This window comes from Anaerolinea thermophila (assembly GCF_020723905.1).
In the GTDB taxonomy this organism is placed as follows: Bacteria; Chloroflexota; Anaerolineae; order Anaerolineales; family Anaerolineaceae; genus Anaerolinea; species Anaerolinea thermophila_A.
On sequence record NZ_DYHZ01000007.1, the window covers coordinates 172,552 to 230,222 of the forward strand.

52 protein-coding genes, 1 pseudogene and 1 other annotated feature (2 of these 54 only partly in view) are annotated in these 57,671 nt (G+C 53.1%); of the genes and pseudogenes, 36 read left to right on the plus strand and 17 right to left on the minus strand.

Features of this window, described 5'->3' with window-relative positions:
* The 16 genes from LHF31_RS11865 to LHF31_RS11940 form a co-directional block, all read left to right on the plus strand.
* On the plus strand, positions 1 to 1,420 hold the 3' portion of the coding sequence (locus tag LHF31_RS11865) for an APC family permease (RefSeq protein WP_298003801.1). The gene continues 524 nt to the left of window position 1, outside the view; 1,420 of the gene's 1,944 nt are visible here — the last part of the coding sequence; its start codon lies off the left edge, out of view; it ends in the stop codon at positions 1,418 to 1,420.
* A gap of 17 nt (positions 1,421 to 1,437) precedes the next feature.
* Entirely contained in the window at positions 1,438 to 2,097 is a 660-nt protein-coding gene (locus LHF31_RS11870) for a TrkA family potassium uptake protein (RefSeq protein ID WP_298003798.1), read from the plus strand.
* Between the two features lies 1 nt (position 2,098).
* On the plus strand, positions 2,099 to 2,818 hold the full coding sequence (locus tag LHF31_RS11875; protein WP_298003795.1) for a TrkA family potassium uptake protein: 720 nt from the start codon (positions 2,099 to 2,101) through the stop codon (positions 2,816 to 2,818).
* A gap of 169 nt (positions 2,819 to 2,987) precedes the next feature.
* Positions 2,988 to 3,161 carry a 50S ribosomal protein L34 gene (rpmH, locus tag LHF31_RS11880; protein ID WP_013560687.1) on the plus strand — a complete coding sequence of 58 codons (174 nt, stop codon included), beginning with the start codon at positions 2,988 to 2,990 and terminating at the stop codon, positions 3,159 to 3,161.
* Between the two features lie 52 nt (positions 3,162 to 3,213).
* Positions 3,214 to 3,549, plus strand: coding sequence for a ribonuclease P protein component (gene rnpA / locus LHF31_RS11885; RefSeq protein WP_298003786.1), 336 nt, complete (start codon positions 3,214 to 3,216; stop codon positions 3,547 to 3,549).
* 69 nt (positions 3,550 to 3,618) lie between these two features.
* Positions 3,619 to 3,834: a membrane protein insertion efficiency factor YidD gene (gene yidD, locus LHF31_RS11890; protein WP_363324750.1), complete on the plus strand. Its 216-nt coding sequence runs from the start codon at positions 3,619 to 3,621 to the stop codon at positions 3,832 to 3,834.
* Between the two features lie 49 nt (positions 3,835 to 3,883).
* Positions 3,884 to 4,936 (plus strand): PQQ-binding-like beta-propeller repeat protein, encoded by a 1,053-nt coding sequence (locus tag LHF31_RS11895; RefSeq protein WP_298003780.1) that lies wholly within the window; start codon positions 3,884 to 3,886, stop codon positions 4,934 to 4,936.
* Positions 4,937 to 4,947: 11 nt separating this feature from the next.
* Entirely contained in the window at positions 4,948 to 5,778 is an 831-nt protein-coding gene (locus LHF31_RS11900) for a YidC/Oxa1 family membrane protein insertase (RefSeq protein ID WP_298003778.1), read from the plus strand.
* Positions 5,775 to 6,491, plus strand: coding sequence for an RNA-binding cell elongation regulator Jag/EloR (jag, locus tag LHF31_RS11905; protein WP_298003775.1), 717 nt, complete (start codon positions 5,775 to 5,777; stop codon positions 6,489 to 6,491). Before LHF31_RS11900 ends, jag begins: the two co-directional genes overlap by 4 nt.
* Complete coding sequence (locus LHF31_RS11910; protein WP_298003771.1) at positions 6,445 to 7,704, plus strand: glycosyltransferase; 1,260 nt, start codon at positions 6,445 to 6,447, stop codon at positions 7,702 to 7,704. Before jag ends, LHF31_RS11910 begins: the two co-directional genes overlap by 47 nt.
* A gap of 8 nt (positions 7,705 to 7,712) precedes the next feature.
* The gene (locus LHF31_RS11915) at positions 7,713 to 9,017 is read left to right on the plus strand and encodes a pyrimidine-nucleoside phosphorylase (protein WP_303774255.1); all 1,305 of its coding nucleotides are present in this window, start codon (positions 7,713 to 7,715) and stop codon (positions 9,015 to 9,017) included.
* Between the two features lie 59 nt (positions 9,018 to 9,076).
* Positions 9,077 to 10,165, plus strand: coding sequence for a diguanylate cyclase (locus LHF31_RS11920; RefSeq protein ID WP_298003766.1), 1,089 nt, complete (start codon positions 9,077 to 9,079; stop codon positions 10,163 to 10,165).
* Positions 10,166 to 10,208: 43 nt separating this feature from the next.
* Positions 10,209 to 10,470, plus strand: a binding site (T-box leader).
* A gap of 37 nt (positions 10,471 to 10,507) precedes the next feature.
* Positions 10,508 to 13,663, plus strand: coding sequence for an isoleucine--tRNA ligase (gene ileS, locus LHF31_RS11925; RefSeq protein WP_303774256.1), 3,156 nt, complete (start codon positions 10,508 to 10,510; stop codon positions 13,661 to 13,663).
* A gap of 120 nt (positions 13,664 to 13,783) precedes the next feature.
* Entirely contained in the window at positions 13,784 to 14,932 is a 1,149-nt protein-coding gene (locus LHF31_RS11930) for a CDP-alcohol phosphatidyltransferase family protein (RefSeq protein ID WP_298002693.1), read from the plus strand.
* Entirely contained in the window at positions 14,881 to 15,939 is a 1,059-nt protein-coding gene (locus LHF31_RS11935) for a lysylphosphatidylglycerol synthase transmembrane domain-containing protein (protein ID WP_298002695.1), read from the plus strand. The genes LHF31_RS11930 and LHF31_RS11935 overlap by 52 nt, the downstream gene beginning before the upstream one ends.
* Positions 15,936 to 16,277: a hypothetical protein gene (locus tag LHF31_RS11940; protein WP_298002697.1), complete on the plus strand. Its 342-nt coding sequence runs from the start codon at positions 15,936 to 15,938 to the stop codon at positions 16,275 to 16,277. The genes LHF31_RS11935 and LHF31_RS11940 overlap by 4 nt, the downstream gene beginning before the upstream one ends.
* A gap of 54 nt (positions 16,278 to 16,331) precedes the next feature.
* Here the strand turns inward: LHF31_RS11940 and gpmA are convergent, their stop codons facing one another.
* From gpmA to LHF31_RS11955, 3 genes are all read right to left on the minus strand, one after another.
* On the minus strand, positions 16,332 to 17,078 hold the full coding sequence (gpmA, locus tag LHF31_RS11945; protein WP_298002699.1) for a 2,3-diphosphoglycerate-dependent phosphoglycerate mutase: 747 nt from the start codon (positions 17,076 to 17,078) through the stop codon (positions 16,332 to 16,334).
* 197 nt (positions 17,079 to 17,275) lie between these two features.
* Positions 17,276 to 18,289, minus strand: coding sequence for a cytochrome d ubiquinol oxidase subunit II (cydB, locus tag LHF31_RS11950; protein WP_298002701.1), 1,014 nt, complete (start codon positions 18,287 to 18,289; stop codon positions 17,276 to 17,278).
* A 9-nt stretch (positions 18,290 to 18,298) separates the two neighbouring features.
* Complete coding sequence (locus LHF31_RS11955) at positions 18,299 to 19,669, minus strand: cytochrome ubiquinol oxidase subunit I (protein ID WP_298002703.1); 1,371 nt, start codon at positions 19,667 to 19,669, stop codon at positions 18,299 to 18,301.
* Between the two features lie 290 nt (positions 19,670 to 19,959).
* Here LHF31_RS11955 and LHF31_RS11960 point away from each other — a divergent pair, with 290 nt between their 5' ends.
* Positions 19,960 to 20,529, plus strand: coding sequence for a peptidylprolyl isomerase (locus LHF31_RS11960; protein WP_298002705.1), 570 nt, complete (start codon positions 19,960 to 19,962; stop codon positions 20,527 to 20,529).
* A gap of 90 nt (positions 20,530 to 20,619) precedes the next feature.
* Positions 20,620 to 21,255 (plus strand): PH domain-containing protein, encoded by a 636-nt coding sequence (locus LHF31_RS11965; RefSeq protein ID WP_303774257.1) that lies wholly within the window; start codon positions 20,620 to 20,622, stop codon positions 21,253 to 21,255.
* 82 nt (positions 21,256 to 21,337) lie between these two features.
* Here the strand turns inward: LHF31_RS11965 and LHF31_RS11970 are convergent, their stop codons facing one another.
* Positions 21,338 to 22,582 carry an MFS transporter gene (locus tag LHF31_RS11970; protein WP_298002709.1) on the minus strand — a complete coding sequence of 415 codons (1,245 nt, stop codon included), beginning with the start codon at positions 22,580 to 22,582 and terminating at the stop codon, positions 21,338 to 21,340.
* Positions 22,583 to 23,022: 440 nt separating this feature from the next.
* Between LHF31_RS11970 and LHF31_RS11975 the strand changes: the two genes are divergently transcribed.
* Entirely contained in the window at positions 23,023 to 23,508 is a 486-nt protein-coding gene (locus tag LHF31_RS11975; RefSeq protein ID WP_298002712.1) for a DUF4395 domain-containing protein, read from the plus strand.
* Positions 23,509 to 23,512: 4 nt separating this feature from the next.
* Positions 23,513 to 23,965 (plus strand): co-chaperone YbbN, encoded by a 453-nt coding sequence (locus tag LHF31_RS11980; RefSeq protein WP_298002713.1) that lies wholly within the window; start codon positions 23,513 to 23,515, stop codon positions 23,963 to 23,965.
* Here LHF31_RS11980 and LHF31_RS11985 read toward each other — a convergent pair.
* The gene (locus tag LHF31_RS11985) at positions 23,950 to 24,783 is read right to left on the minus strand and encodes a DMT family transporter (RefSeq protein ID WP_303774258.1); all 834 of its coding nucleotides are present in this window, start codon (positions 24,781 to 24,783) and stop codon (positions 23,950 to 23,952) included. The two genes, LHF31_RS11980 and LHF31_RS11985, sit on opposite strands and share 16 nt — an antisense overlap.
* A 73-nt stretch (positions 24,784 to 24,856) precedes the next feature.
* Entirely contained in the window at positions 24,857 to 26,059 is a 1,203-nt protein-coding gene (locus LHF31_RS11990) for a hypothetical protein (RefSeq protein WP_298002718.1), read from the minus strand.
* Positions 26,060 to 26,183: 124 nt separating this feature from the next.
* Here LHF31_RS11990 and LHF31_RS11995 point away from each other — a divergent pair.
* Positions 26,184 to 26,699, plus strand: a pseudogene (locus LHF31_RS11995) (2-phosphosulfolactate phosphatase); the annotation flags it as partial.
* A 186-nt stretch (positions 26,700 to 26,885) separates the two neighbouring features.
* Here the strand turns inward: LHF31_RS11995 and LHF31_RS12000 are convergent.
* Entirely contained in the window at positions 26,886 to 28,715 is a 1,830-nt protein-coding gene (locus LHF31_RS12000) for an ABC transporter ATP-binding protein (protein WP_298002722.1), read from the minus strand.
* Complete coding sequence (locus LHF31_RS12005; RefSeq protein WP_298002724.1) at positions 28,705 to 30,522, minus strand: ABC transporter ATP-binding protein; 1,818 nt, start codon at positions 30,520 to 30,522, stop codon at positions 28,705 to 28,707. Before LHF31_RS12005 ends, LHF31_RS12000 begins: the two co-directional genes overlap by 11 nt.
* A 243-nt stretch (positions 30,523 to 30,765) precedes the next feature.
* Between LHF31_RS12005 and LHF31_RS12010 the strand changes: the two genes are divergently transcribed.
* From LHF31_RS12010 to LHF31_RS12050, 9 genes are read left to right on the plus strand one after another with little or no spacing between them, the layout of a single operon-like run.
* Complete coding sequence (locus LHF31_RS12010; protein ID WP_298002727.1) at positions 30,766 to 31,194, plus strand: RidA family protein; 429 nt, start codon at positions 30,766 to 30,768, stop codon at positions 31,192 to 31,194.
* 3 nt (positions 31,195 to 31,197) lie between these two features.
* Positions 31,198 to 31,878, plus strand: coding sequence for a response regulator transcription factor (locus LHF31_RS12015; RefSeq protein ID WP_298002729.1), 681 nt, complete (start codon positions 31,198 to 31,200; stop codon positions 31,876 to 31,878).
* Positions 31,879 to 31,881: 3 nt separating this feature from the next.
* A complete protein-coding gene (locus tag LHF31_RS12020; protein ID WP_298002732.1) occupies positions 31,882 to 33,291 on the plus strand; it encodes a cell wall metabolism sensor histidine kinase WalK in 1,410 nt (469 codons plus the stop codon).
* 22 nt (positions 33,292 to 33,313) lie between these two features.
* The gene (locus tag LHF31_RS12025; RefSeq protein WP_298002735.1) at positions 33,314 to 34,294 is read left to right on the plus strand and encodes a glycosyltransferase family 2 protein; all 981 of its coding nucleotides are present in this window, start codon (positions 33,314 to 33,316) and stop codon (positions 34,292 to 34,294) included.
* Positions 34,294 to 35,700 carry a sugar transferase gene (locus tag LHF31_RS12030; protein WP_303774259.1) on the plus strand — a complete coding sequence of 469 codons (1,407 nt, stop codon included), beginning with the start codon at positions 34,294 to 34,296 and terminating at the stop codon, positions 35,698 to 35,700. Before LHF31_RS12025 ends, LHF31_RS12030 begins: the two co-directional genes overlap by 1 nt.
* 2 nt (positions 35,701 to 35,702) lie before the next feature.
* On the plus strand, positions 35,703 to 37,610 hold the full coding sequence (locus LHF31_RS12035) for a nucleoside-diphosphate sugar epimerase/dehydratase (RefSeq protein ID WP_303774260.1): 1,908 nt from the start codon (positions 35,703 to 35,705) through the stop codon (positions 37,608 to 37,610).
* Positions 37,610 to 38,599: a peptidoglycan bridge formation glycyltransferase FemA/FemB family protein gene (locus LHF31_RS12040; protein WP_298008661.1), complete on the plus strand. Its 990-nt coding sequence runs from the start codon at positions 37,610 to 37,612 to the stop codon at positions 38,597 to 38,599. The genes LHF31_RS12035 and LHF31_RS12040 overlap by 1 nt, the downstream gene beginning before the upstream one ends.
* Entirely contained in the window at positions 38,596 to 39,696 is a 1,101-nt protein-coding gene (locus LHF31_RS12045) for a peptidoglycan bridge formation glycyltransferase FemA/FemB family protein (protein ID WP_298008659.1), read from the plus strand. The genes LHF31_RS12040 and LHF31_RS12045 overlap by 4 nt, the downstream gene beginning before the upstream one ends.
* Positions 39,693 to 40,664 carry a D-cysteine desulfhydrase family protein gene (locus tag LHF31_RS12050; protein ID WP_298008656.1) on the plus strand — a complete coding sequence of 324 codons (972 nt, stop codon included), beginning with the start codon at positions 39,693 to 39,695 and terminating at the stop codon, positions 40,662 to 40,664. The genes LHF31_RS12045 and LHF31_RS12050 overlap by 4 nt, the downstream gene beginning before the upstream one ends.
* On the opposite strand, the gene LHF31_RS12055 is transcribed toward LHF31_RS12050, so the two are convergent.
* Both LHF31_RS12055 and LHF31_RS12060 read right to left on the minus strand, forming a co-directional pair.
* Positions 40,654 to 42,786 (minus strand): protein kinase, encoded by a 2,133-nt coding sequence (locus LHF31_RS12055; RefSeq protein ID WP_298008653.1) that lies wholly within the window; start codon positions 42,784 to 42,786, stop codon positions 40,654 to 40,656. The two genes, LHF31_RS12050 and LHF31_RS12055, sit on opposite strands and share 11 nt — an antisense overlap.
* 40 nt (positions 42,787 to 42,826) lie before the next feature.
* The gene (locus LHF31_RS12060; protein ID WP_298008650.1) at positions 42,827 to 43,843 is read right to left on the minus strand and encodes a lysylphosphatidylglycerol synthase transmembrane domain-containing protein; all 1,017 of its coding nucleotides are present in this window, start codon (positions 43,841 to 43,843) and stop codon (positions 42,827 to 42,829) included.
* Between the two features lie 108 nt (positions 43,844 to 43,951).
* Between LHF31_RS12060 and LHF31_RS12065 the strand changes: the two genes are divergently transcribed.
* Positions 43,952 to 44,908: a carbohydrate kinase family protein gene (locus tag LHF31_RS12065; RefSeq protein ID WP_298008648.1), complete on the plus strand. Its 957-nt coding sequence runs from the start codon at positions 43,952 to 43,954 to the stop codon at positions 44,906 to 44,908.
* A 3-nt stretch (positions 44,909 to 44,911) separates the two neighbouring features.
* Complete coding sequence (locus tag LHF31_RS12070) at positions 44,912 to 45,829, plus strand: pseudouridine-5'-phosphate glycosidase (protein WP_298008646.1); 918 nt, start codon at positions 44,912 to 44,914, stop codon at positions 45,827 to 45,829.
* 36 nt (positions 45,830 to 45,865) lie between these two features.
* Here the strand turns inward: LHF31_RS12070 and LHF31_RS12075 are convergent, their stop codons facing one another.
* The 6 genes from LHF31_RS12075 to LHF31_RS12100 all read right to left on the minus strand — a co-directional run bounded on the left by LHF31_RS12075 (position 45,866) and on the right by LHF31_RS12100 (position 51,406).
* A complete protein-coding gene (locus LHF31_RS12075; protein ID WP_298008643.1) occupies positions 45,866 to 46,825 on the minus strand; it encodes a hypothetical protein in 960 nt (319 codons plus the stop codon).
* Positions 46,826 to 46,886: 61 nt separating this feature from the next.
* Positions 46,887 to 47,543 carry a TIGR03936 family radical SAM-associated protein gene (locus tag LHF31_RS12080; protein ID WP_298008640.1) on the minus strand — a complete coding sequence of 219 codons (657 nt, stop codon included), beginning with the start codon at positions 47,541 to 47,543 and terminating at the stop codon, positions 46,887 to 46,889.
* Positions 47,540 to 49,456 (minus strand): TIGR03960 family B12-binding radical SAM protein, encoded by a 1,917-nt coding sequence (locus LHF31_RS12085; protein WP_303774261.1) that lies wholly within the window; start codon positions 49,454 to 49,456, stop codon positions 47,540 to 47,542. Before LHF31_RS12085 ends, LHF31_RS12080 begins: the two co-directional genes overlap by 4 nt.
* Positions 49,456 to 50,247 (minus strand): SDR family oxidoreductase, encoded by a 792-nt coding sequence (locus tag LHF31_RS12090; protein WP_298007829.1) that lies wholly within the window; start codon positions 50,245 to 50,247, stop codon positions 49,456 to 49,458. The genes LHF31_RS12085 and LHF31_RS12090 overlap by 1 nt, the downstream gene beginning before the upstream one ends.
* A gap of 8 nt (positions 50,248 to 50,255) precedes the next feature.
* Positions 50,256 to 50,540: a DUF503 domain-containing protein gene (locus tag LHF31_RS12095; protein WP_298007828.1), complete on the minus strand. Its 285-nt coding sequence runs from the start codon at positions 50,538 to 50,540 to the stop codon at positions 50,256 to 50,258.
* Positions 50,541 to 50,626: 86 nt separating this feature from the next.
* A complete protein-coding gene (locus tag LHF31_RS12100) occupies positions 50,627 to 51,406 on the minus strand; it encodes a ScpA family protein (protein WP_303774262.1) in 780 nt (259 codons plus the stop codon).
* Between the two features lie 105 nt (positions 51,407 to 51,511).
* Here LHF31_RS12100 and moaC point away from each other — a divergent pair, with 105 nt between their 5' ends.
* The 4 genes from moaC (at position 51,512) to smc (ending at position 57,166) form a co-directional block, all read left to right on the plus strand.
* A complete protein-coding gene (gene moaC, locus LHF31_RS12105; RefSeq protein WP_298007824.1) occupies positions 51,512 to 52,000 on the plus strand; it encodes a cyclic pyranopterin monophosphate synthase MoaC in 489 nt (162 codons plus the stop codon).
* Entirely contained in the window at positions 51,997 to 52,698 is a 702-nt protein-coding gene (locus LHF31_RS12110) for a molybdenum cofactor biosynthesis protein MoaE (RefSeq protein ID WP_298007822.1), read from the plus strand. The genes moaC and LHF31_RS12110 overlap by 4 nt, the downstream gene beginning before the upstream one ends.
* Before the next feature lie 103 nt (positions 52,699 to 52,801).
* Positions 52,802 to 53,515 carry a ribonuclease III gene (gene rnc, locus LHF31_RS12115; RefSeq protein ID WP_298007820.1) on the plus strand — a complete coding sequence of 238 codons (714 nt, stop codon included), beginning with the start codon at positions 52,802 to 52,804 and terminating at the stop codon, positions 53,513 to 53,515.
* 42 nt (positions 53,516 to 53,557) lie between these two features.
* Complete coding sequence (gene smc, locus LHF31_RS12120; RefSeq protein ID WP_303774263.1) at positions 53,558 to 57,166, plus strand: chromosome segregation protein SMC; 3,609 nt, start codon at positions 53,558 to 53,560, stop codon at positions 57,164 to 57,166.
* Positions 57,167 to 57,223: 57 nt separating this feature from the next.
* Here the strand turns inward: smc and LHF31_RS12125 are convergent, their stop codons facing one another.
* Positions 57,224 to 57,671 carry the end of a peptidylprolyl isomerase gene (locus tag LHF31_RS12125; protein ID WP_298007843.1) on the minus strand. Its footprint extends 869 nt past the window's final position, so 448 of the gene's 1,317 nt are visible here — the last part of the coding sequence; its start codon lies off the right edge, out of view; its stop codon occupies positions 57,224 to 57,226.

Sequence of the window (57,671 nt, forward strand, 5' to 3'; positions counted from 1 at the left end):
GCTCATCAATTTGCGTGGGGTCCGTGAGTCGGGTATTGTTTTTGCAATTCCTACATATTTCTTTGTGGTTACCATGTTCACTATGGTGATCACAGGGTTGATTCGCTATTTTACCGGTAATCTGGGACTGGTCGTGGATCCTCCAGAACTGGAACTTTTACATGGAGCACAGCCAATTACCCTCTTTTTGATTTTGCGGGCATTTTCCAACGGTACGACGGCATTAACCGGCGTTGAAGCCATTTCGAATGGCATACCTGCTTTTAAAGAGCCGCGTAGCCGCAACGCAGGGATTACCCTTATCTGGATGTCTACTATTTTGGGATCCCTCCTGTTAGGAATTTCATTCCTTGCGGCTCATGTACAGACCATACCTTCGGAGTATGAGACGGTTATCTCTCAACTGGCGCGAACAATTTATGAAAACAGAGGTTTTCTCTACTTAATGACCATCTCTGCCACCACGGTGATCTTGATCATGGCAGCCAATACTGCCTTTGCAGATTTCCCTCGATTGAGCGCATTAACTGCGGTTGATGGGTTACTCCCCCGTCAACTGGCTCAGCGGGGAAGTCGTCTGGTTTTTTCGCGCGGTATAATTGTTTTGGCTTTGGTGGCTTCTCTGTTGATAGTAGTTTTCCAGGCAAGCGTAACGCGATTGATTCCGCTCTATGCTATTGGGGTGTTTCTTTCCTTTACGCTCTCCCAGTCTGGCATGGCGCATCGCTGGTATAAAATCGGCAAACTTTCCCCCGGTCAGGAGATTAAAGAGCGTGGCTCGGTGTTGCGCTATGACCCGAACTGGAAAATCAAAATGCTCATCAATGGCTTTGGGGCAACTGCCACCTTTATAGTGATGTGGATTTTTGCCATCACCAAATTCACCGATGGGGCTTATCTGGTAATCTTCGTCATTGCATTCCTGTTTGGGATGTTCACACTGATTCATAATCACTATTTGAGCGTGGCAAAGAGACTCAGTCTGGATCGATACGGCACTACCCCCCCAAGAATTGTGCGCAATCGGGTCATTTTGCCCATTGGTGGGGTGCACCGCGGAACGCTGGCGGCGTTGCGCTATGCGCGGGCATTGTCTGATGATATTACCGCGGTTCATATTGCTTTAGAGCCGGAAGAAGCCGAGAAAGTCCGCCGAAAGTGGGAAATGTACGGTGATGGCGTGCGTCTGGTGATCATTGAATCCAGTTACCGGGTGTTCATGAAGCCGTTGCTGGATTATATTGAGGAGATTTACGCTTCTCGTCAGCCCAATGAAGTCATCACCATTGTGGTACCGCAGTTCATTTCCTCTAACCGGTGGGCGAATCTTCTCCACATGAATACGGCTGATGCATTACGCGAAGAATTGCTTACCTACAAAGGCATCGTCATTACCAACGTGCCTTATTTGATTGATTGAAAATTCGAGAGGACTTTATGAGAGCCTTGATTGTTGGTTGTGGTCGTTTGGGCGCCGAGTTAGCCTATCGGCTCTACCAGCGCGGACATGAAGTGTCTTTGCTGGACCTGGATGAAAAAGCCTTTGAAATCCTTCCGGCAGATTTTCAGGGGCGTTTTCATGAGGGCAACGCGCTGAATTATGATGTGTTACGGCGATGTGGCATTGAGGACATGGACTCGGTTGCGGTGCTTACCAATTCCGATGTGGTCAATGGCGTGGTGGGGTACTTAGCCGTCAGGGAATTCCACGTACCCAATGTGGTTGTCCGGAACTACGACCCCCGCTACCGCCCGATTCTGGAAGCCTATCATTTACAGATGGTCTCTGCTCTCTCGTGGGGAGCCCAGCGGGTGGAAGAGATGATGTACCATGCCGAAGTGCGGGCGGTTTTTTCGGCAGGGAATGGGGAAGTGGAAGTTTATGAAGTGCTTGTTCCTGAGCATTGCCATGGAAAACGCCTGAAAGAGGTTATAGACTCTTCTATGTGCATTCCTGTGGCGGTTACCCGTGCGGGAAAGGCAACCCTTCCTGACTGGAATATGCTTTTAGAAGCCGGAGATGTCCTGCATTTGAGCGCCACGCTGGAGGGAGCGGAAGCCATTCGGCAGGAATTGCTCCGCAAGGAGGGAAAATAATATGTTTGTGATCATTACCAGTGGCGGACGCACCGGCGCAACGCTGGCAAACATGCTCATCGGCATGGATCATGAGGTAAAAGTTATCGAATGGCGAAAGGATGTTCTCAGCCGCATTCATCGCGAATTGCCCACCGAAGCCATTGTCGAAGGCGATCCGCTGGATTTGAGCGTGCTGGAACTGGCAGGAATCAGACGGGCGGATGTTATTGCAGCAACCACCGTATCGGATGAAGCCAACCTGACGTTGTGTTACCTTGCGCGGGAACTGTATGGTATTAATCGCACCATTGCTCGAGTCAACGATCCGCGCAATGCCTGGCTGTTCGATGAGAAATACCATGTAGATGTAGCCGTCAATCAGGCGGAACTGCTTGCCAGTCTGATCCAGGAAGAAATGTCCCTCGGCGATATGATTACCCTGCTAAAACTGCGCCGTGGACGTTACTCACTGGTGGAAGAAAAGATTCCCGCAGGAGCGCGCGCCATTGGCACAGCCATTAAAGATCTGGATTTGCCCGATCACTGTGTTATCGCGGCAATCATCCGCAAAGGCGAGGTGATGATCCCCCGTGGGGTAACCACGCTGGAAGAAGGTGATGAGGTTCTTGCCGTGACCGACCGGGAGGGTGCTGAAAGCCTGGCGATGCTTTTCTCTGCGAAAAATAGCGAGCAAAATGGCAAAGCCCGCAACGGAGAAAAAACTACTGCGCACGGGTAATTGACCGGTAGAAGGGCTTGCGGTATAATTACGCTTTGCCAGCCGGGAGGCTGAACACTGGAATGGACAACCTCCTCCCGCGTGATCGAAACGTTGGATCCTCAAAGGGATGTTTCGCTTCGATCAGCGCACGGAGGAAACCAAAAATTACGTATTGAAAGGATCGTAAATGTCTACGAAGCGAACCTATCAACCCAAAATTCACCGCCGCCTGCGTGTGCATGGTTTCCGCGCTCGCATGGCTACTGCTGATGGTCGCCAGGTGCTTAAGCGACGCCGTCTAAAAGGGCGCTATCGCCTGACCGTTTCGATGAATAACCACACCAAACGGATTCGCTGGTAATTCCGTCATTGATTGGGGAGACTGCCCCGTTTTCAGGGGTTCAGGAGCATGGGTGAAACGCAGGTTTCGCCTGAGGCACAGGAGCGATTTTGAGCGGGTGCGGCGAGCGGGCAAGACAATTCCGCACCCGCTAGTCCTGTTCGTGGTGGCACCCAATCAACAGAATGTTGTGCGAATCGGAGTGGTGGCGGGGCGTTCCGTTGGTTCAGCGGTCGAGCGAAACCGCGCAAAACGCTGGTTGCGTGCCAGTTTGCAGGAATTTCTTCCGGTGCTCCCGCCGGGGTGGGATCTGGTGGTCTTTGCCCGCCGCCCTGTTCTGGAAGCAGGTTTTTGGAAGACACGAGCCGCAGTGGAAGAATCATTGAAACGCGCGGGGTTGTTGCCGTAAATGGAAAGTATGAACGAAGATTATCCGAATGAACCGCGATTGCGGGATTTGCCCTTAACGGTCTGGAATATCCCGCGATGGATTTTGTTGCTTCTGATTCGAGGGTATCAGAAGTTCGTCTCGCCGGGCTTGCCCTCCAATACCTGTCGGTTTTATCCTTCCTGTTCTCATTACGGCTATCAGGCTGTGTATAAGTATGGCGCCATCAAAGGCGGTTTGATGGCAATTTGGCGGGTACTGCGATGTAACCCATTCAACCCCGGTGGGTATGATCCGGTGCCTTGAAGTGGTATTGTGGATAGAAAGTGACCCTGTGAACATTTCCGGAATATTTATGAAGAAATTGAAAATCCTCCTCTGGTTAGGGCTTGCCATGGTTTTTCTGGCGGCCTGTGCGGGTACACCGTTGAATAACTGGCCTGGCCTGGCGGCAACAGAAGACACAGTTGTCCTGGCATATGGCCAGGTGCATGTGGTTGACGCCAAAACTGGCACAGAGAAATGGAAGTACCCCGAAAAGATAGATAACGCATCATTAATCTTTAGCAATCCCGCAGTGGTTGACAATAAAATCATCGTTGCCTCCTATGCCAATGTCGTGCAGGCACTGGATGCTCAAAGCGGCGCGGTGCTTTGGACTTTTGATACCTTCAAAGGAAAAGGCAAATTTGTGGCTGGTCCTGTGGTTGCAGGTGAGGTGATCCTTGTTCCTTCAACCGATCACCACCTTTACGCGCTGGATTTGAGCGGGAAAATGCTGTGGCGTTTTCAATCGCGAAATGCTCTATGGGCTCCTGCCATTGCGGATGAGGAACATGTGTATCTGGCTGGGCTGGATCATTACCTGTACTCCATTCGCCTTGCGGATGGACAAAAGGAATGGGAAGTGGACCTGGGGGGACCGCTCATTCATGCACCCGGTTCCGATGGCAATGGACGCCTCTACATGACGACCCTGAAAAAAGAAGCCCTTGCCATTGATAAACAGAATGGCAATATTGTCTGGCGCACACCGATTACCGGCAGTGCCTGGGCGGCACCTGTGGTTGCCGATGGCAAAGTGGTCTTTGGAACAGACCAGAAGAAAGCCTACATTTTGAACGCAGAAAATGGTCAGGTGCTGGCTTCTCTGGACGTGTCGGCAGGCATTATCGGTGGACCTGTCCTGTTTGATGGCGTACCGGTGCTGGTCACTGAGGGCGGCGAGGTGTTTCAGATGAAGTGGGACGGAACCCGCGGCTGGACACGCACCATCAAAGGTCAACTGGGAAGCACACCGGTCATTAGCGATGGTCGCCTGGTTGTTTCCGGTTTGCAAATGGAACACCTCATTGTGACCTTCCGTCCAGATGGTACAGAGGATTGGAGCCTTACGGCTTCTAAGTAGGAGTATAAAACATGTGGGATTTACTCATCATCCAGCCGTTTACCAACGTTCTGTTGCTGATTTATTCGTATCTGGGACAGAACTTTGGTGTGGCGATTATCTTGTTTACCTTGCTGATTCGTTTGCTCACTCACCCGCTGATGGTTTCGCAGATCAAAGGTTCGCAAAAAATGATGGAACTGCAGAACCATCCGCGCTATAAAGAACTCCAGGAAAAATACAAGAACGATCGCCAGAAATTACAGGAAGAGCAAGCCAAGTTGATTCAGGAACTTAAAATCAACCCCTTTGCCTCGTGCTTGCCTCTGCTCATTCAGTTCCCCATCATCATTGGGCTTTATCAGAGTCTCTATAAGGCAATGCCCAACACCCCCCATGATTTGCTCAGCCTGACGCGCATACTTTATTCCTTTGTGGATATCAATGCCATTTTGCCCATCAACAATCAATTCTTATGGATGGACCTGAGCCAGCCTGAGCGGTTGTATCTGCCGTTCCTGCCTTTTGGCATTCCGGTTCTGGCAATTGTGGTGGCATTAACCACCTACGTTCAGGGTAAATTGATTACCCCTCCCCCGTCCAATCCAAATGATCAGACAGCCATGATGAGCGGAATGATGAACCTGTATATGCCCTTCTTGATGGGTTACATGGGCTTAACGCTTGCTTCCGGGCTATCCCTTTATTTCATCGTGTCCAATCTCATCGGTATCTTGCAGTATGCCATGCTGGGCAAGGTGAACTGGAAAAACATTCTTCCGTTTCGTAAATCCTCCGGTGAAAAACCGGTTTCCCCCGCGAAATCCGTTGCAACTTCCAGAAAGGGTGGAAAAAAGAAATGAGCCAAGAACAACGCACAACGCTTGAAGTGATTGCCCCCACGGTTGAAGAAGCCATTCAAAAAGGCCTGGAGCAGTTGAAACTGACTGAGGATGCTGTGGATGTGGAAGTCCTGGACTCAGGTAGCCGCGGTTTGTTCGGGATTGGAAGCCGACAGGCTCGCGTGCGTTTAATTGTCAAGGGAGAACAGCCCACTGCAACCACTCCGGCTTCGATTATTGAGGAAGATGTACCCAACCATGAAGAAATCATCTGGGTATCGGAAAAGGTTGTGAGCGATTTGCTGGAGCGCATGCGCATCAAAGCGCGCGTCAAAGCCAGTATCCGCCCGTCAGCCTCAAAGGATGAAGAAGAAACCGTGCTGGTGAACATTGAAGGGGATGACCTGAGCATCCTCATCGGCAGACGCTCAGAGACTCTCAATGCCCTGCAGTACATTGCCAGTTTGATTGTGGGCAGACGTCTGAATCGCTGGATACCCATGATCATTGATGTGCAGGGGTATCGCCAGCGCCGCGAGCGTCAACTGCGAATGCTGGCGCGCCGTATGGCAGATCAGGCGGTGCATACCGGGCGGCGACAGGTGCTGGAACCCATGCCTCCCAACGAGCGCCGGGTGATTCATCTGGAATTGCGCGATCACCCTCTGGTAATTACCGAAAGCATTGGTGAGGATCCGCATCGCAAGGTCACAATTACCCCCAAACGCCATTGATGTCTGCAAAGAAGGAGGAAAGCCGGACTTCGGTCCGGCTTTTGTTTCTATGCTGGAATGGATTCTGAGTACCCACCAGGTTTCTACGCTGGCTTTTGCCTTCCTGATGCTTCTTATTGCCTGGCTCAATGGAGTGATGATGAGGCGTCTGGAAACCTATCCGCCTGCCAGGAAAGTTCCGTTTGTCTCCATTCTCATCCCTGCACGTAATGAAGAGCGAAACATAGAAGCCTGTCTGAACGGATTGCTGAGTCAGGATTATCCTGCTTTTGAAGTGCTGGTGCTGGATGACCATTCCACCGATTCCACACCTCACATTCTGGCAAAGGTTGCGGCACAAGATGCCCGTCTCCGGGTTGTTCAGGGCGCCGATTTGCCGGATGGCTGGCTGGGGAAACACTGGGCTTGTCATCAACTGGCACAACTGGCTCAAGGAGAATGGCTGTTGTTTGCCGATGCAGATACGGTTTTCCATCCTCGTACAGTGAGTGACGCGATTGCCGCGGCAGAATATGAACGGGCTGATTTCCTTACAGCAGTGCCTCATGAACAGATGGTCACGCCGGGTGAACGGCTTCTGGTGCCCTATTTTCTGATTTCGGCTCTCTCTTTTATCCCGGTGTTTCTTTCCCGGTGGATTCGCCATCCCGTATTGACATTTACCATTGGACAGTTCATTCTGATCCAAAAGCAGGCATACCTGGAAACTGGCGGGCATCAAGCCATCCGCGATAACGCGGTGGACGATCTTGCTCTGGGAAAACGTGCCGTAGCCATGGGATTGCGCTGGATCATTGCCGATGGGCGCAACCGTATTACCTGCCGGATGTATCACGGTTTTCGTGAGGCATGGCGGGGTTTCTCCAAAAATATGTTTGCGGCTTTTGGGTATAATGTGGCTGTATATTTGTTCATCTGGCTCTGGTCGGCGGTATTGTTCCTGGAGCCGCTGGTGGTGATCGGCGGGTTTGCACTGGGCTGGGTTTCACCATATTTTCGGTTGGACCTGGCGCTGTTGCACTGGGGTATCATTTTGCTGGTCTGGATGCTGGCGTATCATCGCCTGCGTCTGCCGGTTGGGTTAGCATTGATCTACCCGGTACCTTTTTTGCTCTCGCTGGCGGTTGCCGGACACTCGATGTGGTTGACTTTTCATGGACAGGCTGAATGGAAAGGGCGCAAAGTCCTTCGTCCGAAAATTCGTTGGATCTAGAGGAGCGTATGCGAGCAGTTGATATCATCATCAAGAAGCGGGATAAAGGGGTGCTCACCAAAGAAGAAATTGATTTCTTTGTGGAAGGATTTACCCGTGGAGACATCCCGGATTATCAGGCAGCGGCATTTGCCATGGCAGTCATGCTGAACGGTATGAATGCTGAGGAGACCACCTATCTCACTCTGGCAATGGCGCGTTCCGGGGAGGTGTTGGACCTGAGCGGGGTGGTGGATTTTGTAGTAGATAAACATTCCACCGGCGGTGTCGGAGATAAAACCACGCTGGTAGTGGAACCCGCTGTGGCAACCTGCGGTTTGCCGGTAGGCAAGATGTCCGGGCGAGGGTTGGGATTCACCGGTGGAACGCTGGATAAACTGGAGTCCATTCCCGGGTATCGCACCAATCTGTCTACCGAGGAGTTCATTCACCAGTTGAAGGAAATCGGGCTGGTGCTGACCGGTCAAAGTAAAGACCTGGCTCCTGCCGATGGGAAACTGTACGCACTCCGCGATGTGACTGGCACGGTGCCCTCTATTCCACTGATTGCCTCTTCGGTGATGAGTAAGAAAATCGCTGGCGGTGCTCATGCCATCGTGCTGGATGTCAAAGTAGGGCTGGGTGCCTTCATGGAGACGCTGGAAAGTGCCCGGGAACTCTCTCGTTTAATGGTGGACATTGGACGATTGAGCGGTCGCAAGGTGGTTGCGCTGCTTTCGGATATGAACCAGCCACTGGGACAGGCGGTTGGCAACGCCCTGGAACTGAAAGAAGCCATCGAAACCCTGCATGGCGGCGGTCCGGAAGATTTCCGGGAGCACTGTCTGGTGGTTGCCAGCCACATGCTTAAAGTGGGTGGTAAAGCCACCTCACTGGAAGAAGCCCGCCAGATGGTAGAACAGGTCATTGCTGAAGGAAAGGCATGGGAGAAGTTCCGTCAACTGGTTTCCGCTCAGGGCGGTGATGTCAGTTATGTGGATCATCCTGAGAAACTGCCCTCTGCGCCAGTTGTGGTTCCGGTTCTGGCTCCACAGTCGGGTTATCTGGCACAGGTGCATGCCCGTATGGTCGGCGAAACGGCGGTGGTTCTGGGCGCTGGACGGGCAAAGAAGGAAGATCCGATTGACCATGGTGTCGGTATCATGGTGCATGTTAAGGTGGGCCAGAAGGTAGAGAAAGGACAGCCGTTATTCACTGTTCATGCCCGCACAGAGGAAGACGCCCGCATGGCTGAAGCGCGCTTGCTCGATGCGGTTAAGTGGAGCGAGAAACCGGTGGAACCGTTGCCCTTATTCTATGGAGTGATCGAATGACCTTGCGGGGCAGGTCTGTATCGTCAGGGTTGTCTGATTGAACAGAAATTTCAGTTCTCATGCTTCCGCGCGCTTTCTCAGAAAATTCTTTACCAGAAAATCTTCAGAGCCTTCACGAGCGATGGGATCGCCGTCGAAGGCTCTTTTATCTTTTAGGTTCACTGGCGGGCGTTCCTTCCATTTTGGCGGTCTGGTTTCAGCATCGTCTGGATAACCCATTTATTGCGCTCACTTACCCTCCGCTTATCCTTGCGGGGGTACTGTGGAGTATAGCCCTGCTCTTCAGGCGCGTTCCTTTGTCCTGGATTGAGAAAGCTGTGCTTTTTTCAGTCAGTCTGCTGTTTCTGAGCAAACTGGTTTATCTGTTGTTCTTTCTGGGCAAGGATGCCAGAACCTGGAATGAAGTGGAGGCGGTATTTTGGGTGATTGCCCTGCTGTTTATTCTGGGATACATTGCCATGGAGAGAAGATGGGCGCTGATCTATAGCCTGTCTGTTCTGGCATTTACGGTAGGAGTTGGGCTTGTCCGATTCTGGGGTTACTTCGATGAAACCATGGTCGAATACGTTCGCCTGGAGGCACGGGTTGTGGCAATTTCCTTCTTTTTGTTCATTCTTGCACGAACCCGGGATGAATTCAACCGTACATTGATGACTGCAAATGCCATGCAACAAATGGCGAATACCGATTCCCTGACTTTCCTACCCAACCGTCGGTGGCTCACCCAAACGCTGGAGGAACGCCTTTACCGCAAAAAACGCTTCACGCTGATACTGGTGGATATTGATCACTTCAAACAAATCAACGATACCTACGGGCATGAAGTAGGGGATGCCGTACTCCGGGAGGTGAGTGATTGTCTGCATCATCAGATTCGCGCGGGCGATGTCATCGGGCGATGGGGTGGCGAAGAGTTTTTAATCATTGCCTCAGAAGAAGACGGAGAGGGAGCGTTGCAGTTAGCCTATCGCTTGCGAGAGACTCTGGAGAATTTCAAACTGGAAGCCGGTTTCTCTGTGACCGCATCCTTCGGAGTCTCGCTCAGTCGGGAAGATGATACCATGACAACTCTGCTGAAGAGGGCTGATCTGGCTTTGTACCGCGCGAAAAACAATGGTAGAAATCGTGTAGAGTGGGAAGCACCGTAAGTTTTTGATTGACGTGTACCCGCGAGGCTGATATAATTTGACCCGAAAGGCGATGATGGAAACGAGTACGTTTTCCCGCCCTCTGACAGCGAACCCGGAAGTGGTGTGAGCCGGGGCAGAGAGGAAAACGGAAAATCCTTCCGGAGCCGCAACCTGAACGTAAGAGCCGTCTTACCAGTAGGGACGCCGGAATCGCTCACCGTTAGCCGGAGCGCGGGTATCTCTCTCTGAAGATGTACCCGAAAAGAGAGCCCGTCACCTGACGGGAAACAGGGTGGTACCGCGAGTCCCATCTCGTCCCTGTGGCGAGGTGGGCTTTTTGTTAAGTTTTGGAGGAGGTGTATGTTTAAACCTGTTTCACCCAGAGTCAACGTACCTGTGATGGAGGAAGGTGTTTTGCGTTTCTGGAAGAGCCATGACATCTTCCATCAATCTACCCAACTGCGGGAGGGCGCTCCCGAATACGTTTTCTTCGAGGGTCCTCCAACCGCCAACGGCAAACCCGGTGTTCATCATGTGCTGGCGCGGGCGTTCAAGGACGTTTTCCCGCGGTATAAAACCATGCGGGGATACCACGTCATCCGGCGGGGCGGCTGGGATACTCACGGCTTGCCGGTGGAGATTGAGGTAGAGAAGAAACTGGGCTTTACCAATAAACAGCAAATTGAAGATTTCGGCATTGCTCGCTTCAACGAACTGTGCCGGGAATCGGCTTTCACATACATCCAGGACTGGGAACGGCTCACCGAGCGCATTGCCTTTTGGGTGGATCTCGAAAAAGCCTATATTACCTATACTAATGACTATATCGAATCAGTCTGGTGGATTTTAAAGAACTTCTGGGACAAAGGGCTGATTTACCGTGGATATAAAGTGGTGCCGTATTGTCCGCGGTGCGGCACACCCCTTTCAGATCATGAAGTTGCCCTGGGGTATGACGAAGCTACCGACCCCTCGGTATTTGTGCGCATGCCGCTGGTGGATGCGCCAGACACGTCTCTGCTGGTATGGACGACCACCCCATGGACGCTCCCTGCCAATGTGGCGGTTGCGGCTCATCCTGAGGTAGACTATGTGAAAGTAGAGCGGGTATTACCCGAGGGCGGTAAGGAATATCTCATCCTTGCGGAGCCGTTGTTAAGAGCCGTTTTTGGCGATGAAGACGTTCATGTGGTCGAGCGTTTTAAGGGTACAGCCTTACGGGGAAAACGCTATAAGCCTCTGTTCACCTTTATCCCACCGGAGAAACCCGCGCACCGCGTTGTGCTGGCAGATTTTGTGACCATTGAAGACGGTACCGGTCTGGTTCACATTGCTCCGGCATTTGGCGCTGAGGATATGAATGTAGCGCTGGAAGAAGACCTGCCTGTCATCCAGACCGTTGCCTCAGATGGGACCTTCATCGCTGAGGTGAGACCGTGGAGTGGCATGTTCGTCAAAGACGCCGATCCGCACATCACCCGTGATTTGGATGCCCGTGGTTTGCTCTTCCGAGCGGGCACTTACACCCATACTTATCCTTTCTGCTGGCGGTGTTCCACACCGTTACTGTACTATGCCCGCCCAACCTGGTACATTCGCACCAGTCAGTACCGCGACCGTCTGGTGGAATTGAACGAACGTATTAACTGGTATCCAGCCCACATCAAGAATGGACGCTTTGGAAACTGGCTGGAGAATAATATTGACTGGGCTTTGGGTCGCGAGCGCTACTGGGGCACCCCCCTGCCGGTCTGGGAGTGCGAATCCTGTCATCATGAGCACATGGTTGGCTCGGTGAAAGAACTTTCCGAAATGGCGGGACGTGACCTTTCCGGGCTGGACCTGCACCGTCCACACGTGGATGAGGTCGTTCTGAAGTGCCCGGAGTGCGGCGGTAAGATGACCCGTGTTCCGGAATTGATTGATGTGTGGTTCGATTCCGGTTCCATGCCGGTGGCGCAGTGGCATTATCCCTTTGAAAATCAGGAACTTTTCAAAAAGCAGTTCCCCGCCGATTTCATCTGTGAAGCCGTGGATCAAACCCGCGGATGGTTCTACTCTTTGCATGCCATCAGCACCCTGCTGTTTGACTCGGAATGCTATAAGAATGTCATCTGCCTTGGCTTGATTCTGGATAAAAACGGGCAGAAGATGAGCAAATCGCGCGGCAACATTGTTGATCCGTGGGATGTGATCCGTCAGCACGGCGCAGATGCCATGCGCTGGTATCTCTACACGGCAACTCCGCCCGGTCAGGAACGGCGCTTCTCAGCAGAACTGGTTGGCGAAGTGGTGAGCAACTTCACCCTGACCCTTTGGAATACCTATTCCTTTTTTGTGACCTACGCCAATCTGGATGGATGGAAGCCGGAAGCCGGTGTTCCAGTGGAGTACAATTCTCTGGATCGCTGGTTGCTCTCGGCACTTCACGCGCTGGTACGCGATGTCACCGAGGCGCTGGAGCATTATGATGTGCTTGGCGCTACCCGACCGGTGGAAGCCTTTGTGGATCAATTGTCGAACTGGTATTTGCGCCGCTCCCGCCGCCGTTTCTGGAAGAGTGGTTCTGATGCCGATAAGAAAGCCGCCTATGCCACCCTGTATGAAGCGCTGGTAACGTTGAGCAAACTGCTGGCTCCAACCATGCCGTTCCTTGCAGAGGAACTGTATCAGAATCTGGTGCGCTCGGTGGACGAGAATGCGCCGCTTTCGGTGCATATGTGCGACTGGCCCTCATTTGACCCTGCTCGTATTGATGAAGGGCTCAACCGTGAAATGACGCTGGTGATGAAACTGGCATCCTTGGGACATGCCGCCCGCAATAAAGCCAACCGTAAGGTGCGGCAACCCCTGCAAGAAGTGGCTTTTGCAGTGGGGAATGCTGACGAGCAGGACATTCCGCTCAGGTATGCGGATTTGCTGGAAGATGAGTTGAACGTCAAACAGGTGCGTATGCTGAACGCTGCCGGAGAAGCAGTATCCTACAGCCTCAACCCGCTTCCCAAGCAACTGGGGCAGAAGTACGGCAATCGCTTCCCTGCCATTCGTCAGGCTTTGCTGGCGCTGGATGCCGCTCAGGCGGCGCAGGCCCTGCTTGCCGGTCAGTCGCTGACCGTTTCCGTCAACGGTGAAACCTACGAGATTCTCCCTGAAGAAGTGGAGGTTCGGATGCAGGCGCGCAGCGGGTACGCGGTGGCTTCAGAGGGCGCCTATCTGGCGGCGCTCACTACCGACCTCACCCCGGAGTTGATTCGAGAAGGGCTGGCGCGTGAATTTGTGCGCCGTGTGCAGGATTTGCGCAAGAACGCAGGTCTGGATATTGCCGACCGCATTGAAGTGGTCTATCAGGCTTCTGATGGGCTGGCGCAGGCGGTGGAAGCGTTCCGTGATTACATTATGAATGAAACGCTTACCCTCTCCCTCTCCGCTGGCACTATCATGGCTGACATGGCAACCGCTGAGGATTCCTTTGATGGCGAAACGGTTAAGATTGGCTTGCGGAAGGTGAGCCGCTAATTTGCAGTGTACGCAGACGAAACTGCCCGGGGATTTCGGGCAGTTTCATTTTTAAAGAGCGGAGTTACCGGTATAAACATTTGGCTTTCTTTTTTATCAAGAAAACATTACAATTTTTGTATGATTAATCGGTTGCGCTCTACTTCTACCTTTTCCCCATTTCAATGGATGGACTTGCTGGGGGTAGGGGTGTCCTATCTTCTTCTGTGGACCGTGGGGGTCTGGTTCATTCGCCTTGTCATGCCCGAGAACGGGTTAATTGTCTGGAGTATATCTACGCTGGCGTTTTCAGGATACGCCTTTGGGTATCTTCTCAAACACATGCATCTCAATACTCCCCAGAACGGGGACAGGCTCTTTCCCGATCTGGGATGGGCAAATCGCATTACCCTGTTTCGGGCTGGTTTACTCGCCTGGCTCTTTGGGTTCCTTTTCCTTCCATCGCTCGATGGAGTTGTCCGTTGGATACCGGGAATCCTGTATGCTCTGGTCGCTGTTCTGGATTTTGTGGATGGCTGGGTGGCGCGAATCACCCACCGCTCGAGTCGCCTGGGCGAGGCTCTGGACATGCACTGGGACAGCCTTGGCGTACTGATTGCCTGTACTTTGCTGGTGCGTCTGGAACAGGTACCGTTTCCATTTCTTCTGGTGGGGCTTGCCCGTTTCCTGTATGTGGCTGGACTGAGATGGCGCCAGCGAAAGCGCCTGCCCCTCGCGCCTCTCCCGTTCAATCCGTACCGTCGCTACATGGCGGGAATCCAGATGGGCTTCATTGCCGTGGTACTGTTGCCTGTCTTTTCTCCCCCAGCCACTACTGTCGCCGCGTGGCTCTGGATGATACCCTTCCTGACGGCGTTCTTGCGGGACTGGTTGTATGTCAGTATGGCAATGGATGAGCACTCTGATCCGCTTTTCCGCTGGGGAGTTCTGGCGTTCCTCTCGCGCGTTTTTCCCCCGATTTTTCGACTGGTCACAATTCTTTCGGGAGGCTTTTTGCTGGTTTCTCTCCCACCTGACTTTCTCCCATTGTGGGGGCGGGCAATTGTGGTGGGATTATGGCTCATGGTCTTTTCAGGCATTTTGGGCAGAGTTGCTGGTATCGGTTGGATGATCATGGGGGGGCTGGCAATATCCGTCATTCCTCATCAATGGGAAGCATGGGGGGCGCTGGTGGGTGGTTTTGGGATTTTGATGCTGGGTACAGGCAGGTTATCGGTATGGACACCGGAAGAGTGGTTAATTTATCACCGCGCTGGCGAACCTTCCTGAAAGCGGGCTTGATTCTGATCAGCCTCATGCTGGTGGGCGTGGGGTTTTTTGCCTTAAGTGAAAGTCTTGAGGATATCACCCTTTCTGGATTGACTGGGCTCTGGTTGCGCCAACCGGTGCGTTTCTGGCTGATCTGGGCAGGGCTGAACCTGCTCGTCATCCTTTTCTGGGCATGGCGTTGGGGCGTTATTCTGCAGGCGCTGGGATTGCCTGTATCGCTGAAAAAGCGCGTGTTTGCCCGCCTTGCCGGATTTGGATGGAGTTATTTCACGCCCGGGCCTCAAATCGGCGGGGAGCCGGTGCAGGTGTATCTGGTTGCCCGGGACGCGCAACTGCCGTTGTCCAGTGTGATGACTTCTGTTTACCTGGACCGCCTGATAGATGGATTGACCAATTTTGCCGTTCTTGCCGCGGGCGTGTTGATGATTCTGTTCCTGGATATGGAATGGGCAGGAGGAATCCGCTGGTTGAGTTTGAGCACCGGGTTGGTTTTGATCGTTCCTGTGGCGCATTTCCTGTTGTTGATGAGGGGAGAGACACCGTTGACCCGGGTTCTCCTAAAAATTCGTTCCACAGGAAACCCATTCTGGATTGCTGTAAGCCATCAGGTGATTCTCATGGAGTCTCATCTGGGTGATTTTGCGCAGCAGCATACATTGACCCTGATTAAAGCCTTTCTGATCTCTGTCTTATCCTGGCTGGTTTCGATTGGGGAATTTGCCTGGTTGCTCAGTGGTTTGAGTGATCCGCTTTCCCTGCTTCACATGCTGCGCTTTCTGATTCTGGCGCGTTTCTCCTTTTTACTGCCTGTGCCTGCCGCTGTGGGAATATTTGAGTCTGCCATGGTTTTCGCGGCAGTTTCTTTGGGCTTATCGCCAGTCATCGGGGTGGCTTTGGGACTGACCATTCGCATACGCGATGTTCTCCTCGGGCTGATTGGCGTGCTGATTTCTGGAAGTGGGAGTATACGGTCTTTGTTTCATTTCAAAAGAGAGGTGGCAAAATGACAAAACCAAAAATGGTTTCTCGTGTCCTGATGGGTGTGGCTGTTCTGGTGACGGCGGCAGTCCACTTTTACCTGGGGTTTGCCTATAACGCTGTGATCTTCATCTTGAATGCTATAGGGTTTCTGGGGTTGTTTGGTTTGCTGGTGATACCACTCCCCCTGTTTCAATCTAGGCGGCGCTGGGTAAGTCTGGGGCTGATTGGTTACAGCGCCCTGACCATTCTCCTCTGGGCTGTGTTGAATGGCAAACTGGATGCCGCCAGTATCAGCGCCAAACTGGCAGAACTGGTCATTATAATCACGGTGTGGCTGGACCTGCAAAAGGAAAAGCGCAGGTAAAAAATTAAAACGGGGCGTACTGACACGCCCCGTTGAAATGATACACCTTCAGGTTTATTTCTTTTCGGTTTGCCGGGCAACCGCTTCGGCGGCGGCTTTGGCTTTTTCCGGATCCCCCAGGTAGTAATGAGTGATGGGTTTGAGGGAGTCGTCCAGTTCGTACACCAGCGGGATGCCGGTAGGGATATTCAGTTCGACAATATCCTCATCGGTCATGTTGTCCAGGTGTTTGACCAGCGCGCGTAAACTGTTGCCATGGGCGGCAATCAGGACTTTCTCTCCGGCTTTGAGGCGCGGGACAATTTCGCTTTCCCAGTAGGGCATAACGCGCTTGAGGGTCAGTTCCAGCGATTCGCTGGCAGGCAAAAGCGCCGGGTCCACTTTGGCATAGCGGGGGTCGAAGCGGGGATGGCGCGGGTCATCCAGATCCAGCGGGGGTGGGGGGACATTGTAACTGCGGCGCCAGAGGTGAACCTGTTCTTTGCCATACTTTTCAGCCATTTCGGCTTTGTTCAACCCCTGCAAAGCCCCGTAGTGCCGTTCATTCAACTGCCAGGCATTTTTGATGGGAATGTACATCTGATCCAGTTCATCCAGCGCAATCCACAGGGTGCGGATGGCACGCTTCAAAACCGATGTGAAGGCAATATCGAACGTATAACCGGCTTCCCGCAAGAGACGCCCGGCTTCATGGGCTTCCTGAACGCCCTGTTCGGACAGGTCTACGTCTGTCCATCCGGTAAAACGATTTTCAAGGTTCCACGTGCTTTGCCCGTGGCGCAGTAAAACGAGTTTGATCATGGTTACCTCTCCTTAAAGAAACTGCACAGAATGTGCAAACCCTCACAAATATTTGTCGTATTATAACCCGGAATGGCAGAGAGGAGAACCGTCAAAAAGGGACTATCCAGAGGTACAGAGGAGAGCGGAATGAGGCACATGTCCTCATTCCGCTTCACCGTTGTGCCTCTTTTGTCTATTTAACGATCAGGCTGGCTCTAATAATGCAGGTCTTGCTTTTGCGTGATGCGTTTGCGGAACACCCAGTAGGACCAACCCTGATACGCCAGCACAATGGGGACAAAGATTAACGCCACGATGCTCATTATCCGCAGGGTATACGGGCTGGATGCGGCGTTGTAAATGGTCAGACTGTACGCCGGATCCAGTGAGGAAACCATCACCCGGGGGTAGAGAATCAGGAAGATGGTTGCCGTGGCGAACAAAATGGAGAGGGTGGTCATCACGAATGCCCAGCCACTGCGGCGCGTATAGACGAAGTAACCGGCTGCCAGCATGGTAAAGAATACGCCAATCGGGACGGGACCGGGGTTAATGCCTAACTGTTGCAAAACATCGGTGAAGAAGTAAGTGGCGATAATAAACATCACCAGCACCAGCATGGCAGGAAGCCAGATCTTTCGGGCGGCGTCCTGAGCGCGTTTCATCATCTCGCCGTCGGTCTTCAAACTGAGGAACACCGCGCCGTGCAGGATGAACCCCAGCAAAGAGACCAGCCCACCAATCAAAGCGTAGGGATTGAGCAGGTTCCAGAAGCCTCCCACATAATTCATGTTGGCATCAATGGGCACACCTGCCATGATGTTGGTAAAAGCCACCCCGAAGAGCAATGCCGGTATCAGACTGCCCCCAAAAATTGCCCAGTCCCAGAAAGCGCGCCATTTGGGGTTTTCGTCCTTACTGCGGAACTCAAAAGCGACCCCACGCAGGATAAGCGCCAGCAGGATCAGGAACAGGGGAAGGTAAAACCCGCTGAAAAGAGTCGCGTACCAGTGTGGGAACGCCGCAAAGGTTGCTCCACCAGCGGTAATGAGCCATACTTCATTCCCGTCCCAGTGTGGACCAATCGTGTTGATGATTACCCGTCGTTCTTCGTCCTTCTTTCCCAGGAAGGGAAGCAGAATCCCTACACCAAAGTCGAATCCTTCCAGCACGAAGAAGCCCAGATAAAGCACGGCAATCAAAATGAACCAGACTTCATTGAGATTCATATTTCCCTCCTACTCTGCATAGGCTTCATGAAACACCGGCTCTTCCCCTTCAGGGGGAACTTTTCGCGCGTATTTCGCAAGCAGATAGATATCTGCCGCCATTAACACGCCGTACACCACCGTGAATAAAATCAGCGTGGTAAGCACCATGCCTGGGGTCAGATTGGGAGAAAAGGCTTGCTCGGTCTTCATCACCCCATACACCACCCAGGGTTGACGACCCGTCTCTGTCAGAATCCACCCCGTGGTGTTGGCGAGGTATGGAAGGGCGATAGCAAATGGTAGCCATTTTGCCAGACGAGTTCCCGCCAGGGGTTTATTCTTCAATACATACCATAAAGCCAGCGCCATCAGAGCCAGCATGAGGAAACCGGCACCCACCATAATCCGGAAAGTCCAGTATGCGGTGAATACAGAAGGCACATAATAACCCGGTCCGTACAGTTGCTCGTATTCAGCCTGGAGGTTGCGAATTCCTTTGACCTCACCCGTTGGCTGGTTGTATGCCAGGATGGAGAGCAGGTATGGAATGCGCAGGGCAAAGCGGTCTTTGAGATTCTTTTCATCACCCACTGTGAACAGGGAGAAGGATGCCGGATTTTCGCTTTCCCACAGGGCTTCTACTGCCGCCATTTTCATGGGCTGTAATTGCACCATGCGCTGTGCCTGACTGTGTCCCACCAGTATGACCAGGAAGATCGAGATGATGCCGAATACTGCTGCCAAATTAAAAGAACGACGGAACAAATCCTCTTCATTTTTGCGGAAGAGGTGATAAGCGCTGATTCCTGCAACAAAAAATGCCCCTGTGGTAAACCCGGAGAGTACTGTATGGGGGAACTGCGTCCAGACATAGGGGTTGGCGATGAGCGCACCAAAATCGGTCATCACCGCTCGTCCACCTTCCAGTGTATAACCCACGGGATGTTGCATAAAGGAATTGGCAATCAAGATCCACAGGGCAGAAATATTTGAGCCGAGCGCAACCATCCAGATGGTCAATGCATGCAGACCTTTGGATAATTTGTTCCAGCCGAACAACCACAAGCCCAGGAAAGTAGACTCAAGGAAGAACGCCAGCAGGGCTTCAATTGCCAGAGGCGCCCCGAAGATATCACCGACAAACCGGGAATACTCCGACCAGTTCATACCGAATTGAAATTCCTGGACAATGCCGGTGACCACCCCCATGGCAAAGTTGATGACAAATAATGTACCCCAGAATTTTGCCATCCGTTTGTACACTTCCTGCCCCGAGCGCACATAAATGGTTTCCATAATGGCAGTCAGGACAGAAAGCCCCAGAGTTAGAGGCACAAAGAAGAAATGATACACAGATGTGATGGCAAATTGCCATTGAGAAAGGGTTAGCACACTCATATACCAACCTCCCTGTAAAATGGAGTTACTGGATTTCGAACATTTATAGCACACAATACCAATCACAGAAGTTGTGACAAAGCGTCAAAAATCACCAACTAATATGACAATAATCCTCTTCTTGACCTGATTTAAGAACTTTATAAATGGTCTTCAAACCGGGATGGAATTCCCAATTTTTATGTTATAATTTTGACAAGAAAAGCGCATACGTTTGGGGAAGATCAGGGTCGCTCCTGTTCTGTACCGCGGAGCGACTTAAATTGTTAAGAAAGAAGGTTTCTGTTTCTATGGCAAATACCGAAAAGCCAACTGTTGTTGCCGATGATGTGGTCGTCTCGTTGGATTATACCTTGAAGGTGAACGGCGAAGTGCTGGACACCACGGAAGGCAGTGAGCCCATTCAGTTCTTGCAGGGACATCAAAACATTATCCCCGGACTGGAACGCGAACTGTATGGAATGAAAGTTGGGGATACCCGCACGGTTCTGGTCAAAGCCGCCGAAGGCTATGGGGAATACGACCCTGAAGCCGTGATTGACGTCCCCCGCAGTGAATTTCCCGCTGATATTCCTCTGCGTGTTGGGGTGGACCTGACCGTTCGCAATGAAGAAGGCGAACTGCTCGATGCGCGCATTACCAGCGTGGGCAAAGACGTGGTGCAGTTGGACTTCAATCATCCTCTGGCTGGCAAAGACCTCAGTTTTGAGGTGACCATTGTAGATTTGCGCAATGCTGAACCGGAAGAACTGGCTCATGGGCATGTGCATGACGAATTTGACGAAGAAGAACTCGAATTCGAGTTTGACGAAGAAGATTTTGAAGAAGACGACGAAGAAGAACCGGGTAAAAACAATTAACCCCTGATAAACCCTGAATTCAAAACGGATGGCTTTTTGAGCCATCCGTTTTTGATTCGGCTATACTATATGATAGAAACGAGGTGAATGATGAGCCCCACATATTTGAAAAGACTTTTGGGAGAGAACGAGCAGATTCTGCTCACCACCCACCAGCACTGGATTGTGCTGATAGAACAAATTCTGGTTGAAATGGTTCTGGCAGGTATCACCATTTTGCTGGTTACCATTTTCCTCATCACTGGCGGGGGAAATCCGGGGATTGCTCTGGGATATTTGCTGTTAATCATCCCCTTGGTCAGCCTGATTCGAGACGTGCTGAAGTGGTGGAATCACCAGTACATTGTGACCAATCTCCGGGTCATTCAGATCACCGGCATTCTCAATAAAAATGTAACCGACTCTTCTTTGGAAAAGGTGAATGATGTGAAGATGGTGCAATCGGTAATTGGGCGCTTCTTAAATTATGGGGATCTGGAAGTGCTCACCGCCAGTGAAATGGGCGTCAACCGTTTTACGCGGATTGCCAATCCCATTCGGTTTAAGACCACCATGTTGAATGCGAAGATTCGCCTGGACGATCAGATGCGCGAGGGTGCTTCAGACGCTTCAATCTTTACCATTCCCCGTCTGATTGAACAGTTAGACGAACTAAGAAAGAAGGGGTTGATTACTGAGGACGAATTCAATCAGAAGAAAGCCGCTCTTCTGGCAAAAATTTCCTAGGATTTTCCGCTTTCATTTGAACAAAAAACGTGCGGGATGTTCAGAGACACGCCCGCACGTTTTCGTTGCTCTGGGTTGAATGTCAACGGGCGCGCGCCCTGACAGGAGCCGGATTCCACACTGCCATGAGAATAGCCGCTAAAAGGCTCATGATGGCTCCGAAGAAGAAAGGTGCTGAAGCCCCAAATCCATGCCAGTTTCCGACCCCCTGCCAGAGAATCCCTGCAATGACCGATGCGGGGAAATCCAGAATACCCAGAACGGCGTTGTAGGTTCCATAGGCGGTTCCGCGCAGGGTTTCGGGTACCAGGTCGGCTACCATGGCTTTGGTCGTTCCAAAGGCTAAACCGTAATAAACCCCGTAGAGGATATAAAATACCACCACGTGCCAGGCTTGTCTGGCAAGGGCAAACCCCAGATAAATGGCACTGTACACCAGCCATCCTCCGATGATGACCTTACGCCTGCCGATGCGATCCGAAATCGAGCCAGCGGGTGCTGAAAGCAGGGTATATACCAGGTTGAAAGCCGCCAGCATGAGTAAAATGCCCAGCGTGCTCAACCCGCGTTCCTGAGCCCGCAAGACCAGAAAGGCGTCGGAAGAATTTCCAATATCGAAAATTCCCACGATGATCATGAAGATCACAAAGGGTTTACCCAGAGAACGAAAAGCCAGGCGAGGGGCTTCGCCCTGTGCTTTCAAGGGGACATCCTGCGCTCCGACAGCCAGCGAGATAACTGCCAGAATGCCAGGAATGATGCTGATCAATACCACCGTTCGGAATGTCTCTGCACCTAACTGGATTTGATTGGCTTGTCCCCACCACACAAGCCCTGCTGCGATGAGAATGCCCAGAAGAGCCCCAGCCGTATCTGCAGCACGCTGTACGCCAAAAGCCAGCCCGCGGACTTCCGGTTCTACCGAATCGGCAACCAGAGCATCCCGAGGCGCAGTACGGATGCCTTTTCCAACGCGATCGGTCCAGCGGATGGCGGCAATGGCTTCCCATGTAGAGGCAAAGTAAAAGAATGGCTTGGAGATGGCGGATAATCCGTATCCGGCAACGGCAATCCATTTTCTCCCTTTCAGACGATCTGAAAGCCATCCCGAAAACACCTTTAATAAACTGGAAGTGGCTTCGGCAATGCCTTCAATCAAACCGATCACACTGGTTCTGACCCCCAGAACATTTGCCAGAAACAACGGCAAAATGTTCAGCACCATTTCACTGGAAACATCCATAAAGAAACTGGTCAGGCTGACTGCCCAGATATTTCTGGGAAGGCGGCTTATGGTTATGTTTGAGGTGCGGTTTTGCTGGTTCATAAACCCTCCAGATTATTGAATGAAAATGGTTTTACCCCTTTATCATAGTGCCGCTCAGTGTAAAACGTAATAGAAAAAGGATGACGACAGGGTAAATTTTGTGTGTTTTCATCAGATTCATGACAATCGAGATGTTGAACAATCTTCGAAAGTCAGATCCTTTTTCCAAAAGAGCAAAAAAAACAACAGGGGAGAGTTGTTTTTCAAATGGAAAAGCCACAGTTAAATTTGGACAAATGGTTGACAGGGGTTGAAATCGGACTAAAATTATCTGTAATGAATAATATGGTGTTGGAACCTGTTTTCTGTATGTGTTTCTGTCTGATAGGCGCACCACCCTCAGGTTGATGAGGCTTTTCTTCGAATATCTGTTCGGGTGGTTCGCCAATCAATAACTGATAACACGAGCCACCCGAATATTTTTTAGAAGGAGGTTTATTATGAAACCGCTTGAACCCATTGATCACTCAGCCCTTAAGGTCAATCAACTGCTCATTATCATTCTTTTGTTGATTGCTTTCATTTTCAGTGTGCCTGTGCTGGTAGCGCTGGTCTCCGGGTTGATGCTGGGAGGAAGTCTGTTGTGGAAACGCCCGGCGTTTGGCTGGGTGTATCATCGTGTTCTTAAACCACTGGGATGGGTCAAGCCTGACGCAATTCCCGATCACCGCGAACCCCATCTCTTTGCCCAGGGAGTAGGGGGTACATTTCTGGCGGCATCTGCCTTGACGCTCTTTAGCGGGTTCTCTGGAGTGGGCTGGATTCTGTCATGGATTGTCATTGCGCTGGCGGCGCTTAACGTGTTTGGCGGATTCTGCCTCGGATGTGCGATGTATTACTGGTTCAACCGTTTTGGCATTCCCGGCTTTACCCAGTCTCCTCCAGCCGGTACTCTACCTGGCTTTCGTCCGCGCAAAGAAAGTTAAATTTATGGAAGAGATTTTTACTCGTTTACTGATCGCTTTGTTTGCAGGACTTTCGGGTTGGGGAGTGTATGTTTTTTTGAAGTCCCTCTCCCTGAAAAGAGCCCAGAGGATGGCGCCGCCTTTGTCTTATCCCCGAGGGACACCTTTTATCCTGTACTTTACTACGCCTGACTGTGCTCCCTGCCGCACCGTTCAACGACCGGTATTACAGTCTATCAAATCCGCGCTGGGGGATCGTTTCAGGATTGTTGAAGTCAATGCTTATGAACAACCTGAACTGGTACAACGGTATGGCATCCTCTCCATCCCCACGACGTTTGTATTTGACAGTGCCGGTGTGCCCCGTTTTGTCAATCATGGAGTAGCCCGAAAAGAACTATTGCTCCAACAACTGCAACAGGTGATGGATGTGGAACCTTCCTCGCCTGTGTCTCGGACTAGTCATCGTGTGACTTGATGAAGCCGGCTTCCCTGTAAAACGATCAGGATTCCGATCATCATGATTCCCGCTGCCAGATAAAACAGGGGGGCGGGTTTCTCTTGAAAGACCAGATATCCCAGTATGGTAGCAAAAATGGGTTGGGTTAAATTGGTGACGCTGACGACCTGACCGCGGAAAAACTTCAGGGAGTAATTCAGAATGGTATGTCCACCGACAGTTGGGACAATGGCAAGCGCCAGAATATACAGGATATTCGATAATGTATACGGTTTCAGCGGATTGATCCAGAATGTAGCTGTGATCAGGCTGATTAACCCGGCGAAGAAGTACAGCGGTACCATGTAAAGCCACAGAGAGATGCGCCCACCGTTGCGTCTGCCCAGTGCCAGGTATGCGGCAAAAGCCAGCATCGAACCAAAACAAATCAGGTTGCCGCGGAAATGCTCCGGGTTGATGCGAAACGTGAAGCCTGTCAGCAAGATCAGCCCTGTCAGAGTGAGGAATGTTCCAAAAATTTCCACTCGATTGACCCGCTCCTGAAAGAACAACCAGACAAAAAAGGGCATGGCAACCGGGGTCAGGTTGGCAATTAAACTGGCATTGGCAACGGGCGTCATCCGCGCGCCAACTACCCAGGACATAAAATGGACTGCCAGAGCCGCGGCTGGCAGAAACGTCCATGAGAGTTGACGCCATCCATATCCGGGATAGTCTCTCAAATCCCGCAGAAAAAAATGGAAACAGAATGGCAGATGCCAGCAGTAAACGGTAAGATGCCACCAGAAAGGGATGTTCATCGCTGGCTTTAATGAGGATAACTGCCGTTGAGCCACACATCACCCCAAAAAGGAGCAGGAAAAAGCGAAAAACAGGATGGGGAATGTGTCGGGACAAGGTTCCTTTCCTTTACACTTTTGAAAGTTTGGGACCGAACGTTTGCAACAGGATGAGAGGCTCAGAGCGGCTCCGGTTTTCCACTCTTACCCCTTCTTTTGCGGCGCTTTCAGAGACGAAGAACTCATCCTGGGTCAGTTGACCAAAGCGAATCAGGGTAGGGGTTTCCACATTCCACACGCCCAGAACGCCGTGCCCTTGAACAGCAATGACGCTGTAGGCGCCGTCGTCTTTGAGGAGGACGGAACGTCCGGGTAATACCTGAACTTCTTTTGAGGAAAAGAGCGGTGAATTGTAAACCACCCGGTATTGCAAAGCGCCTTCTTCCTGCATCTCTTCCACAGGTCTGACTGGCTCTGGCAAAAGCAGGTGGTTGTGCCGGAACTGTGGGTCGGTGTTGGCTTCCCAGTCGATGAGGGACACAATAAAATCCAGGTCCTGCCGGCGCTCCTCCGGGACGTAATGAGTCAACATCTCCCAGCCAAAGGGGACATCGTTGACCAGTGACTGAAACATGGCATAGATATCACTTGCCCATTGCGGTTCATAGGTGCAAAGGCTTCCCGGAGCATGCAGGATTCCGGCAGGAATATTCCAGCCGGTTCCCAGGCTCAGGCGGTATGCCCGGGAAAGATCCAGAATGCCATTATCTCCCTGATGCCACCGCCGCAGGCAGAATTTGATGTCTCCCGGTGTGGTGCCGGGGTCCAATCCAAAAAACGTATAGGGAAATTCCCCCATATGATTGTTCATCTGCGGTGGAAAGTAATAGGCTTCGGGCTTGGGCGGTTGTCCCACCAGTGCAGCGTGTTCTTTGCGATGGTGGAGGTGAAAAGGCAACGCCTGACGATTGTCGAAAAACTTGGCAAATACGGGAAAAGTCCCGTACCGTTCCCATAAATCCCTTCCGATGAGAGCAGCCCCTAATTCTGCAACCACATCTTTGAAGAGAACCCTTTCGTCGGTATCTTTTTTTCCACATACCACATAACTTAATCCTTCATCGGGCAGGGTGAGTGGACCGTTATCGGCTTTGACCGTTGAGGCAAACCAGCGCTCATCAATGCCGCCGCGATGAGCCCCGTAGGCATACAAATCGGCGGGATGCAGTTTCAGTCTGCCTCCGGGTATGCAAAACGAGCGCGGCACCCAGTTCGGTGCCATGCGTAAAATGCCTTCCCCACCTTGAAAGGCTTTCTCGGCTGTAGAGGTCATGGGGATACTTCTCCTTTCGTATGGCTTCCCATGATTGTACATTACCTCATCAAATCTGAAGATATCCTTTTGTTGAATTGCTCTGAACACCTCTGAATTGTCTTTGCTACTATATAATCGAAATATGACTCAGTTTTACCGTGTTAACCTGGATTCCTGTCATCAAGCCCGTGGAGTTGTGGTGGTGATTGATGTTCTGAGGGCGTTTACCACCGCCGGGTATCTTTTTGAGGCGGGGGTCAAAGAAATTTATCTCACTTCCTCTGTGGAAGAAGCCCTGAACCTGCATCAACTCCTTCCGGAGAGTTTGCTTCTGGGCGAAATTGATGGAATTCCCATTCCAGGGTTTGATCTGGGCAATTCCCCCAGCGAACTTTCCCGCTACGATGTACGCGGCAAAACCATCATTCAACGCACGACGGCTGGTACCCAGGGGGTCATCCGTTGTTTGCACGCAAACACCATTCTCACGGCGGCGCTGACCAATGCCAGAGCCACTGCCATTTATCTCCAGCGCATGGCGCCAGAGGAAATAACCTTTGTTTTAACGGGGCATTTTCCCCACGAGGGTTGGGGGGATGAAGATGTGGTTTGCGCAGATGTTCTGGAAGCCTACCTGCAAAACCGTCCGATCGATTGGAATGAAGTTGCACGGCGAGTGCGCGACTCCCGCTCAGGCAGGCATTACGATGGTACGCGTGAAGCATTCCCTCCCCGTGATCTGGACATGGCGGTGGATTTCAATCGTTTTCCTTTTGCCATGCAGGTGAAAAAAAGGACGGTTTGCCCGTCCTGCAAACCGTCCCTGTCGAATAAATCGGTGCGCCTAATCGGCGGGTTGAACCACAGGTTTGGACTCCCCAAACGGATCGAAAATTTCTTCCATTTCCTGACGGAACTGGCGAGTATAGAGATGGTAATATTTGCCTTTCTGCCGGAGCAGTTCGGCGTGCGTTCCCATTTCCACGATTTTTCCACCCTCAATGACCAGAATGCGATCTGCTCTTTTGATGGTGGAAAGACGGTGCGCGATGACGAAACTGGTGCGTCCTTTCATCATCTGTTCCATGCCTTTTTGAATGAGCGACTCGGTCAACGTGTCAACCGATGAAGTGGCTTCATCCATGACGAAAATTTCTGGATCTGCCAGAATGGCACGGGTGAGGCTGATCAGTTGTTTCTGACCGACCGAGAGGTTGTTCCCACCCTCTCCTACTGGTTCATCGTACCCTTTCTCCAACCGCATGATAAATTCATGAGCACCGGCAAGTTTTGCTGCCCGTTCGATTTCTTCATCGGTGGCGTCCAGTTTTCCGTAGCGCAGGTTTTCGCGGATGGTTCCGGAAAACAGGTGTGGGGTTTGCAAAACCACCCCGATTCGCGATTGAATGGCATGGAGTGAGAAGCGGGTATAGTCAACCCCGCCAATGCGAATCACGCCCTTTTTGGGCTCATAGAAACGGCACAGCAGGTTGACAATGGTGCTTTTGCCGCCGCCAGTCGGTCCTACCAGGGCAATGGTTTCGCCCTGTTTGACCTTGAGGGTGAAATCTTCCAGCACAGGAACGCCGTCTTCGTAATAGAAGGTGACGTGATCGAACTCAATATCCCCGCGGATACTGCCCGGATCGTAAGCCCCTTCACGGTCTGCCACTTCGGGGACGGAATCGAGCAAAGAGAAAATGCGCTCGGCTGATGCGGTGGCGTGCTGAAGTTCGGCAAATACACGAGCCATATCCTGAATGGGCCACATCATAAAAGTAACATAAGAGATAAACGCCTGAATACCGCCGATGGTCAACCCGGCTACTTCAAAACTCCATCCGGCGTACCAGGCAATGAAGCCCACCGCCATGGCAGAAATTAACTGCACGGAGGGCAGGAACAGCGCGCTGAGCCATGCGGCGCGATAGGCGGCTTTGTACATCTCGCCTGTCAACACGGAGAATTCCGCGGCGTTGGCTTCCTCACGGACCAGTGCCTTGACCACCCGTACCCCGGTGATGTTCTCATTAAATTGTCCGGTGATCTTGGAATTGATTTTGCGCACATTGCGGTATTCCTTGAGAATGCGCTTACGGAACTCGGTGGCAACATACGCCATGACTGGCACCATCAGAATGACAATCAGCGCCAGACGCCAGTTGATGTACAGCATGAAGGCAAAAGAGGTCAAAATATTGGTCGCCGCCCAGGTGAGATCCAGCAGTCCCCAGGTGACCAGATCCGCCACCCGGTCGGAATCGGACGTCACTCTCGCCATGATCCAGCCAACCGGCGTGCGGCTGTAATAGGACAGGGACAGGTTCTGGAGATGATTGAACATCTTCTGGCGCAACTCATAGCGGATGCGTTCTCCCAGAATGCCCACCGTGTAGATAAACCCGAAGACAAACAGCGCCTGAGCGACGGTCAAACCGCCGTAAATTGCCAGCATGCGGTACAGATAGGGCAGGTTACTTTCAAGAATCCCGTGATCAATGGCTAACTTGCTGATGTAAGTGAACAGCGCGTCAAAACCGGACACTGCCGCAATCATCACCAGAAACGCCGCCACGGTCCCTTTATGCCCTGCCAGCAAACCGGCAATTCGGCGCAGCGTTTTTCCGGTAAAACGGGTCTCAAATTCTTCTTCCTCGAAGTAGTCAGGAGGCATTGGCAATCTCCTTCTCCAGTTCGGCTTCAATGCGAGTTTGAATGTCGTAAATCTTCCGGTAAAAGCCGTTTTCCTGTGCCAGCAAATCTTCATGTTTGCCGCGTTGAACAATTCTGCCCTGATCCATCACCAGAATCTGGTCGGCTTCCATCACACTTTGAATGCGGTGAGCAATGATGAAGGTAGTGCGACCTTTCATTAACTCCTGCAGGGCGGCGCGGATTTCGGCTTCCGTTTCGGTATCTACTGAAGAGGTAGAATCGTCAAGAATCAAAATACGCGGATTCTTGAGTAGTGTCCGGGCAATGGCAACCCGTTGCTTTTGACCACCGGACAGCGTTACCCCTTTTTCTCCAACCAGCGTGTGATAGCCTCTGGGAAAACTCATGATGACATCATGGATGGCGGCGGCGCGCGCGGCGGCTTCTACCTCTTCCATCGGCACTTCTCGTCCAATCCCGTAGGTGATGTTTTCCAGAATCGAACGCGAGAACAAAAAGGGCTCCTGTTCGACGATCCCTATTTGCTGTCGGAGATAGCGGCGAGGATATCGGGTGATGTCCACCCCATCCAGCAGGATACGCCCTTCGGTGGGATCGTAAAAGCGGGGCAGGAGATTGACCAGTGTGGTCTTCCCCGAACCGGTAGAACCCAGCAGTGCCACAACCTCGCCGGGGCGCACGGAAAAGGTCACATCTTTGAGGATATCCACCCGATCTTCATAGTGAAAACTGACGTGATCAAAAACCACCTCGCCGCGCAGGTTTCCCTGTGGAAGATAGTCCCCTTCATCCAGCGATTCGCGCTCTTCTTTGATAATTTCCATAACGCGATTGAAGGAGACCAGCCCGGTTGAAGTTTGCACGATGAGCCGTCCGAGGTTGCGCATGGGCCAGATGATGTACACCACCAGCCCCATATATGCCAGATAGGTTCCGATGGTAATTTCGCCATTTATCACCATGAGCGCACCTACCAGATAGCCAACCAGCGTTTGTGCGCCGCACAGAATATCGGACGCGGGCCAGAAGAAGGAATGCATGAGGGTCAATTTCTTCCCCCGAGTGAACTTCTCCCGGTTTTCCCGCTCGAATTTTTGAATCTCGTACTGCTGGCGGGCAAAGGCTTTTACCACACGCACACCGGTCAGGTTTTCCTGAAGGGTGGTGGTCAGCACAGCGTCCTGTTCCTGGAAATCTTCATAGGCTTTGGATACCCGTTTGAAAAAGAATGCCGAAGTCAACAGGACAAAGGGTATGACCACAATGGAAATTAACCCCAGTTTGACGTTTAGCTGCAGAATTGCCACAAAATTGATGACGAAGAGCAAAACGATCCTTCCAATCCCAATGGCTTGGTCGGCAAAGAAGCGTCGTACCGCATCCACATCTGAGGTACAGCGCTGAATCAATTCTCCGGTTTGCATCTTCCGATGATAGGAAAAAGGCAGCCGCTGGATGTGATCAAACAGATAGTTACGCAGGCGGCGGGTTGCACCTTCTGCAGTTTGAGCCGTCAATCTCCCGCTGAGAAAACTCAACAACCCTTCGAAAGCCGCCAGGATCACAAACCCCGAAGCCACCATCGCCAGCGGATAGGGGTGCGGTCCAGGCTGAAAGTAGTTATCCACAAAAAAGCGTAACAGAAACGAGGTAGCGGCTTTGGCAAGTGCCGCCAACCCCACTCCTAACGTGGCGCCCAGATAATGCCAGTGGTAACCTGTCATCAGGCGCCAGAGCCCCACAAAACGATTGGGGGTCAACGCGTTTTTAAGGTCATAGGACTGTGATGCAGCAGAGATGGACACGTTGTAAAACTCCTCCCGGTCTGAACGACCGTTTCAAAAACACGAACCATACCCCGAACGACGAAGAGCGCAAATAATGATTTTATCATGGAAAAAGGGAGGATAAGTGCTGATTCACTCACTTTTCCAGAAAAAGGTGAGAGCAAGGGATTGGGGTGGATGCGGTTTGATTCGATTTTCCTGCTTCCGATTTGAAAATGGGTTAGAATCAATGCAGGAATCTCAGCCAAAGGAGTACATATCATGTGTTGCTGTAATGAGAAACGCATCTACACCTCAGAAAAAGCCCCTAAAGCCCTTGCGCCGTATTCCCCGGCAGTGAAAGGGGGCGGGCTCATTTTCATCTCTGGTCAGTTAGGCTTGGATCCTGCCACCAATCAACTGGTGGAAGGAGGATTTGAAGCCGAGTGCCGCCAGGCGCTTCTCAATTTGAAGAATCTGGTGGAAGCGGCTGGATCAACCCTGGATCAGGTAGTCAAGGTGACCGTTTTCCTCAAGGACATCAACGATTTTGCCCGTTTGAACAGCATTTACGCCGAGTTTTTCACTGTCAATCCGCCTGCTCGTTCTGCCTTCCAGGTTGCAGCGTTGCCAAAGAATGCTGCCATTGAGATCGAAGCCATTGCTCTGGCGTCCGATTCGGGATGCTGTCACGAGGATTGTTGCGATTAATTCATGGCAGGGGAGTTGGTCCTTCTGGTGGATGATGAGCCCAGCATCGTCTCCCTGTGCCGGATGTATCTGGAACGGGAGGGGTTTCGGGTGCAGTCGGTGGGAGATGGCGTTGCGGCTCTGGAAGCCGTTCAGAAAGCCCATCCTGCGCTGATGGTGCTGGATGTGATGTTGCCCGGCCTGGATGGGTTTGAAGTCTGTAAGCAGATTCGTTCCCGGAATGAGGCCCTGCCCATTTTGATGTTGACTGCCCGCGACGAGGACTATGACAAAATTCTGGGTCTGGAGTTAGGCGCAGATGATTACATGACCAAGCCGTTCAATCCGCGTGAACTGGTAGCGCGGGTCAAAGCCATTCTGCGGCGCACACGGAACCAGTCATCGGAAGACTCATCGCTCATTCGTGCAGGTAATCTGGTCATTGATCCTGCCCGGTTTGAAGTCCATGTGGGAGACCGGCTCATTCCCTTACGGACGCAGGAGTTTGAAGTGCTCCATGTCCTTGCGCGCCATGCTGGCAGAGTACTGACCCGCGAACAACTGCTTGAGAAAGCCTGGGGTTTTGATTTCTACGGGCAGACCCGGACGGTGGATGTCCATGTTGCCCAACTGCGCCGCAAACTGGCTGGTTCGGGCGTCACCATTGAAACGGTCACCGGTGTTGGGTATAAACTGGTGGGCTGATTCATGTTTTCCTCTCTGCGTTCTCGTTTGTGGTTGAGTTATGCCCTGCTCATCAGCGTCTCGATTGGCGTGGTTGCTGTCACCCTGCTGGTGGCATTTTTACGCAATCCGCTGGTCTATCGTTCCGGACTTCCCCTTTTACGGGAAGCCATGAATGCGGCACAACCTCGAGTGGAGCGGGCGCTTGCGCAGGGCATGGCGGCAGTGGAGAAAGAACTTCAAACTGAAAGTCAACGCACGGGGTTGCGTTATCTTCTGGTGGCTCCGCCGGCGAAACTGCTCTACGATTCAGGAAAAGGCAACGAGGGTGGAATTTCCCTCATTGCTTTGCGCCGTCTCATGGTGAAGGAGAATGAGATTCTCTCCGGGCTGTTTCGGGATCAGGCTGGAACGCGGTGGTTGTATCTTGTTCATCATTTTCCTGAAGGCACGGCACTTGTGATCGCCATGCCTACTCGCCAACTTCCACTTAACACACTGATTCGTAATGAAATGGTGATGCCCGTGATGCTGGCGGGATTGTGCGGGCTGGGTTTATCGGTTGTTCTGGCGTTTAGCATGGGAGCATGGATTACCCGTCCTCTCCAGAAGATGCAAAAAGAAGCCTTGCAACTGGCAGATGGAAAGGCAGTGCAGGTGTCTGAGGAGGGACCTCTGGAAGTCCGAAACCTGGCGCACACCTTAAATGAAATGATGCGCAAAGTACAGGCAAGTCAGCGCGCTCAGCGTGATTTTATTGCCAATGTCTCGCATGACTTGAAAACTCCACTCACTGCCGTTCAGGGTTTTGCTCAGGCAATTCTGGATGGCACCGCTCAAAGCCCGGAAGCCCTCAAAGATGCCGCGCTGGTGATTTACAATGAAGCCTCGCGGATGTATCGTCTGGTGCTGGATTTGCTCACCCTTGCGCGTTTTGAAACGGGTACTGCCGATCTGGTTTTTGAAAAGGTGGATGTACAGGAATTGTTGCGGGAGACGGTCAGGCGGTTTTCTCCGCAGGCACAGAAAGCCGGAATTTACCTGCAATTGAGCGTATCTCCGTTACCGGTGCTGATTGCAGACGGGGAACGCTTGATGCAAGCCCTCTCCAATTTGCTGGATAACGCCTTAAAGTACACTCCCTCAGGCGGAACCGTTTGGGTGAGAGGGATGGTGGAAGGAGAACATCTTTTGCTGGAAGTCCAGGATACGGGAAAAGGCATTCCTCTGGAGGAACAGGAGCGGATTTTCGAGCGGTTTTACCGGGGAAATCGCTCCCGCAGTCAAAATGGAGAGCAGAGTTCCGGTTTGGGGTTACCCATTGTTCGTGAAATCGTTCACGCTCACGGAGGGGAAGTTCGGGTGAGCAGTGAACCGGGGAAGGGGAGCCGGTTCACACTGGTGCTTCCATTGTACAGGAGTGACATTCATTAAGGGAAATAGAAGGGGAGTGAGGGTGAAGATTTCTGTCATTGTGCCGTGCTATAACGAGGAACGCACGATTGCGCACCTTCTGGAGGCTTTATGTCAGCAGACGGTGGGAACCGACGCATTTGAGGTTGTGATTGCCGATGGTATGTCTACCGATGCGACCCGTCAGGTCATCCACGATTATTTGCAAAAGCACCCGGAATTATCCGTTCAGGTGGTGGATAATCCCAGACGACACATTCCGGCGGGATTGAACCGTGCGCTTGAAGTTTCAAGCGGCGATATCGTCATCCGACTGGATGCACACTGCATTCCTGCTCCCGATTATATCGAGCGGTGTGTGGATGCCCTTGAGGCAGGTAAAGGGGATAATGTAGGCGGTGTCTGGCAAATTCAACCGGGCGGTGAGGGGTGGATAGCCCGCTCCATTGCCGCGGCGGCTGGGCATCCTCTGGGCGTGGGCGATGCGCTGTATCGCTTTACCCGTCAGCCTGCGGTTGTGGATACCGTTCCTTTTGGAGCCTTTCGCCGGGAGACGCTTCAGCGGGTGGGGGGCTATGATGAGAGTCTGCTGACAAATGAGGATTACGAGTTAAATACCCGTATCCGGAAACAGGGAGGAATTGTCTATCTTGATCCTGCCATTCGATCGATTTACTTTGCCCGCTCAACACTTTCGGCGCTGGCAAAGCAGTATTTTCGATATGGGTACTGGAAATGGCGGATGCTTCGCCGTTACCCCGGCACGCTTCGCTGGCGTCAGGCGCTTCCTCCGTTGTTTGTGCTCAGCCTTGCACTGCTTCTGCTGGCAGGGGTTTTCTTCCCCCCGCTGTGGCTCTTGTTAGCCATAGAAATCGGGGTATACTTGCTTGCGCTCTGGCTCGGTGCCTTGCCGGTAGCGTGGCGCAGGCGTGACCCCTCGTTATGGCTGGGCATCCCTCTGGCGATCATGACCATGCACCTGTCCTGGGGTAGTGGATTTCTCTGGAGTATGATGAGGAAGTAATGGAAAGAGATTACTCTCGCTGGCGACTTCGTCCTGAAGAACGACGCACCATTCTGGTGATCGGGGATTTTGTGGTTGCTTTGCTGGCGCTGGCAATTGCGCTGATTGCATGGGGACAACGGGACTGGCTGGACTTTTCCCAACTGCTGATGCAGCGCATCCCTCGCTGGTTCTTCCTGCTCCCGCTGGGGTGGTTGCTCCTGAATATCGAGATGTATGATATCCGCCGCGCCGGGCGGAAAGATGAGACCCTAAAGGGTATTTTAATTGCCGCCGGTGTGGGACTGATTCTTTACCTTTTCATTTTCTTCTTCTCTACCCCCGGCGACATGCCCCGCGTAGGGGTAGCCGTGTTTATTGCCGCTGTTACTCTTCTCACCATTGGCTGGCGATTCCTGTATATTCGGGTATTTACTGCCCCCGAATTTTTACGTCGCGTTTTGATTGTAGGAGCCGGGGTGGCAGGAACCACTCTGGCAAATGTGGTCAACGGTATTCATCCCCAGCCCTTTCAGGTCATAGGCTTTATTGATGACGACCCGGAAAAAATCGGCACGGAAGTTGCAGGTTTTCCCGTGGTAGGCGATTCCGCCCATCTCATGGAGTTGATTGAACAGTTCCAGATTACCGATCTGATCTTTGCAATTTCCGGGGATCTGCGCCCCGACACCTTCCGCGTTCTGGTGGAAGCGCAGGAGAAGGGGATTCAAATCACCACCATGATTTCAGCCTATGAACGTCTGTTGGGGCGGATTCCCATTTTCCTGCTTCCTACCGAGTGGATTGTGCGCAGTTTTGTGGATTATGCTCATACCGACTCTTTCTATGAGATGAGTAAGCGCATTCTGGATATTCTGGGCGGTCTGGTCGGTTCGCTGATTACGCTAATCCTTTTCCCATTCATTGGGCTGGCGATCTGGCTGGATAGCGGTTCTCCTGTGGTGTTTACGCAAACCCGTGTGGGGAAAAACGGCAGGGAGTACACGATTTACAAATTTCGCACCATGCGCCAGGATGCGGAGAAAGACGGCAGAGCCCGTGTGACGGTAGAAAACGATGCCCGTATCACCCGTGTGGGAAAAATTTTGCGCAAGAGTCATCTGGATGAACTTCCTCAATTCTTCAATGTCCTGCGCGGTGAGATGAGTCTGGTAGGTCCCCGGGCAGAGCGTCTGGAACTGGTGCTCTCCCTTCAGAAGAAGGTGCCTTTCTATCGGGCACGCTTACTGGTGAAACCCGGAATCACCGGTTGGGCGCAGGTCAATTTCGGGTATGCCGCTACGGTAGAAGATACGGCAATTAAACTGGAGTATGATTTGTATTACATCATGCACCGCAATTTGCTTCTGGATTTGCTCATTCTTCTTCGGACCATCGGTACTGTGGTGGGCTTTAAAGGACAATAATCATGCGTTCCAAACCTGTACCCAGCGTACGAAACCGCTATCTTTTGATGGGCGATCTGATGTTGATCGTCCTTTCGGTATTGGGGAGTTACGCGCTTCGTTTTGAGTTGGGGAATTTCTTCTTCTTTTACCTCCCGTCGGCGTACTGGATGGCGGGAGCGGCGTTGATCATCAAACCTCTGGTTTACTATTTCTTTGGCCTGTATCGCCGTATGTGGATCTACGCCAGCATCCGCGAAGCCTTGATGGTGGTTGCCGCTTCGGTTACGGCATCTGCCTTGCTCGCCGCAACCATGATTACGCTGGCTTCCTTTCGCTTTTTTGTCGGTTTTCCCCGTTCCGTATTGATTATAGATTTCTTACTCTCAGTGTTTGCGGCAGGTGGATTGCGCTTTACCCTGCGCCTGTTAGCCGAAAGCCGTATTAATCAGGCGATACAGGAGGGTGTGGGTTCCCGGCATCCCCAAAAGGTCTTGATTGTCGGCGCAGGCGATGCCGGTGCCCTGGTGGTTCGGGAAATGCAGAAAAATCCACAATTGAACCTGGTGCCGGTGGGTTTCCTGGATGATAATCCAGCCAAACAACGCCAGCAAATTTACGGCGTTCCGGTTGTAGGGACGCTGAGCGACCTTGAAAAGGTCATTGATCAGACGCGGGTGCAACAGGTCATTATTGCCATTCCCTCGGCGGCAGGACGTGTAGTTCGTCTGGTGGCAGATGCCTGCCGCGCCAAAGGGGTACCCTTCCGAACCATGCCCGGCATTTATGAGTTGCTGGGGGGAACCGTCAGTGTAAGTCGTCTGCGCGAAGTGGATATCACCGACCTGTTGCGGCGCAGTCCTGTGCAGATAGATGAGAGCCTGGTTGGCGCAACTCTTTCGGGTAAAGTGGTTCTGGTAACCGGCGCGGGTGGTTCGATTGGCAGGGAACTGTGCCGTCAGGTGGCGCGGTGGGGTCCCAGCGAATTGATACTGCTCGGGCATGGGGAGAACAGCATTTTTGAAGCCCTCATGGAACTGCGGGAAAATTTCCCCTCCCTGCTCTTCCGCCCCGTGATTGCTGATGTGCGCGACTATGGGCGCATACGCACCATCTTTTTGCGCCATCACCCGGAGATCGTCTTCCATGCCGCCGCCCATAAGCACGTCCCCTTGATGGAGTTGAACGTCGAAGAAGCCGTTACGAACAATGTGCTGGGGACGATGAATGTGGTCAGCGCGGCCCTGGAAAGCGGAGTGGAACGCCTGGTGATGATTTCTACCGACAAAGCCATTCGACCGGCGAACATCATGGGCGCAACCAAGCGGTTAGCCGAAATGATCGTTCTGGATGCGGCCCGTCGTTCTGGCAGGTCATATTCGGTGGTGCGCTTTGGTAATGTTTTGGGAAGCCGTGGGAGCGTTGTTCCTCTCTTTAAACGGCAAATAGCCCGCGGTGGACCTGTCACGATTACCCATCCAGAGATGCGCCGTTATTTCATGACCATTCCGGAAGCGGTGCATCTTGTTTTGCAAGCCTCAGCCATGGGAGAAGGAGGGGAGACTTTTGTCCTCAATATGGGCGAGCAAATCCGCATCCTCGATCTGGCAGAAGACTTGATTCGCCTTTCCGGCTTAGAACCGGGTAAGGATATTGAAATTGTCTTTACCGGGATTCGCCCCGGCGAGAAACTGAGTGAAGAACTGTGGGATGAAGGTGTTCCCATTGAGAAGACTGAACACCCGGAAATTTTCCGTGTCAACCCGGACACCTCTGAATTAAGCGGTGAGGAACTGCGTGGACTGGTTGAACAGATTCTCCGGCTTGCTCAGGAAGGGGATACCCACACTTTGATAAACCTTCTGGATGAAACCATACCGGGTGCCGCTATTCGCAGTACCCCGCCGACGGAGTTTACCTCAATTTACTGATGGCTATCGTATCCTCTGCACAGTGGGATGATTTTTTACAGGCTCATCCGCAGGCGCATCTCCTGCAGACCAGTGCCTGGGGAACCCTTAAATCGGCATTTGGGTGGGAACCGGTGTATTTCATTTCGGGAAACGCTGGCGCGCAGGTCCTGTTCCGTCGCTTACCTGCCGGCTTGAGTGTAGCGTACATCCCCCGCGGACCAGTGGGAACCGACTGGATTCCACTCTGGAAGGAACTCATTCCCTATTGCCGCAGACGCCGCGCGCTCATTCTGAAAGTCGAGCCGGATGCCTGGGAGGAAGAAGAGGAGATCCTTACCCCGCAGATGCCCGGGTTTGTTCCGGAAGGCATTCCGGTTCAACCACGCCGAACGATTGTCATTGACCTCCAGGGAAGTGAAGACGACTGGCTGGCTCGGATGAAGCAGAAGACGCGGTACAACATTCGGCTGGCAGAGCGAAAAGGGGTGCTGGTTCAGCCTTCACGGGATGTGGACAGTTTCTACCGCATGATGACCATGACCGGTGCGCGCGATGGCTTTGGCGTGCATTCCCGCGCTTACTATCAACGCGCTTATGAGTTGTTTCATCCACTCGGGATGGCAGAACTGCTGATGGCAACCTACGAAGGCAAACCTCTGGCGGGGTTGATGGTTTTTGCCCGCGGCGAAAGAGCATGGTATTTTTATGGCGCTTCCACGGATGAAGAGCGCAATCGTATGCCCACCTATCTTTTACAGTGGGAAGCCATGCGCTGGGCGGCATCCCGCGGCTGCCGCTGGTATGACCTGTGGGGAGTGCCGGATGAAGCCGAAGAGGTTCTGGAAGCCCGGTTTGAGACTCGCCGGGATGGATTGTGGGGAGTATATCGTTTCAAACGGGGTTTCGGGGGAGTAGTGCGCCGGTCTGCCACAACACGGGAATATCCTCTCTGGCAGCCTCTGTTCCCTTTGTATCGGTGGTGGGAAAAACGGGAGCGCCGGGCATGAGTTCCATGGAGAACTGGAATGAGGTGATTGCCTCTTTGCCGGGAGCGTCCATCCTGCAAACGCGGGAATGGGCGAACATTAAATCTGCCTATGGCTGGGAATCAATTCCTCAAGTGTGGAAATCCGAACAGGGAGACGTTGTTGCGGCGGCGATGGTATTGCGCAGACGGCTCCGGTTCCGTAATGTGCCCTTACCGGTCAGTCTTTTGTATGTGCCGCGCGGTCCTCTGCTGGACTGGTCGAACGAAGCCCTGGTATGTCGGGTGATTGCGGATCTGGAAGCCCTTGCAAAAGCCCAAAAAGCGCTATTTCTCAAGATGGATCCCGAAGTTGTTTTAGGGTGGGGTATACCCGGCAAAGAAGATGCCCGGGAACATTCCATCGGTGTCTGGGTTCAGTCTTTGCTGCAGAGCCGTGGATGGCTGTTTGCCGCAGAACAAGTTCAATTCCGCAATACGGCGGTACTTGATCTCTCAGGGGATGAAGACCGCTGGCTGGCGCGGATGAAACCCAAAACCCGCTACAACCTCCGCCTTGCCGAGCGCAAGGGTGTCAGCGTTCGACAGTGCACGGGAGAGGATCTGGGGTTGCTCTATCGCATGTATGTGGAGACTTCCGTGCGGGATGGTTTTATCATTCGCCCTGAACACTATTACCGGCAGGTGTGGACAACCTTCATGGAGAAAAGGATGTGTTATCCTCTTCTTGCTGAAGTGGAGGGAGAACCTGTTGCTGGACTGGTGTTGTTTGTGTTTGCCGGACGGGCATGGTATTTTTATGGCATGTCCCGGGAGGTTCATCGGGAAAAAATGCCCAATTATCTGCTTCAGTGGGAAGCCATGCGTCTGGCGAAAAGTCTGGGTGCGAAAGAATATGATTTATGGGGGGCGCCGGAAGTGTTTGATGAATCAGATCCCATGTGGGGAGTGTTTCGCTTCAAAGAAGGACTGGGTGCTCAGGTCGTGCGTACCCTGGGTGCATGGGATTTCCCGGTGTATCCTCTGGGGTATCGCTTGTTCACCCACGTGCTTCCTCGCCTGCTGGATGTGATGCGCTGGCGTGCGCGCAGACAATTACGCCGGGAGGTTTCTGTATGATTCCCCGATTGAAACTGGCGGCTTTACCTACTCCTGTTGAGTTTCTGCCGCGTTTAGGGGCGTATTTAGGCGGATTGCGCATTCTGATCAAGCGCGATGACCTCACCGGTGTTGCCTTTGGAGGGAATAAAACTCGCAAGTTAGAACTGGTGCTGGCGGAAGCCCAGAGCGTAGGCGCACGTACCTTGATTACGGTCGGCGCAGTACAGTCCAATCATTGCCGTCAGGTGGCAGCGCTTGCAGCACGGATGGGCTTGAGATGCAAACTGGTGCTTTATGGCGAACCACCGACGCGCCCTTCGGGGAACCTGTTCTTAGACCGCCTGTTTGGTGCAGAAATCATCTGGACGAGCAAAGAAGCCCGTAATGAAACTCTGAATGAGGTTTTTGGAGAATCCTGGGCGCAAGGAGAACGTCCCTATCTGATTCCGCTGGGGGCATCAAATGCGTTAGGAGCAGTGGCATATACCCTCGCTTTCGATGAGATGCTCCAGCAAACCCAATCGGAACGGATTGATTGGATTGTGGTAGCCTCTTCCTCCGGGGGGACACAGGCGGGGCTGGTATTGGGTGCGCACCGGCGTCATTTTCATGGCCGTATCCTGGGGATCAGCATCGATGAGCCGGAGCGGGAATTAAAAGAAGTGGTGGCGTTTCTGGCGCGGGAAGCGTCCGATCGTCTTGGAAAAGAGATCCCCGTTCGCCCTGAGGAAGTTTTTGTCAATGCTGATTATTTGGGGCAGGGTTACGGCATCATGGGTGAGCCAGAAAAAGAAGCCATCACCCTGTTTGCTCAACTGGAAGGGGTATTGCTCGATCCGGTTTATACGGGAAGAGCGGCAGCAGGTTTGATGGATCTGGCGCGGAAGGGCTTTTTCCGTCCGGGAGAGACGATTTTATTCTGGCATACCGGTGGAACGCCCGCATTGTTTGCGGATATATATCAGAACAGATTCCTCAACGAATAACCGGCCGCCAAACGGGGGAATAGTCAAATGCCGGGTCGGTGGTTAACCGAATATTCGTGGCGCCGTTCATTGTCATGAGATAAATATCGTGGTTGGTACCGTCGGGCCAGCCTTCATAGACAACCCAGAAACCGTCCGGTGAGAGGGTGAAACTGCCGACCGGTCCAATATCCACTGTGCCGCTGGCAGGGATACGGAACTCGCGAGGATTCTTTCGATCTTCGTAGCGCATGCCCACCAGTCTTGGCACCTTAGAACCGCCCACAATTTGATTGTAGAGAACGGCTTGCCCATCCCAGGACCAAATTGGAAAGAAATTTGTCACATCTCCGGGCGGACTGAAGCGTACCTGATTGTCTCCATCTTCGCTCATAATCCAGATTTGACTGTTGGAGATGCGCCGGACAAAGGCGATTTGTCGGCTGATGGGGGACCAGGCAGGCTGAAGGTCCGAATAGCGAGATTCCGATATTTCCCGCGCAATCAGGGTTTGCAAATCGATAACAAAGATGCTGGGGCGTCCCGTGCGGAGGGATGTGAATGCCAGTTTCTTTCCATCCGGCGACCATGTGGGGTCGAAATCTCCCTCAGGGCTGGAAGGAAGGGGAACGGGCTCCGATCCATCCAGTGTGAGCAGATAAATGGCGCTGCCTTCGTAAATTTCGCGTTTTCCCGGACACGGGGAGATGAATGCCAGTCTGGTTCCGTCTGGAGACCAGGCTGGTTGACAGGCACCGTTGCGCATATTGGTGATTTGTCTCAGGTTTTGCCCATCTACGCTCATCATCCAGATCTGCATTTGCCCGGTGCGTTCGGAAACAAAGGCAATTTCTGATGCGCCGCCGCCCAATGGAGTGGCAGTCGGGGTGAAGACGGGGGTAGGCGTCTCAGTTGGTGTAGGCGGCACGATCGGGATGAAATTTTCTGTGGCAGTGGGATCGGGTGAAGGCGCTTCACGGGTAGGAGGCGTTTGCTCCATGGCAGGAATGGGAGTGCCTTCCTGAGCGATTTCCAGCGACGGGGTGGCAGAGGCAATTTCTGTTCCGGCAAAAGGTGTAGCGGGATATACACCGGCAAAAAGACTCCGCGTCAGGTCTGGGCGCATGGTAAACAGAAGATAGAAGAAGCCAATTGCCAGAACAAAGACTGGTATCAGGATAGCCGGTTGGAAACGACGACGCTTCATGAAATTGCGTTTAGATTTTTGTTTTCCGTTGGTGGAGGGCTGACTTCCACCATTTTGAGCCATTTCCTGTGCCAGCAACTCAGGCGGAGGGGGAGAAATAGTGGGGCGTTCTTTAAAGAATGCCCCTACTTCGCTGCATTCAATTAAGGCTTGACGGAATTCCTCTGCGCTCTGAAAGCGATCATCCGGGTCAACTTCCAGCGCTTTTTCAATGACTTCTGCAAGGCGGCGGTTGATCTTTGGGCGTAATTTACGAATGTCGGTTAACTGTTCTTTTCCCGTTAAACGGTTCAATCCATCTTCGGGAATAGAACCGGTTAGCGCCGCATACAGGGTAGCCCCAAGGGAATATACGTCACTGCGCTCGTCGGTATGGGATGTTCCGTACTGCTCAGGCGGAGAATAGCCTGGCGTCATGGCGCGGGCGCCAGTCATCGTCACCTGATTCCCTTCCATGATTTTTGCCAGCCCAAAATCAACCAGTACGGCTTGACCTTCGGGGGTGACTTTAATGTTGCCGGGCTTTAGATCCCGATGAATGATTGGCTGATGGCGGGTATGCAGGTAATTGAGTGCCTCACAAACGGAGATGCCAATCAGGATCACTTCATTTTCGGGTAAAACCCCGGAGCGTTCCATCCGCTGACGCAGGTCTTCCCCTTCAATGTAATCCATGACCAGATACTGCCCCTGTCCGGGCAAGACAAAATAATCCGTGACGTGTGGCAGACCCGGGTGTCTTAATCCAGCAAGAATGCGCGCTTCGCGTTCAAATTGACGGCTGTATTCTTCGGTGAGAAATAGATTTTCTTTTACGGCTACGTGAACCCCCAGATGCTCATCCACTGCGCGATATACTGCGCCCATTCCACCTTGACCAAGGATGGACACAATACGATAGCGGTGATTGAGGAGGGTTCCCGCGGCGAGAGGCATGGTTTGATTTTACCTGACGAATGATTTCACTGCAACGAGTTTATTTTAGCAGTTTTTCTGGCTGGGTATTGGGTTCGATGATGATCTTCTTTGCCATTTCCAGACCGGTTAAGTCAGGTGAAAAACCCCAGGTCAACACACCCAGGGCAACGCCGAACCACAGAGTTGCCAGGCGAATTAACACGGTAGCAGTGGAGGCGATTTCAGGAGGGGTGTGGAGTGTAAGAGTCAGCAATCCGGCAATGGAAATTTCTGCCGCGCCCAGTCCACCCGGCAGAGCCGAAACCGCCCCAATGATTGTGGAAAATGCCAGAATGAAAATGGCAGTGTGAAGCAAATGAGCGCTCGGTTCCATTCCCAGCCCGATCAGGATGAAATAGAAACCAATTCCTTCGCCAAGCCAGGAAATCAGTCCCAGACCGACCGCCAGCAAAGCCGCCCCCGGCTGAAACAATGTAAAACTCCCTTCATAAAACTCGCGGATACTCTGGGAAAACCGTTTCAGAAAATGCACCCGTTCAATCTGATCGAGGACCCACAGCGCGGCAGGGCGAATTTGCGAAAGGATCATCACCCCTAAAAGCCCTGCAAGGATGAGGGCAAATCCTGCCCAGTATTCAGGAAAGGCTAAAATACCAACCATCGAAAGGATAAAAACTGCCAGTCCATCGCTCAATCGTTCTGCCAGGACCACTGAGATTCCCCGTCCTACAGGAACTGCTGTTTTCCGCATTAACCAGACCCCTTTCAGCACTTCTCCTACCTTTCCGGGGGTGACAGCCAGGGGAAAACCTGCCAGGAAAATCCGTAAACTGGTAAGCAGGCTCAGACGATGAACGCCAATCTGTTTCAGATAAAAATGCCACTTTATGAATCGGAGGGAATAATTCAACAGGGTAAATCCCAGCGCAATGCCAAAATATTTCACTTTAAATTCCAGAATGGTCGAACTCACATGTTGTAGATCGCCCAGTAAGGCAAGTCCTGACAGCACGACAAGGCCTAACAGCACACCGGGTAAGAGAGCCTGAAACATCGAACGATTCGAAACGCTCATGAATATCCCTCTACTGGGATTATACTGAGAATCATGCCAGATTTCCTTACAGGGTTGTTAACTAAAAGTTATCAATTCTGTCAGGTGATTCTGTAATACAATCAAAATATGTCTCTGGAAAGTTTACAAGAACGTGCTGCGCGTCCGGTGCTGGCAATTGGCGCCGCCGGGTTAGATATGGTGGGGGTGCTTTCCGAACCCGTCACCGAACGTCTTTCTAAACCTGCAAGTATTCGATTTTCCTTTGGGGGCGTTGCCCGAAACGTGGCGGAGAACCTGGCTCGTTTAGGGCATCCTGTGCGGCTGGCTACAGCAGTAGGAGAAGACCCCTTTGGTTCCGATTTGCTTGAGCATACTGCCTCCTGTGGTGTGGATGTGTCTCCCAGTATCCATGTACAGGGGCATGATACCGGCTCTTACCTTGCGGTGTATGATCAGGATGGTACCCTGCAGATGGCGCTGGAGGATATGCAGGTGCTTCAAGCCCTGACGCCCACTTATATTCGCGAACTGGAACCGCTGTTTGAGGATTCCTGTTTGATCTTTGTGGATGCCAATCTGCCGCCCAAAACCCTGAAAGTGCTTTTCCAGCAAGCCCGGCGGCTCAAAGTTCCGGTGTGTGCCGATACCACCTCTGTCGTTCTGGCGGAGCGTTTATTGCCATACCTGAAGCATCTTTTCCTGCTTTCTACCAATAGCAAAGAGGCTTCTGTCCTGACCAACCATACGCCTGATGTGACCGGTCGAGCCAGTGCAATGGAGGTCTCGCGCTTCTTCATCAATCAGGGGGTTGAGGTGGTGCTGATTGCGCTGGCGGCTTTTGGAGTGGTTTATGCCACCTCCGAAACCAGCGGGCATGTCCCAGCCATTCGAACAAAAGTGGTGGATCCCACTGGCGCGGGAGACGCGCTCACAGCCACAACCCTGTTTGGATTACTCAATGATATTCCGCTGGATGATTGTGTCCGTCTGGGCGTCACCGCCGCATCGATGGTGTTGAAACATACCGGTCCAGTTTATCCGGGCATCTCTCTGGAAAGCCTTTACGATCAGTTGATTGGTTGATTCATGGAAAATTTTCTTGTCTCTCCCTCTGTTCAGCAAGCCCTCACTCTGCAGTCGCCCCTGGTAGCGCTGGAGACTGCTGTCGTCACCCATGGCTTGCCTTTTCCCACCAACCTTGAACTGGCGTGTGCTCTCGAACAGGAAGTGCGGGATCAGGGTGCTACCCCGGCAACGATTGGGGTCTTCCGGGGGATTGTTCATGTGGGTGTCTCTGTGGAGGTGCTGGAAAATCTGGCTCGGGAAGAGAGGGTACGAAAAATCAGCGCAAGAGATTTTGGCATTGCTCTGGCGCGGGGAGAAAGCGGCGGAACGACCGTTGCAGGAACGTTGATGGTTGCCCGGAAATTGGGAATTCGTGTTTTTGCCACCGGTGGAATTGGCGGAGTGCACCGTCATGCACCTTTTGATGTCAGCGCTGATTTGAGCGAACTGGGGCGTTCTCCCCTTGTGGTGGTTTGTGCAGGCGCCAAAGCCATTCTGGATTTACCCGCCACGCGCGAAGTGCTCGAAACCCAGGGCGTCCCTGTGCTGGGTTACCAGACCGATGATTTTCCCGCTTTTTATTCCCGCGAGAGCGGCTTAAACGTAGATATTCGTGTAGATACAGCCGAAGAAGTGGTAAAAATTGCCCGGGCACACTGGGAAACGGGAAACATCAGTGCAGTTCTGGTGGTTGTTCCTCCGCCCGCCGAATTTGCTCTTCCCAGAGCGCAAGTGGAAATCTGGATTGAGCAGGCTGTTCAGGAATGTGAGCAGCGCGGGATACACGGCGCAGAGGTCACACCATTCCTGCTGGCGCGAATGACAGAACTCAGCGGTGGCACCAGTTTGCAGGCAAATCTGGCTCTCTTAAGACAGAACGCCCGTATCGGCGCTCAAATTGCCCGGGCGCTTGCCAGTTTCCATAAACGCATAATCTAATCTGCCGAGGTTCTCGAAAACACCTGTCTTTCCCGCTTATGGGCGGGGTGTGGATGTGACCGTGGCGGTAGGCCAGCGCGTATCCGTTGGACGGCGGGTATTGGTGACCGTTGGGGTGAGCGTAATAGTGGGTGTGCGGGTAGGCGTCCCTGTGAATGAAGGCGTGGGCGACGGACGGGTTGGACTTGGACCCGGTGTGGCAGTAGGAACGGGGGTACGGGTAGGTGTCCGGGTTGGTGGCGGCGTAGGTGGTTCCCCTTCCACGGTAAATCGTCCGGAGCGTTTCCATTCTGTGCCGACAAAAATTTGCACCTCATATTCGCCTGGAAGCCATCCCCCTACCGGCTCAATGCACTCAGAATACCCGAAGCCGCCAGTACCGCCATTCCAGGGCAGAGTTTCGAAACATACCAGTTCCCCACCGCGATACCAAAGCGCACTCCACTGGGAGCCAACGGTCATCTGATCGTAACTGAATACAGCATAAATCTGCGTGATCGGATTCTTAAAAACATCTGCCGGATCCACGGGCTGAAAACTCTTGTTCAGTTTGGTTGCAAACACCAGCGGACTGAACACCGCTGAAGGATTCGGGGTGATGGTGGACTGGAACTGCGTTTCCACTGCAGGTGGCATCGCCGGTGTGTTTGTGATAGAGGGGGTATTGGTAATGGTGGGTGTGGGGGTAATGGTCGGGGTCTGGGTAATGGTTGGGGTCAGGGTAACGGTTGGCGTCAGTGTCACGGTTGGGGTAGGGGGGAAGTACCGGTAAGCCACCGGTTCGGCAAAGCGGTTAATCACCACCGCCATGGCAAAAAAAAGGAAAGAAAATGTAACCAGTCGCCATCCCTGACTGAGACGCTGGCGCCGCTTTTGGAAATAGGTGAGGCGGCGTCCTGCCTGAATCGTTCTCCACCCTGTCCAGAAGGATAGAAAGGACAGAAACAGGAATGTAAACGAGGCAACGACCACGCCTGTCTTGATATCCAGATTCATTGAAAAGGATTATAGCACGGTCTGAAAAACTGCTGAAAGAAAGCCATTCAAAACAAGAAGGTTATGGTGCAGGGATGGGTTCCTGAAAAATCAGGCGCGTTCGCTCCATGCGAGTGGTGGTGGGGTCAATTCCCAGGGCAAGAAGCACCTCTTCTGGTCGGGCTGTGGCACTTTCCTTTGCTGAGAGACGCATGAGCAGGATGGGCTTATCTCCTTCAGATGAGGTTGTCAGGGTCAGGGTTTCGATGAGAGGGCGGAGGTCATACGTTTTTTCCCGCCTCACGCGGATAATTTCACGCTGTTCCAGCAGTCCAGCGATCCGATCAGCCACGTCGGAGGGGGCATCTTCGCGGAACTCAATATGGTATTCGGCGGCAAGCACCATGGTTTGCAGGGCAGGCAGGTGAAGCGGAACGATTTCCACCTGTTGAAGGGTTAATCCCGGGGGCGCCGCTCGTTGCAGGCGTTCCTGCACTTCATCCGGCGGAAGCGTCTCGATCAGCCAGACATCTGCGACTTCGCACAGCGAGGTGAATCCCAGTGGTAATGCGCTAGCCAGGTGAAAACGTGGACGGGGGTTAAACCCCTGTGAAAATGCCAGCGGTAATCGGGCGCGTCGAAAAGTACGTTCCCAGACAAGCATCATATCCAGATGGCTTACGTAGCGCAGTTCTGCGCCACGGGCATACCAGAGCCGGTAACGGGTCAATTCGCTCATACTGTTACCTTCTCTTTGATGGGGGTCTTCCTGCGCACCGGTGGGCATTTCCAGGCTTCTGCGGGTGTTTTTGCCCGAATGTCATTAAACGTGGGAAGGATCCCGCAGGCGTAACACTGTCCTCTGCAGTCGTCCCGAAGGGTACCGCTCAGACTGTTCTGGTATTCCTTCTTCAGGTACGAAGGGCGCACGGCAATGCTGATGTGTGACCAGGGGAGTACCTCGTCAAGGTCGCGTTTGCGGTAACTGTAAAAAGCAGGATCGAGTTGGCACTCTTCAAAGGCCTGTATCCAGCGTTCAAAGAGGAAATGTTCCTGCCAGGCATCAAATTTCGCACCAAGTTGCCAGGCACGCAAAATGACCTGTCCGATTCGTCGATCTCCCCGCGAGAGCCAGGCTTCGTGCAGAGTTACTTTGGGATCAACCCAGTTCAATTTGAATCCCTGACCGCGCAACCCCTGCCGCAGTAAGGTTTGTTTGGCTTGAATTTGCTCCATGGTATCCACCGAAACCCACTGGAATGGAGTATGTGGTTTGGGGATAAAGGTGCTTACTCCCGCGTGGACTTTTGCACGTCCACCGCAAATTCTGCGTCCTTCGCGCAACACCGCATGGCACAAATCCATAATGGCTTGCACGTCATCCAGGGTTTCCTCAGGGTGTCCAATCATGAAGTACAACTTGATGGTCGTCCATCCCTGAGAAAAAATAGCGCGGGCGGTTTCCAGAATCTGTTCGTGAGGAATATATTTGTTGATTACTCTGCGCATCCGTTCGGAAGCGGCTTCGGGAGCAAGGGTGAACCCCCCGCTGGGTTTGAGCGATTTCAGTTCTTTCATCAACTCCACGGAGAAAGACTCAATGCGCAGGGAAGGCAAAGACACGGTGATTTTCTGGTCTCCAAAGCGGCTGGCAACGGCTTCTACCAGTTCCCGGATATGCGTATAGTCAGAAGACGCCAGGGAAAGCAGTCCCACTTCTTCATAGCCGGTGGCTTCCAGGGCGGCTTCAATGGCTTGCAGAATTTCTTCCACCGGTCGTTCCCTCACCGGACGGGTGACCATGCCGGCATGGCAGAATCGGCATCCACGGGTGCACCCGCGCATGATTTCAATGGGGATGCGGTTATGTACGATGTCAATAGAAGGGACGATGAACCGTGTTACCGGTGGGGGAAGTTGAGCCACTATCCGTTTGACGACCGGCAAAGGCGCTTCTTCCACCCTGGGCGCGATTCGCCTGACGGTGCCATTGGGGTGATATTCCACCTCGTACAATCGAGGAACATACATACCCGGAATCTTTGCCAGTTTTACCCAGAGAGTCTCGCGGGTTTCACTGCTTTGCTTCCATTCCTGGTAGACATCCACAATTTCATGGATGATTTCCTCACCCTCTCCAATGGCAAAAGCATCAATGAAGGGCGACATGGGTTCCGGGTTAAAAGCGGCGTGCCCACCGGCGATTACCAGAGGATGCCGCTCATTGCGTTCTTCCGCCAGCACAGGCAACCCGGCAAGGTCAAGGATATTCAGCACATTGGTGTACAGGCTCTCATACGGCAGGGTAAACGCCAGAATGTCAAACTGTTGAAGGGGGTGTTTACTCTCAAGAGAGTACAGCGGCATGCCAAGAGATCGCATCTGGCTTTCCATGTCCGTCCATGGAGCGTAGGCGCGTTCTGCCAGTGCGTCTGCGCGGCGGTTGATTTCGTCATACAGAATGGTCAAACCAAGGTTGGGTAAACCCAGATCGTAAATGTCGGGAAAAATCAGGGCAACATGGGTTTGCACACTGTCCCATGGCTTTACGATTTGATTGAGTTCTCCGCCGGTATAACGACCGGGCTTTTGTACTTTTAAGAGGATTCGATCGAGAACCGATTCAATTTGTTCGGGAGGCCAGATAGCCATTAAAACACTCCTTTATACATACCGCCATCTACCGGTAACATGACACCTGTCAAATAGGATGCCGCAGGTGATAACAGGAATACTGCGGCGCGGGCAAATTCTTCGGGTTTTGCAATGCGCCTGAAGGGAGATTCGCCTGCCTGTTTTTCCATTTCCTCGACCACGCTGGTCTGATTGGCTCTGGCGCGGGCTTCCAGCAGTTCGGCAATCCGCTCGGTTTCCACCCATGCGGGAAGGATGGAGTTTACGCGAATGTTCCAGTGTCCCAGTTCCAGTGCCAGGGATTTGGTCAAGCCCACAGTTGCGGCACGTACCGCATTCGACAGAATCAGGTTGGGGATGGGTTGCTTTACCGAGATCGAGGTAATGGTGAGGATAGAAGGGCTTGCGCTTTGCTTCAAAACAGGCAATGCCGCACGGATGAGCCGTACATGCGCCATCAGGCATAAATCAATGGCTCTTTGCCAGTCCTCGTCACTCAGGTCCTCAAAAGTGCCGGGTTTGGGTCCGCCAGTGTTGGTGACCAGCAAATCCAGACCGCCAAAATGTTCCACAGTGTGCTTGACCAGCAGGAATGGAAGGTCTGGAGCCGTAACATCGCCGGGAACTGCCAGCACGGGTGAGCCGGTTTCACGCTGGATTTGCTCTGCGGCGCTGTTCAGGCGAGAGGGATCCCGGCTGTTAAGCACCACCTGAGCGCCTTCCTGTGCCAGAAGTCGGGCAGTGGCAAATCCCAGCCCCCGGCTTGCACCGGTGACCAGAGCAATCTTTCCTCGCAGACTTAAATCCATGGCATCCTTTACATTAACTCAATGTGATGATCCAGTACTTCAATGTCCACAAAGTGATCGTGGATGTCATCCAGCGCTTTTTGGAGCAGGCGCTGGATCTGTACCCGGTCATTGCTTAGGGCGGCACAGGCAAGCAGGGCTTCCTGCCAGTGATCCTGGAGGTCCATTTCAACTGCAGAGACGTTAAACTCACGGTGCAGGCGTGCCAGTACAGGTTTGATGCGTCCACGCTTCTCTTTAAGAGAAGTGCACCCCGGCAACCGAACATGTATCGAAAGAACGCCTACGGGCATAAAATCCACCTGTTTTTGTCCATTTTAATATACCCCCATCCATGTCTATCGTCAAATCTTTGCCGGAAAAAGCACCAGATTTCGGCTCAGGAGTCGATAAACTCGGTCTCGATGTTTTCAGCGTTCAGCCCTTCACTGCTTGCCGAGAGTTCAATTTCGCCGAACAATTCCTGTTGGCTGGCCTGTATGATATGCCTTTTGACCAGTTCCAGCATTGCCAGGAAAGTGACAATCCATTCCAGGCGATCATTGTGAAAAGCAATCAACGTTCGGAAGGAAGTTCTTCCTACATTCCTTAAGTTTTCCAGAATGCTCTGAATCTTCTCGCGAATGGTAATCCGTGGTTTGGAGACTACCTTGCTCAGTGCCGGTAGATCCGGCTGACTGATGAAAATCCCTCGAGCGGCTTGAACGAGATCCTGCAGGGAGACGCCGCTCAGATCTAACCGGGCTTCCACCTTAACGGAGGGTTGACTTAACCGCAGGTAGGTTCGCAGGTTCCTGGATTCGCGTTCGCCTAGTATCTCTGCCAGTTCCTTAAACCGCTTATAGATAATCAGTTGACGTGCCAGTGCCTCGCCGGGGTTTTCTTCTTCCGTGGTTCGAGTTTCTGCGGCGGGGCGTGGGAGCAGAGCGGCAGATTTGATTTGCACCAGCCTTGCCGCAATGACCAGAAAGGCAGATACCTCTGCGGCGTCGTGATCTTCCAGCTGACTCAAGTAGGACAGATACTGATCCGTTACCTGCGCTAGCGCCAGCGTGGTGATGTCCAGTTCGGCGCGTTCGATTAACTCCAGCAGAAGATCCAGGGGTCCCTCGTATACGGGGGTCTGAACCCGGTACCCTTCTGTCTGGAAACCAGCCACCTGAAAACTCACGACGGGTATTATAGCAGATAGACCAGCATCCGGGGAAACTCGGTTATAATACCTTTTGTGTAAAAATTTGTCCTTGAAGACGGGTGTTCTCTGGTGGATAAAGGCGGTTTAACCCACATTGACGAGAGCGGTTCTGCGCACATGGTGGATGTCAGCGGCAAACCGGACACCGAGCGCACGGCAATTGCTCGTGGCGAGGTGATTTTGCGGCCGGAAACGCTGGCTTTAATCCAGCAGGGCCTGATGAAGAAAGGGGATGTGCTTGGTGTGGCGCAAATTGCCGGTATTTTAGGCGCCAAAAAGACTGCTGAGTTGATCCCTCTCTGTCATCCATTGCCCTTGCATCAGGTAGATGTGCAACTGCAAGTTGATGAGTCCCTACCCGGCGTGCGGATCACAGCCCTGGCGCGTACAACCGGTAAAACAGGGGTTGAAATGGAAGCCCTTACAGCGGTGGCGGTTGCTGCATTGACGGTTTATGATATGGTCAAAGCCGTCGAAAAAGGGGCGCGGATTCACAATATCCGTTTGGTGGAAAAACACGGCGGTTTGAGTGGAGATGTAATTAACGAGGAAGCATGAAAATTGTGATTTTATTGTTTGCTTCTTTAAAAGAGCGGGCGGGTTTTTCCCGGAAAGAGTTCGATTTACCAGACGGAAGCACAGTTCGGGACTTCAAGCAGTCACTCAGTCAGACCTTCCCGCATCTTGGGGGAGCGCTGGATCATGCTCTGATTGCCATTAATCAACAGTTCGCTTTTGATGAAGATGTGATTCCGGAAAATGCTGAGGTGGCTTTGTTTCCTCCCGTCAGTGGGGGTACAGAATTGCCGACCGTGGTTAAGGTAACTACTGAGGTGCTGGATCTGGATGACCTTCTGGCGCAGATCACGCTGCCAACCACGGGAGCGGCCTGTTTCTTCACCGGTATGGTAAGGGCAAAGACCCAACGCGGTGAACCGCATGACACTGTGCGGCTCGAATACGAAGCCTACGTGCCGATGGCGGAAGCCAAGATGGTGCAGGTGGCAGAGGAAATTCGTCAGCGCTGGCCCTCCGTGGAGGGGATTGCCATTGTTCAGCGTATTGGACTGCTGGAGGCAGGCACCCCTACTGTGTTGATTGCCTGCACAGCGGCTCATCGAGATACGGGTGTTTTTGAAGCGGCGCGGTATGGCATTGACCGCTTGAAAGAGATTGTCCCAATCTGGAAGAAAGAAATTGGTCCAAATGGGGAAGTTTGGGTTGAAGGGAAATACCACCCGAAACGGGGTGATTAAAACCATTCTAAAGCGATGGCGAACTGAGGGATCGCAAACCGCCGGGTTAGAGAGCGAGCATCCGGGCGGCTTGCGCTCCTCCGGTTCCGGGGAGGGAAAACCGGTGACTGAGAATGCTCTGGCAGAATCGCCGCAGGAATTTGCCAATCGTTTGGGTTTATCCTTCAAGAGTTTTTTCCTGTTGAGTCGGGCGCTGACCCATCGTTCTTACCTCAATGAGCATCCAGAAGCCATTGAGGATAACGAACGTCTGGAGTTTCTGGGCGATGCCGTTCTGGACTTTGTCGTTGGTGCCTGGCTGTACAATCGTTATCCCGATATGCCTGAGGGGGATTTAACCCGCATGCGCTCGGTGCTGGTTTCAACCGAGCAACTGGCTGAATTTGCCCGTAAGGTTGACCTTGGGAGGGCGTTGCGTCTGGGCAAGGGGGAGATGCAGGCTGGCGGGCGGGATCGTCCCGCGTTGTTGTGCGATGCCTTTGAAGCCGTCATTGGCGCTGTTTATCTGGATTCGGGCATTGACGGGGTGCGCCGCTTCATCGAGCCCATGCTGGAAACCGCCGCCGATGAAATTCTCTCCAAGCAAACCATTGAAGATCCTAAAAGCATGCTGCAAGAATGGGCGCAGGGACAGGGTTTTCAGGCGCCGCGTTACATCGTCCGTTCTTCAAGCGGACCGGAACATTCCAAGCAGTTTGAGGTGGATGTGCTCATTAACGGGCAGATTTACGGGTCGGGCATTGGTTCAAGCAAACAAGCCGCTACCAAATCCGCTGCCGCCGACGCGCTCCATCGCCTGGGCTTGCTGGAAGATTGAGATAAGATTCTTATCCTGGACAGGGGATATCCTAATCTTTTTATGCCATTACTGAAATCGCTGGAACTGCACGGATACAAAACCTTTGCCAGCCGCACCCTGTTTGAGTTTCCCGGCATGGTGACGGCAATTGTGGGACCGAATGGCTCGGGAAAATCCAATATTGCGGATGCCGTTCGCTGGGTGCTGGGAGAGCAGTCCTTCAGTTTATTGCGAGGCAGAAAAACCGAGGACATGATCTTCTCCGGTTCAGAGTTACGCCCGCGGGCGGGGATGGCTTCAGCGTCCATTCTCTTCGATAATGAAAGCGGCTGGTTGCCCATTGACTATTCCGAGGTGCTCATCACCCGCCGGGCTTACCGGGATGGTTCGAACGAGTATCTCTTGAACGGTCAACGGGTGCGGTTGAAAGAGATCACTGAACTTCTGGCGCAGTCGGGGCTGGCGGAGCGTACCTACACCATCATCGGACAGGGACTGGTGGATGCTGCGCTTTCGCTGAAACCCGAAGAACGCCGGCGTTTCTTCGAGGAAGCCGCCGGCATTGGGCTGTACCGCAGTCGCCGCGAGGAAGCCCTGCACCGTCTCGATACCACCCGCCGCAATCTGGAACGGGTGCTGGATATCCTCTCCGAACTGGAGCCGCGCCTGAATAGCCTGGAAAAACAAGCCCGACGCGCCATGGAGTACGAGCAAATCCGCGCCGATTTACGTTTGCTCCTGCGAGACTGGTACGGTTACCACTGGCATCGCGTCCAGCGGGAACTGACTCTGGCGCGGGAAGCCCTGCTGGCTCAGGAAGAACGCTTTCAACAGGCGCGGGACCACCTTCTTGAAGAGGAACAGCGCAGTGTGGAGATTCGCCAGCGCCTGAACGAATTGCGCGAAAGCCTGGGAATGCTTCACCGCCAGTCTGCCGAAGCCCATGCGCGCTGGGAAGAGTTCAGCAAGCGCATGGCAGTGCTGGAAGAACGTCAGCGCGCTCTGGTGGATCAGCGGCAACGCACCCGGAACGACCTCGAACGGATGGAGGAAGAGGATCAGGCGCGGCTGGAGAAGCGGCAGAGCCTGGAAGAAGAGTTGACCCGTCTGCAGGAAGAGCAAAAGGAAGCCGAAGAGCGCATGCGCGAAGCCCGAAAGGCGCTGGAAGCCCGCCAGGCAGAGCGCAATCAACTGGAAGCCCGGTTGCGCGATGCCCGTCGCTTGCAGACTCAGGCTGAAACCCGGCAGGTGCAGGTGCGCGCCCATCACACCGAACTGCTGCACCGCATCGAAAATCTCCAAAGCAGTGTACAGTCTCTTCAGCAGGCGCTCAAGCGCGAACAGGATGACCTTCAGCGCGCGCAGGGTCTCCACGCTCAATGGGAGCGCAACCGCGCCCAGGCAGAAGAAGCCCGGAAGAAACTGGAGGAGGGGCTGCGCACGCATCAGCAAACCCTGCGAACCCGTGAGGAGGAACGCCGCGCCCTGCAGGAAGAACGCAATCGCCTGGAAGCCGAAGCCACCCGTCTGCGCGCTCAACTGGAAGTGCTGGAACAGGCGGAGCGTACCTATTCTGGCTTAGCCGAAGGAGCGCGTTTCCTGCTTCAGGAATCGCGCCAGAAACGTCTGCCCGGGGTGTTTCAGGCGATGAGCAGTCACCTCATCGTCCCGGCAGCGTACGAGCAAGCCATTGCCGCCGCGCTGGGTGAACTGGTCAACGCGGTGCTGGTTGAGGGTGTTGGCGATCTGGATGCCGTACTGACTGCCCTGCTTCAGGGCGAGAAGGGACGCGCCGTTCTGGTGCCGCTGGAACACGCCCGTGTGGGCGAAGGTCTGACCGATGTTGCCAATGAAACCGGCGTGATTGGCGTTGCCGCGCAACTGGTGCAGGCGACGCCCTCTCTCCGTGCGGTGGTAGATTTGCTTCTGGGCCAGGTTTTGCTGGTAGAGGATCGCGCAACTGCCCGACGCATGGCGGAGCGCATTCCGCCGCAGGCACGGGTGGTGACTCTGCAGGGAGAGGTGTTTTTCGGCAATGGTGTCATTGTTGCCGGACGTGAGTCCAGGGGGGGCGCCAGCCCGATTGGACGCGCTCGCCGTTTGCAGGAACTGCGCGCGGCCATCGAAGAAAAGCAAACCCACCTTGAGCAGGTGCAATCGGACCTTCGCACCCTCGAAGCCGAAATTACCCGCCTGCGGGAGCAGGAAAAAGAACTGGATCGGCAGGTGCGCGAGGCAAATCAAGCCCTGACACGGGCAACCCAGAGCCTGCAGCAAGCCGCCCTGGAGGTGGAACAGATCCGCCAGCGGCAGGAATACCAGAAAAAACAACTGGCAGGGCTGGAAGCCCAGATTGAAAAAGCGCAAGCCGAAGCCGCACAGGAAGCCCAGACGCTTCAGGAAATTTCCAGGACCGTTGAACAGACCGCCGAGCAGGTGCGCCTGTTAAACCGCTCGCTCTCGGCTCTGCCGCTGGAAGAGATGCAGGCAGAGGTGGCTCACTGGAATACCCGCCTTGCTGTAGCCCAGCGCGCCGTGAACGAGGCGCACAGACGTCTTGAGGAACACCGACAGGCGGAAGAAAGCGCCCGACGCCAGCGGGAGGTGCTTTCCCGGCGACTGGGTGAGGTTGATGTCCTCCTGGGCGAACTGGAGGCCGAGAAAGCGCAGGTGCAGGAACAATCTGCTGAAATCGGCGCCCGCATTGAGGCACTGCGCACCCGGATTGAGCCTGCCGAGGCGCAGGTGCGTCAACTGGAGCAGGAAGCCGCTGAACAGCAAAACCGCCTGATTGCCGCTCAGCAAGCCACCGCCGTGGCAGAACGGCACGTCAACCAGGCTCAACTGGAACTCTCCCGCCAGCGCGAGGCGCTGGACTCCCTGCGCCGCAAGGTGGAGGATGACTTTGGCATTGTGGCGTTTGAGTATCAGGGCGAAGCCGGTCAGGCACCTCTGCCGCTGGAGGGCATGGTGGAACAACTGCCCAGCCTGAGCGAACTGCCTGCCGAACTGGAAGAGAACATCAACCGTCAGCGCGCCTTGCTCCGCCGGATGGGACCGATCAACCCGGAAGTGCAGAACGAATACCGCGCCGTCAAAGAGCGCTACGATTTCCTCAAACAGCAGGTGGCAGATCTGACCAAAGCCGACGAAGACCTCCGCAAGGTGATCGCCGAACTGGATGACTTAATGAAGCGCGAGTTCCGCAAGACCTTCGATGCCGTTGCCTACGAATTTCGCCACATGTTCACGCGCCTGTTTGGGGGTGGCAGCGCCCGTCTGATTCTGACCGAGGGCGAGAGTACCGCCGACATGGGCATTGATATTGAAGCCCGCCTGCCAGGACGCCGCGACCAGGGACTTTCTTTGCTCTCCGGCGGTGAGCGCAGTTTGACCGCCGTGGCGCTGATCTTTTCCCTGCTCAAGGTCTCACCCACGCCCTTCTGCATCATGGACGAGGTGGATGCCATGCTCGACGAAGCCAACGTGGGACGCTTCCGTGATTTGCTCCTCGAACTGGCGCAGAAAACCCAGTTCATCCTCATCACCCACAACCGCAACACCGTGCAGGCGGCAAACGTGATTTACGGCGTCACCATGGGGCGCGATTCTGCCAGTCAGGTCATCAGTCTGCGCCTTGACGAACTCAGCGAAGAATTGGTCAAGTAAAGCAAAAAGGCTGTCCCGGATAACAGGACAGCCTTTTGATTTCTTCAGAAGCGGGCTTTACTGCCCGGTGGAGGGAAGGGCAACCGGCGTGATGGCGGGTTCCTTGGGCGCCACCTCCATCCACAGGTCAAAGGTTTTGACTGTCTCGGTAGATTTTGCCTGATTCAGCCACTCGTCGTATGCTGCCTGTTTCTTCTGGTTGAGTTCCTCATCCGTCAGCGGACGGACTTCGCGGCCCAGCAACTGGATGATGTGGTACCCGAAGGATGTCTGCACCAGCTGGCTGATCTCGCCCACTTTGAGCGCATACACAGCCTCTTCAAATTCCTTCACCATGGTGCCTTTTCCAAACCAGCCCAGATCGCCGCCTTTATTGGCGTTGCTGCTGTCTTTGGAGTACTCTGCCGCCAGTTTCACCCAGTCCTCGCCCTTGTTAAGGCGATCCAGCACCTCTCTGGCGGTTTCCTCAGTCTCCACCAGGATGTGGCGCGCCCACACCTTTTCT

Bases quoted from the DNA above. Each gene is read 5' to 3' on its own strand.
- LHF31_RS11870 (WP_298003798.1), top strand. From the start codon at position 1,438: ATGAGAGCCTTGATTGTTGGTTGTGGTCGTTTGGGCGCCGAGTTAGCC.
- LHF31_RS11875 (WP_298003795.1), top strand. From the start codon at position 2,099: ATGTTTGTGATCATTACCAGTGGCGGACGCACCGGCGCAACGCTGGCA.
- rpmH (WP_013560687.1), top strand. From the start codon at position 2,988: ATGTCTACGAAGCGAACCTATCAACCCAAAATTCACCGCCGCCTGCGT.
- LHF31_RS11895 (WP_298003780.1), top strand. From the start codon at position 3,884: ATGAAGAAATTGAAAATCCTCCTCTGGTTAGGGCTTGCCATGGTTTTT.
- LHF31_RS11900 (WP_298003778.1), top strand. From the start codon at position 4,948: ATGTGGGATTTACTCATCATCCAGCCGTTTACCAACGTTCTGTTGCTG.
- jag (WP_298003775.1), top strand. From the start codon at position 5,775: ATGAGCCAAGAACAACGCACAACGCTTGAAGTGATTGCCCCCACGGTT.
- LHF31_RS11915 (WP_303774255.1), top strand. From the start codon at position 7,713: ATGCGAGCAGTTGATATCATCATCAAGAAGCGGGATAAAGGGGTGCTC.
- LHF31_RS11920 (WP_298003766.1), top strand. From the start codon at position 9,077: ATGCTTCCGCGCGCTTTCTCAGAAAATTCTTTACCAGAAAATCTTCAG.
- ileS (WP_303774256.1), top strand. From the start codon at position 10,508: ATGTTTAAACCTGTTTCACCCAGAGTCAACGTACCTGTGATGGAGGAA.
- LHF31_RS11930 (WP_298002693.1), top strand. From the start codon at position 13,784: ATGATTAATCGGTTGCGCTCTACTTCTACCTTTTCCCCATTTCAATGG.
- LHF31_RS11935 (WP_298002695.1), top strand. From the start codon at position 14,881: ATGGACACCGGAAGAGTGGTTAATTTATCACCGCGCTGGCGAACCTTC.
- LHF31_RS11940 (WP_298002697.1), top strand. From the start codon at position 15,936: ATGACAAAACCAAAAATGGTTTCTCGTGTCCTGATGGGTGTGGCTGTT.
- gpmA (WP_298002699.1), bottom strand. From the start codon at position 17,078: ATGATCAAACTCGTTTTACTGCGCCACGGGCAAAGCACGTGGAACCTT.
- cydB (WP_298002701.1), bottom strand. From the start codon at position 18,289: ATGAATCTCAATGAAGTCTGGTTCATTTTGATTGCCGTGCTTTATCTG.
- LHF31_RS11955 (WP_298002703.1), bottom strand. From the start codon at position 19,669: ATGAGTGTGCTAACCCTTTCTCAATGGCAATTTGCCATCACATCTGTG.
- LHF31_RS11960 (WP_298002705.1), top strand. From the start codon at position 19,960: ATGGCAAATACCGAAAAGCCAACTGTTGTTGCCGATGATGTGGTCGTC.
- LHF31_RS11965 (WP_303774257.1), top strand. From the start codon at position 20,620: ATGAGCCCCACATATTTGAAAAGACTTTTGGGAGAGAACGAGCAGATT.
- LHF31_RS11970 (WP_298002709.1), bottom strand. From the start codon at position 22,582: ATGAACCAGCAAAACCGCACCTCAAACATAACCATAAGCCGCCTTCCC.
- LHF31_RS11975 (WP_298002712.1), top strand. From the start codon at position 23,023: ATGAAACCGCTTGAACCCATTGATCACTCAGCCCTTAAGGTCAATCAA.
- LHF31_RS11980 (WP_298002713.1), top strand. From the start codon at position 23,513: ATGGAAGAGATTTTTACTCGTTTACTGATCGCTTTGTTTGCAGGACTT.
- LHF31_RS11990 (WP_298002718.1), bottom strand. From the start codon at position 26,059: ATGACCTCTACAGCCGAGAAAGCCTTTCAAGGTGGGGAAGGCATTTTA.
- LHF31_RS12000 (WP_298002722.1), bottom strand. From the start codon at position 28,715: ATGCCTCCTGACTACTTCGAGGAAGAAGAATTTGAGACCCGTTTTACC.
- LHF31_RS12010 (WP_298002727.1), top strand. From the start codon at position 30,766: ATGTGTTGCTGTAATGAGAAACGCATCTACACCTCAGAAAAAGCCCCT.
- LHF31_RS12015 (WP_298002729.1), top strand. From the start codon at position 31,198: ATGGCAGGGGAGTTGGTCCTTCTGGTGGATGATGAGCCCAGCATCGTC.
- LHF31_RS12020 (WP_298002732.1), top strand. From the start codon at position 31,882: ATGTTTTCCTCTCTGCGTTCTCGTTTGTGGTTGAGTTATGCCCTGCTC.
- LHF31_RS12030 (WP_303774259.1), top strand. From the start codon at position 34,294: ATGGAAAGAGATTACTCTCGCTGGCGACTTCGTCCTGAAGAACGACGC.
- LHF31_RS12035 (WP_303774260.1), top strand. From the start codon at position 35,703: ATGCGTTCCAAACCTGTACCCAGCGTACGAAACCGCTATCTTTTGATG.
- LHF31_RS12040 (WP_298008661.1), top strand. From the start codon at position 37,610: ATGGCTATCGTATCCTCTGCACAGTGGGATGATTTTTTACAGGCTCAT.
- LHF31_RS12045 (WP_298008659.1), top strand. From the start codon at position 38,596: ATGAGTTCCATGGAGAACTGGAATGAGGTGATTGCCTCTTTGCCGGGA.
- LHF31_RS12050 (WP_298008656.1), top strand. From the start codon at position 39,693: ATGATTCCCCGATTGAAACTGGCGGCTTTACCTACTCCTGTTGAGTTT.
- LHF31_RS12055 (WP_298008653.1), bottom strand. From the start codon at position 42,786: ATGCCTCTCGCCGCGGGAACCCTCCTCAATCACCGCTATCGTATTGTG.
- LHF31_RS12060 (WP_298008650.1), bottom strand. From the start codon at position 43,843: ATGAGCGTTTCGAATCGTTCGATGTTTCAGGCTCTCTTACCCGGTGTG.
- LHF31_RS12065 (WP_298008648.1), top strand. From the start codon at position 43,952: ATGTCTCTGGAAAGTTTACAAGAACGTGCTGCGCGTCCGGTGCTGGCA.
- LHF31_RS12070 (WP_298008646.1), top strand. From the start codon at position 44,912: ATGGAAAATTTTCTTGTCTCTCCCTCTGTTCAGCAAGCCCTCACTCTG.
- LHF31_RS12075 (WP_298008643.1), bottom strand. From the start codon at position 46,825: ATGAATCTGGATATCAAGACAGGCGTGGTCGTTGCCTCGTTTACATTC.
- LHF31_RS12080 (WP_298008640.1), bottom strand. From the start codon at position 47,543: ATGAGCGAATTGACCCGTTACCGGCTCTGGTATGCCCGTGGCGCAGAA.
- LHF31_RS12085 (WP_303774261.1), bottom strand. From the start codon at position 49,456: ATGGCTATCTGGCCTCCCGAACAAATTGAATCGGTTCTCGATCGAATC.
- LHF31_RS12090 (WP_298007829.1), bottom strand. From the start codon at position 50,247: ATGGATTTAAGTCTGCGAGGAAAGATTGCTCTGGTCACCGGTGCAAGC.
- LHF31_RS12095 (WP_298007828.1), bottom strand. From the start codon at position 50,540: ATGCCCGTAGGCGTTCTTTCGATACATGTTCGGTTGCCGGGGTGCACT.
- LHF31_RS12110 (WP_298007822.1), top strand. From the start codon at position 51,997: ATGAAAATTGTGATTTTATTGTTTGCTTCTTTAAAAGAGCGGGCGGGT.
- smc (WP_303774263.1), top strand. From the start codon at position 53,558: ATGCCATTACTGAAATCGCTGGAACTGCACGGATACAAAACCTTTGCC.